The sequence below is a fragment of the Bradyrhizobium sp. HKCCYLRH3061 genome (assembly GCF_051168015.1).
Classification (GTDB): Bacteria; Pseudomonadota; Alphaproteobacteria; order Rhizobiales; family Xanthobacteraceae; genus Bradyrhizobium.
Genome location: NZ_JBNPUE010000007.1, coordinates 230,687 through 275,901, shown reverse-complemented (window position 1 = coordinate 275,901; position 45,215 = coordinate 230,687). Strand labels below are relative to the sequence as shown.

Sequence of the window (45,215 nt, the reverse complement as noted above, 5' to 3'; positions counted from 1 at the left end):
CAGCGATCGATTTGCGTGACCCCAAAAGTGTCAACCATGTCCCCGAACAGGTGTAAGCTATGTCTCCGGGCTAAACACTTCGCTCGCAATGACGGAGCATGACGTAACCTTCTCGCGACGCCTCTCGCGCCCGAGCTTTGCCAAATCTCCACCCTCCGTAAATCGAGGGCGCAGGGAAGGCCAGGTGCCGACTGGCACCTGCGGTCCGCCTGCGAAAAAAATGCAGGCGGCAGAACCACAGGCTCAGCCCGGACAACCCGGCCTTCCCTGCGCGATGGTGTTAACGCTTATGGCGCGCTCTCCCCGGTGTCCGACCTGTTAGCCACCGTCGTCGTTCGGGATCACTCCCATCGACTTGACGCCAGCATCGGGGCGCCAGGACCACGCGCTTTTACGTCCGCATCGTCATCGTTCGTCGGCGCGATCTCGCGCGCTGCGATCCGATGCGTCCATCGCGTCGCCGGCCCACGTTTCGTAACGATCGCGAAGCGTCCCTCTTGCGGGCCGTGACGGCGGTAAATGTGCGGCTGATTTGCCCGACGACACAACGCCCGTCGGGTTGCGACAAAATGGCACGACGGGCAATGCGGATGCTCCTACAAAGCAATTAGTCCCGCGGATTCATGGCTCTCGGACGCACTGCCCTGCAGGCCTCAGAGGCGGCTCACGAGTTCGTGAACTCATCCTCAAATCCATCCGAACGCAGCGATCGTAACGAGCCTGACCAATCCGGTCGGGGTGATGCGACCTGGAGGACAGGGCGAACAGGGGCCGCAAATCCCTTTTGCGCATCAACCAACTCATTAGTTCAGTTCACAGGGAAAAATTCGAATGACGCTGGGAATCCGTTCGTTCGTGGCCGGCGCGTTGATGCTGGGCGCGCTCTCCATGTCCGCCACCGCCGCTCGTGCGGCCGATATCGTCGACACTGCCGTCGGTGCAGGCCAGTTCAAGACGCTGGTGGCGGCCGCCAAGGCCGCAGGCGTCGTGCCGGTGCTGAAGAGCAAGGGCCCGTTCACCGTGTTCGCCCCGACGGACGCGGCGTTCGCCGCGCTGCCGCCGGGCACCGTCGAGGATCTGCTCAAGCCGAAGAACAAGGCCAAGCTCGCCGCGATCCTCAAGTACCACGTGATTCCCGGCGCGGTGAAGGCCGGCGACGTCGCCGGCAAGAAGCTCAGCGTGAAGACCGCGCAGGGCCAGAAGGTCGATGTCGACGGCACCTTCTTCGGCGTGCAGGTCAACGACGCGCATGTGGTGCAGGCCGACGTCATGGCCTCGAACGGCGTCATCCACGTCATCGACAAGGTGCTGCTGCCACCGGCGAAGTCGGCGATGCATCATTGATGCGACGAGGGCGCGCCATCGGTTGATGGCGCGCTCTTTGTCAGTGATCTCTGAGATCGCGACGTTGAAGATCGCGGGGACGCAAATGGCCGATGAGGGCCGATATCGTCCCAACAACATCGGTGTCGTCCCGGCCTTGAGCCGGGACCCATAGCCACCGTCCGGGATTTGGCGAAGGCTGAAGCTGCCAGCGCGGGTCACCACGTCATCCTGTGGTTATGGGTCCCGGCGTTCGCCGGGACGACGGCGCTGGGTGTGGCACGAGTTGGGCCGCACCTGTGGAGAGAGTGATGTCTCGCGAGCGCAGCCTTATTCAGTACCCCCTCAGCTGCGCCAATTGCGCCGCGTGGTAGTTGGCGTCGCCGAACATCTCCTCGCAGACGCGGGCGCGCTTCATGAAGAAGCCGATGTCGAACTGGTCGGTCATGCCCATGCCGCCATGCATCTGCACGCCCTCCTGGACGGCGCGGGTCGCGGTCGTGCCGGCGCGCGCCTTGGCAACCGCCACGGCCGCCGGCGCGCCGGCAGGATCGGCATCGAGCGCCTGCAGCGCCTTCAGCACGGCGGCGCGCGTGATCTCGATCTCAATGTAGAGCTGCGCGGCACGATGCTGCAGCGCCTGAAATTCGCCGATCGCCTTGCCGAACTGCTTGCGCTCCTTGAGATAGGCAACGGTGCGGCCGAACACTTCCTCGCTCAGTCCCACCATCTCGGAGGCAACCGCGCCGCGGCCGAGATCGAGCACGGCGCTGAGCGTGGCAGCGCCCCCATCGACCTCGCCGAGCACGTGATCGGCGGTCACCTCGACGTTGTCGAGCGTGACCCGCGCGGCGTTGTGCGCGTCGACCATGATGGTGCGTTCGATCACCACGCCCTTGGCCTTGGGATCGACCAGGAACAGCGTGAGGCCATCGCGCTCGCCGGGCGCGCCGGCGCTGCGGCCGACGACCAGCAGGAGATCGGCGACATGGCCGTCGACCACCATCGCCTTGGCACCGCTGAGCTTGAAGCCGTTGCCGGAGCGCGCGGCCTGCAGCGTTGTGTGCAGCGGACGATGTTTCGCACCCTCGTCCAACGCCAGCGCGGCGAGCAGCGCGCCGTTGGCGATCTTCGGCAGATACTCGGACTTCTGCGCCGCCGAGCCGGCGCGGGTGAGCGCCGAGGCTGACAGCACGGCAGTGGCGAAAAACGGCGACGGCATCAAGGTGCGGCCGATCTCCTCCATCACGACGCCGGCTTCGACCGCGCCGAGGCCGGAGCCGCCGTGCTCTTCCGGCACGAGCAGTCCGGCAAAGCCCATCTCGGCGAAGGTGGCCCAGAGCTCCCTGGAGAAGCCGGTCTCGTCTCTGACGTCGCGCAGCTTGCGCAGGTGCGGCACCGGCGCCTTGTCGTTGATCAGCCCGCGCGCGCTGTCGCGCAGCATGGATTGTTCTTCGGTGAGGAGGAGAGGCATGGGGTGTTTCCAAGAATTTTGTTTGTTGGATGCGGGCTCTCTCCACTCGTCATGCCCGGGCTTGACCCGGCCATCCATGTCTCACGTCACGAGGAAAGACGTGGATGGCCGGGTCAAGCCCGGCCATGACGGAGAGAGTGATGAACTACGCCCCCGGCAGATCGAGGATGCGCTTGGCGACGATGCCGAGCATGACCTCGGAGGTGCCGCCTTCGATCGAGTTGGCCTTGGTGCGGAGCCAGGCACGGGGACGCGCGCCTTCATGGGAACGCTCGCTCTCCCATTCCAGCGCGTCGATGCCGCCGGCCGACATCAACAGCTCATACCGGCGCTTGTTGAGCTCGGTGCCGTAATACTTCATCGCCGAGGAGAACGCCGGATGGCCCTGCCCCGCCTTGGCGAGATCGACCATGCGCTCGGCGGCCGCCGCGAGCGCCGCCTCGTCGACATCGAAGGTCGCGATCTCGGCGCGCAGCAGCGCGTCGTCGAGACGGCCCTGCCCGTCGCTGCCGACGGAGTCGGCCGCGACCTGGCCGAGCGGCCGGCTGCCCCCGCGCTCGCCCATGCCCGAGATCATCGCGCGCTCGTGTTGCAGCAGGTACTTCGCAACGTCCCAACCACGGTTGACGGTGCCGAGCACGTTCGCCTTGGGCACCCGGACATTGTCGAAGAAGGTCTCGCAGAACGGCGAGCGGCCGGAGATCAGGAGAATCGGCTTGGTCGACACGCCCTTCGACGTCATGTCGAACAGGATGAAGCTGATGCCGTCATGCTTCTTCGCCGCGGGGTCGGTGCGCACCAGGCAGAAGATCCAGTCGGCGTAGTTGGCGTAGGAGGTCCAGATCTTCTGGCCGTTGATGATGTAGTCATCACCATCGCTCTCGGCGCGGGTCTGCAACGAGGCGAGATCGGAGCCGGCGTTCGGCTCGGAATAGCCCTGGCACCAGCGGATCAGGCCGGCGGTGATCTTGGGCAGGTGCTCGCGCTTCTGGTCGTCGGTGCCGTATTTCAGCAGCGCCGGCCCGAGCATCGAGATGCCGAACGAGGTGATCGGCGCGCGCGCCCCGATCGCCGCCATCTCCTGGCGCACGATCTTGGCCTCCTCGCCGTCGAGGCCGCCGCCGCCGTATTCTTTCGGCCAGTGCGGCACGGTCCAGCCCTTGTCGCGCATGCGCTCAAACCAGATGCGCTGCGGCTCGGAGGAGAATTTCGCATTGCGGCCGCCCCAGAACGTATCCTCCTCGGAGGTCGTCGGCAGGCGCATCTCCGGCGGACAATTGGCCTCCAGCCAGGCCCGCGTTTCGCGGCGGAATGTGTCGAGATCGGCCATGCCAGGTCCTCACGCGTTTCCATGATTGCTGTCGTTGGCAAGACCTAACCTCAGCGCTTGGCGGAATTCAACATCGATGTCGCCGCGGGCACCCTCGCCTTGCCGGGCGTTCTATGGTCATGATGCCGCCGCGTGAAATACGAGGAAACGAACATGCGCCTGAAACTTCTTTCGCCTGGCGAAATGAGCGCCGACCAGCGCCAGACCTACGACGAATCGATCGCCAGCAAGCGCGGCTCGCCGCCGCCGCCGATGATGGCCTGGCTCAACAGTCCCGAGATGGCGCGGCATGCAACACGGCTCGGCGCCTTCCTGCGCTACGACACGGTGTTTCCCGCAGCATTGTCGGAGATCGCGATCCTGGTGACGGCCCGGCACTGGACCGCGCACTACGAATGGTACGCGCACAAGCGCCTCGCGTTGGCCGGCGGATTGGACATCAAGATCATCGACGCCATCCGCGACCGCCGCACGCCGGAGTTCTCCGATCCCAAGGCGAAAGTGATCTACGACGTCGCCAAGTCGCTGCATGAGGGCCATGGGCTGACGGATGCGCTCTACAAGGACGCGATCGCAACGCTCGGCGAGCGCGGCGTCGTCGAGATCATCGGCCTCTGCGGCTACTACACGATGGTCTCGATGACGCTGAACACGTTCGAGTTCGATCTGCCGGAGGGCGAGGTGTCGGAGTTGAAGTGACCCAAATCGCTCCAGTGCGCATAGTATCGCGCTGCCCATGACTGCGCCCCCTCCCCTTGTGGGAGAGGGCTACACAGACGTCAGCGACGAACTCACTCGGGTGAGGGGTTCGTGCGACATATTCAGGTCTGAGCCCGGGGCGACCCCTCACCCGGCTTTCATGCTGCGCATGAAAGCCACCCTCTCCCACGAGGGGAGAGGGTGCACCACCCGTGCCGCTTGATACTCAGCATTCTCGTAGAAGTACCTGCTAGTCTAACTCCGTCAAACGTCAGCCCGCCGCCGCCTCGCGGCGCTTCGACGACCACACCAGCGCGAGCACGCACAGGCCCAGCAGCACCGGCGGGAAGACCACGAGGTTCACCGCCGACCAGCCGAAATGGGCGAGCAACTGGCCCGAGGAGAACGAGCCCAGCGCCATCAGGCCGAAGATCAGGAAATCGTTGAACGCCTGCACCTTGTTGCGCTCGGCGGACGTATGCGTCTCCAGCACCAGGGCGGAGGCGCCGACGAAGCCAAAATTCCAGCCGACGCCGAGCATGACCAGTGTGGCCCAGAAGTGCATCGCGGTCAGGCCGGACAGGCCGATGACGGCCGCGACCGCTTCGAGCCCCAGGCCCAGCGCGACGATGGCAGGCGCACCAAAGCGCGCGATCAGCGATCCCGTGAAGAAGCTCGGGCCGTACATCGCGACGATGTGCCATTGCAGGCCGAAATTGGAATCCGACACCGTCAGCCCGCACATCTGCATCGCCAGCGGCGCCGAGGTCATCACCAGGTTCATCACCGGATAGGCGATGGTGCCGCACAGCGCGGCTGCGATGAAGCGCGGCTGGCGCACGATCTCGGACAGCGGCCGGCCGCCATGCAGATCGGCAGCTTCAGGCTTCGGCAGATCGACGCCGGCGACGATCCCCATCGCGACCAGCGCGACCGCCGCCTGGATCAGATAGCTGAACGCGAACAGATAGGGCTGCCAGACGTCCATGGTCCATTGCACGAGTTGTGGACCGAGCAGACCGGCGAAGATGCCGCCTGCCATCACCCACGACACCGCCTTGGGCCGGAACGCGGCGCTGGCGCCGTCGGCAGCGGCGAAGCGATAGGATTGCGCGACCGCGCCATAGAGGCCGCCGAGGAACGTCGCCAGGCAGAACAGTGCGAACGAGCCGCGCAGAATCGCGAGGCAGCCGAGCACGCCGGTGACGGCACCGCAGCCGGTACCGATGAGGAAGGCCGCCCGGCGGCCATAGCGCCGCGAGATCGCGCCGGTCGGCAGGGTGCCGGCGGCGAGGCCGACGACGTACATCGAGATCGGCACCGTCGCGAGCCCGATGTTCGGGGCAATGGTGACGCCGACGATCGCGCCGGTCGCGAAGATCACGGCCGAGTTGGCGCCGGTCAGCGCCTGGGCGGCCGCGAGCCGCGCCACGTTGCGGCGAGCGCGGGCATCATCGGAAGTGTCTTCGCTCACGGTCAGATCGATCATCTCAGGTATCCGGGGGCGTGGCGCGCACGCTTCGCCTTGCTGGTTCAGCCGCACTATTGGGGGAAGCACGCGCCCGAGGCAACGGGCGCGAACGGAGACAAGCCATGCGGCAGCGGCCGCGCCACCGAGCGTGATTCGACACTCCCGACCCGCCCGGCTAATCAAGCCGACGGTATTCTCGCGTCAACGGCGCCCGCGGAGCTTGAGCCATGTCAATCGACGATCGTCCGACCATCGCGGCGCCCGATGACGATCCGTATCTGTGGCTCGAGGAGATCGACGGCGAGCGCGCGCTCGCCTTCGTCGCGGCGCAGAACCAGCGCACGCTCGCCGCGTTCGGCGATGCGGCCTTCGCACGCGACCGCGACGCACTAGCTGCCATTCTGGACCGGCCCGACAACATCCCGTTCGTGAGCCGACGCGGCGGGCTGCTGTACAATCAGTGGAAGGACGCGGCGCATCCGCGCGGCTTGTGGCGGCGTACGACGCTGACGGAGTTCCGCAAGGCGCAACCGCAATGGGATGACCTGCTCGACATCGACCGACTCGCCGCCGACGAAGGCGAGGACTGGGCGCTGAACGGAGTCTCGAGCCTGCCGCCGGCCCATGAGCACGCCATCCTGAGCCTGTCACGCGGCGGCAGCGACGCCGTGGTGCTGCGCGAGTTCGACCTCGCGGCGAAGCGCTTTGTCACGGGCGGCTTCACGCTCTCGGAGGCCAAGGGCAGCGCCGCCTGGCTCGATGCCGACACGCTGCTGCTCGCAAGCGCGTTCGGCCCGGGCATGGCGACACCGTCGGGCTACGCCCGGACGGTGCGGCGCTGGCGGCGCGGCCAGCCGGTCGAGCAGGCGGAGGTGATCTTCGCCGCCGAAGGCAGCCAGTCGACATGGGTGCATGTCGGCGTCGATCGCAGCGTCGCGCCGGCGCGGGTGTGGTTCGCCGAGGGCATCGACTTCTTCAACCAGCATCTCTGGCTCGGCGACGGCAGCGGCGCGCGGACCAGGCTCGATCTGCCGACCGACTGCTGGATGTCGGCGCATGGCGACTGGATGGCCATCAAGCTGCGCCAGCCCTGGAGCCTCGGCGAGGTCACCCATCCTGCGGACGTGGTGCTCGGTCTCCGGCTGTCGGCATTCCTTGCCGGGCGCCGCGATTTCACCCGCGTGTTCGAGCCCGCGCCGCGACGCGCGCTGCAGGGCCTGTCCTGGGCCGGCGGCCGGCTGGTGCTGTCGATCCTCGACGAACTCAGGGCCAGGTTCGAGGTGTGGACGCCGTCACGGGAGGCGTGGAGCTGTGAGCGGCTGCCCGGCCTGCCGGAGATCGCGACGGTGGACGTCTGGCGCCTCGACACCGACGAGGCGGAAAGCAACGGCGACCTGCTCGCCAATGTCCAGGATCCGCTGACGCCGCCGTCGCTGCAACTGATCGAAGGCTTCGCCGCACCCGGGATCCTGAAGCAGGCGCCTCGCACCTTCAGCGCCGAGGGGCACGTCGTCACGCGGCATGAGGCGATCTCGGTGGATGGCGAGCGTATTCCCTACACCCAGACCGGACCGGCCGAGCTGACCGGCGACGCGCCGGTGCACATGAGCGCCTATGGCGGCTTCGGTCACACGCTGCGTCCGGCCTACAATGCGGCGCTGGGCAAGCTGTGGCTGGAGCGCGGCGGCACGCTGGTGGAGGCCAACATCCGCGGCGGCGGCGAGTTCGGCACCGCCTGGCACGACGCCGGCCGCTATGCCGGCAAGCGGCTCGCGCATGATGATTTCGCCGCGGTCGCCGCCGATCTCGTCCGCCGCGGCGTCACGGCCCCGAAGCGCATCGCGGCGCAGGGCGGCTCCAATGGCGGCATCCTGATCACCAACATGCTGGTGCGCTATCCCGAGCGCTTCGGCGCCTTGTTCTGCACCATCCCGCTGATCGACATGCGCCGCTATACCAAGCTGCTCGCCGGCGCGAGCTGGATCGCCGAATATGGCGATCCCGATCAGGACGCGGATTGGAGCTGGCTGCAGACCTATTCGGCCTATCACACCGCCACGCCCGGCCAGCCCTATCCGCCGATCCTGATCGCGACCACCCGGCGCGACGACCGCGTCCATCCCGGCCACGCCCGCAAGATGACCGCCAAGCTGCAGGCCATGGGCTACGACGCGTGGTTCTACGAACCCGCCGCCGGCGGCCATGGCTATGGCACCGACAACCGCGAGCGCGCCAGCTTCATCACGCTGGGCACCCGGTTCCTGGCGCGGCATGTGGGGCTGGAGATGGCGTAGCGCCTACGCTCCGTTACCGTGCTGCCGGCCCCACCCACCGCTGTCGTCCCGGCGAACGCCGGGACCCATTCTCCGCGGCAGGAGTTTGTCGCGAGGGCAGATGTCACGCCGATCTCGCGTCACAACTGGACCCTGTGGCTATGGGTCCCGGCGTTCGCCGGGACGACGGCGGAATTCGGAGCAGCGCCGTCGACAACTCACGACGTCCGACCGAACACCAGGATCATGTTGTTGGCCGGCATCTCCACCGTCTCGCGCAAGACGAGCCCGTTGCGCGCGGCGAGCGCGTCGAGATCGGTGATGTCGCGCACGCCCCAGTCCGGATCGCGCTCGCGCAGGGAGGTGTCGAACACGGCATTGCTGACCGCGGTGTGCTTGCCGTCACGCTTGAACGGGCCGTAGAGCACCAGCACGCCGTCCGCCGACAGCGCCTGCCCGGCGCCGGCGAACAATCCCTCCGCCACCGCCCAGGGCGCGATGTGAATCACATTGGCACAGAAGATCGCGGCGAGCTGCGACGGGCCGCCCGCGGTGCGGAACACTGCAGGCCAGCCGGGATCGGACAGGTCGATGCGCTGGGCGTCGCGGATGTTGGACAGCCCGGCATGCCGGCGCCACGCCGCGATGCTGGCGAGGTGGTTGGCGTTGAGATCGCTCGGCCACCACGTCAGGTCCGGGCGCTGGGAGGCGAAATGCACGACATGCTGGCCGGTGCCGCTGCCGGCTTCCAGCACGTCGCCGGTCTTGCCCGCCAGCAGCCGGCCCAGCACCGCCCAGATCGGCTGGTGGTTGCGATGGAACGCGGCCGCGTCGAGCCGTCCGTCCGGTTCCACCGGCCCGCCGTCCCGGCCGAACTCCACGACATACTCCGCCATGACCAATCTCCTGGCGCCAGATGAACGGCCTTCGTTAACCGCGTTGCGGCGGCCACTATAGCTGCATTGTCAGCCGATGGTCTTTATGCTTTGCAGCTCCTATATTACCGAGACCACCGAGACGTCGGAATTCCACCTTGATCACACCTGTCCTGCGTACCGCCCTGGCGATGGGGCTCTCGCTCGCCATGTCCATGGCCGCTCACGCCCAGTCCGGTGCCGTCGACGGCCAGAAGCTCGCCTTCGACCGCGGCAAGGGCAACTGCCTGACCTGCCACGAGATCAAGGGCGGCGACCTGCCGGGCTCGATCGGCCCGAAGCTGGAGAATCTCAAGGCGAGATACGACCGCGCCGAGCTGATCGCGATTCTCAACGACGAGACCAGGCGCAATCCGCTGACGGTGATGCCGCCGTTCGGCCGCAACCGCATCCTGACCGAGCAGGAAATCAGCGCCATCGTCGATTTCCTGCAGACCCTCTGATTCCGTTTGGAGACCGCCATGACTGCCTCGTCCGGCCCGTTGGCCCACCGCCGCCTGTTCCTGAAGGGCGCCGGTCTCGTCGCGCTGATCGGCCTCGGCAACGCCGTGCTGCACGCCGCGCCCGCCTTCGCGGCGACCAACGACAACAAATATCCGGAAGACGCCTTCAAGCAGAAGAACGCGGGCGACGCTGTCAAGGCGCTGTACGGCCGCGACCACGAAGCGTCCGACAAGATCAAGCTCGACGCGCCGGAGATCGCCGAGAACGGCGGCGTGGTGCCGATCGCGGTGACGACCACGCTGCCGAACGTCACCTCGATCGCTTTCATCGTCAGCGAGAATCCGTTCGCGCTGGCGGCGTCGTACCACATCCCCGACGGCACCGTGCCCGCGGTGGCGAACCGGCTCAAGATGGCCAAGACCTCCAACGTGATCGCGCTCGTCGAATCCGGCGGCAAGCTCTACAGCGCGACCAAGGAGGTCAAGGTCACCGTCGGCGGCTGCGGCGGCTAAGGTCAGGAGATCATCATGGCATCGAGCATCCGCGTCCGCGCCGTCCTGAACGGCGACATCGCCGAGGTCCAGACCCTGATCCAGCACCCGATGGACACGGGTCTGGTCAAGGACGCCAAGGGCGAACTGATCCCCGCGCACTACATCCAGCAGGTCACCTTCGTGCACAAGGACAAGACGGTGTTCCTGGCCGATTGGGGCACCGCGGTGTCCAAGGACCCCTACGTCAAGTTCGCCTTCAAGGGCGCGGCCAAGGGCGACGAGCTCAAGGTGAGCTGGGTCGACAGCAAGGGCGCGACCGACAGCCTGACGGCGACGATCCAATGATGGCGCCGCGCCTCGCGCTGACTATCGCGGCCACGCTCGCTCTCGGCGCCTGCGGCGCCGCGGCCGCGGACAAGCCGAATCCGGCCGCCGACGCCAAGGCGTTCCAGGACTACTTCGTCAAGAAGTTCCCGAAGGTGCCGTTCGATGATTTCGTCAACGGGCCGTATTCGATGAACGCCGACATGCGCAAGCAATGGGAAGAGAAAGAGGAGTTCCCTCCTTACGAGTTCGCGCTCGACGCCGGCAAGGAGATGTTCGCCAAGCCGTTCAAGAACGGCAAGACCTATGCCGACTGCTTCCCGAACGGCGGCATCGGCATCCGCCAGAACTATCCCTATTTCGACGACAAGGAAGGCAAGGTCATTACCCTCGAGCTGGCGCTGAACCGCTGCCGCGAGGCCAATGGCGAGCAGCCCTATTCCTACGTCAAGGACGAGATGGCCTCGCTGACCGCCTACATGGCGTTCACCTCGCGCGGCAAGCGCTTCGACATCAAGATCCCCGATGACCCGCGGGCGCTCGAGGCGTTCGAGAAGGGCAAGGAGTATTTCTACACCCGCCGCGGCCAGCTGAACTTCTCCTGCGCGAGCTGCCATGTGCAGAGCCCGGGCGAGCGCATCCGCGCCGAGATCCTGGCGCCGGCGCTCGGCATCCTCAACGCGATGCCGATCTACCGCTCGGAATGGAGCGGCATGGGCACGATCAGCCGGCGCTTCGTCACTTGCAACAGCCAGACCCGCGCCGTGCCGCTGGAGCCGCAGTCGGACGAATACCGCAACCTCGAATATTATCTGTCCTACGTGTCGAACGGCCTGCCGGTTTCAGGACCGGGAGCGCGGCCATGAAAAATGTCACGACAGCAGGCGTCATGAAAAAGATCGTGTTCGCCATGATGGTATCCGCGGTCGGCGCCGGCTCCGCGCGGGCCGCGTCGGAGGCCGACTATCTCTCGGCGGTCGCGGCGGCCGAGAGCGCCAACAAGGAAGCCGGACGTCTGCGCAACCAATGGACCGTGACCCAGGCCGCACTCACCGCTGCGAAGAAGGCAGCGGATTCCGGCAATTTCGATTCGGCGCTGAAATCGGCGCAGGAGGCCGAGGCGCTCGCCAAGGCCTCGATCGTCCAGGCCACCAGCGAGAAGCAGCGCTGGAAGGACATGGAGATCCGCTAGAGCATGATCCGGAGACGTGGCAACCGGTTCTCCCTCGCGACAACCGCCGAAGGCGTTTGCGCGGAGATCATGCTCACACAAAGGGATGGATCATGATGCGATTCCATGGAATCGCATCATGATCTAGAACGCTGGCCATGACGATGCGGCGCCGGGATTTTCTGAAAGCATCGGCTGTCGCGGCCATCGCCGCGCCGGCGCTGCTGCGCGGCGCGACCGCCGCCGACACCGTCAGCCTGTACGACATCGAGAAATTCGGCAACGCGCGCATCCTGCACATCACGGACACGCATGCGCAGCTGCGGCCGCTGTTGTTCCGCGAGCCCAGCGTCAATCTCGGCATCGGCGAGATGTGGGGACGGCCGCCGCATCTGGTCGAGCGCGCCTTCCTCGACCGCTACGGCATCCGGCCCGACAGCGCGGAGGCTTATGCCTTCACCTCGTTCGAGTTCGAGAAATACGCCGTCCGCTTCGGCCGGATGGGCGGCTTCGCACATCTGAAGACGCTGGTCGACAAGCTGCGCGCCGATGCCGGCGACCATCGCTCGGTGCTGCTCGATGGCGGCGACCTCTGGCAGGGCACCGGGCTCGCCAATGCGATGCGCGGCGCCGACATGGTGAGCGCCGCCAATCTGCTCGGCATCGACGCGATGACCGGGCATTGGGAGTTCACCTATGGCGAGGAGGCGCTGCGCGCCAACCTCGCCCGCTTCAAGGGCGAGTTCCTTGCGCAGAATGTGTTCCTGACCGAGGAGGCCGCGTTCAACGACGCCAAGGCATTCGATCCCGGATCGGGGCGCGTGTTCAAGCCGGCCACCATCAAGGAGATCGGCGGCGCCCGCATTGCCGTGATCGGCCAGGCTTTCCCCTACGTGCCGATCGCGCATCCGCGCCGCTTCACGCCGGACTGGACGTTCGGCATCCGCGAGGAGGAGTTGCAGAAGCTGGTCGATGGCCTGCGCGGCGCCGACAAGGTCGATGCCGTGATCCTGCTGTCGCATAACGGCATGGATGTCGACCTCAAGCTCGCGAGCCGCGTCACCGGCATCGACGTCATCCTCGGCGGCCATACCCATGACGCGGTTCCGCAACCGGTCGCGGTCAGCAACGCCAAGGGCGCGACCTTGGTCACCAATGCCGGCTCGAACGGCAAATTTCTCGCCGTGCTCGATCTCGATGTCGGCAAGGGCCGCGTCGCCGATGCACGCTATCGGCTGCTGCCCATCTACTCGGAGCTGCTGAAGCCCGATCCCGCGATGCAGGCGCTGATCGACCAGACGCAGCAGCCGCAGGTCGCGGCCTGGAGCGAGAAGCTCGCAACATCGGACCGGCTGCTGTACCGGCGCGGCAATTTCGAAGGCGCGACCGACGACCTGATCTGCGCGGCGCTGCGCCGCGAGCTCGACGCCGAGATTGCGCTGTCGCCCGGATTCCGCTGGGGTCCGACCTTGCTCGCCAACCAGTCCATCCTGCTGGAGGACGTGCTGGCGCAGACCGCCATCACCTATCCCGAGACCTATGTGCAGCGGATGACGGGCGCAGAGATCAAGAACGTGCTCGAGGACGTCTGCGACAATCTGTTCAACGCCGATCCGTATCTGCAGCAGGGCGGCGACATGGTGCGCACCGGCGGGCTGTCCTACCGCTGCGCGCCCGCCGAGCCGATCGGCCGCCGCATCTCCGATCTCACGCGCGACGATGGCCGCCCGCTCGACGCGCGCAAGAGCTACAAGGTCGCCGGCTGGGCCTCGATGAACCCGCAAGACGGCAAGCCGGTGTGGGACGTGGTCGCCAACCACCTGCGCGACGGTCAGCTGGTGCTGGTCGGAACCAACAAGGTCACGCTCTCGGGCGTCGACGGCAATCCCGGATTTGCATCGCAATCGTGACCGCGGATGGCGCGGTGCAATCCGGCCTGCCGAGCGTCCGCCGCATTGGTGACATCGGGCCGATCGTGCTAATGCCACGACGATCCTGATCGAAAGGAGGCGCCGATGATCTTCCGCCAATTGTTCGACAGCGTCTCCGGCACCTACAGCTACATCCTTGCCAGCCGCACCGGCGGCGAGGCTGTCATCATCGATCCTGTGCTGGAGAAGGTCGACCGCTACTGCCAGCTGTTGCGTGAGCTCGATTTGCGCCTGGTGAAGGCCGTCGACACCCACCTGCACGCCGACCACGTCACCGGCCTGGGCGCGTTGCGCGACCGCACCCATTGCGTCACCATCATGGGCGAGCAGACCAAAGCCGACGTGGTGGCGATGCGCGTCGCCGAAGGCGACAAGATCGCCATCGAAGGCATCAGCCTGGACGTGATGTACACGCCCGGGCACACCGACGATTCCTATAGTTTCTCGATGGGCGACCGCGTCTTCACCGGCGACACGCTGCTGATCCGCGGCACCGGCCGCACCGATTTCCAGAACGGCGATGCGCGGCAGCAGTACGACTCCATCTTCAACAGGCTGCTGCGGCTGCCCGACGACACGCTGGTCTATCCCGCGCACGACTACAAGGGCGACACCGTCTCCACCATCGGCGAGGAGCGCCGCTACAATCCGCGCCTGCAGGTTAAGTCGGTCGACGACTACGTCGCGCTGATGGCGAATCTGAAGCTGCCGAATCCGAAGATGATGGATGTCGCGGTGCCCGCCAACATGCGCGTCGGGCTGCATCAGGAGGAACTGGCGAAGCAGGGCCTGTCGCTGTCGGCACGTGAGGCGATCGAATGCCTGGGACGTCCCGACGTGCTGCTGGTCGATCTGCGCGAGGCCGCCGAGCGCGCCAAGCACGGCACGCTGTCCGGCGCGCTGCACGCGCCCTATCCTGCGATCGCCGACAATCTCAAGCCCGGCGGCATGCTGCGCGAGGTTGCCGCCGCCACCGGCCGCCGCATCGTGTTCTTCTGCGCCTATGGCGAGCGCTCGGCGATGGCCGTGCAGACCGCGCAAGCGGCGGGGCTTGCGAATACGGCACATATCGAGGGCGGACTGGACGCGTGGAAGAAGGCCGGCGGACCGGTGGTGCCGTAGGGAGTTACGCTCTCGCTCTCCTCTCCCACCTTTCGGCAGCCTTCGACCGCGCCCCACACTCGCTGTCGTCCCGGGCAAGACCGTTGACGCGAAGCGTCAGCGGGCGCCGACCCGGGACCCATACCGCGTGATCCGTCTCGAGGCAGGCTGCGTGTTGCACGACTCGCGCAACAAACATCCGCCGGCGGTTATGGGTCCCCGCGTTCGCGGGGACGACACCTGTGGTGGGGACACACCGTGCCTTCCTGCCCACAACCCCGGAACGGCGGCGGGTGACTTGCCGCCCCTCGGCCGCCGGCCATCCCGCGCAGGTGCCATGCGCGGGCGTTCATGGACAATGAACCGCAATCCGATAGTGTGGCGTTGTGTCGCGCGCCTCTGTTTAGGCAGCATCGGCGGTTTGCCGGCAACGCGTCCTCTTTTCCATCGCTGACGACCGGAGCCACACGGATCGACCATGGCTGACGTTCTCGCCGCACCGCAACATGTCCGTGCTCCGGTCCGGGCCGCCTCCCCGCTGCGCACGCTGGCGCTGATCTCGCTGGCGCATTGGGTCAGCCACCTGCACATGCTGGTGCTGCCGATGCTGTTTCCGTACCTCAAGGAGAAGCTCGGCGTCGGCTATGTCGAGCTCGGCTTTCCGCTCACCGTGTTCGCTGTGGTGTCGGCGCTGACCCAGGCCCCGGTCGGCTATCTCGTCGACCGCGCCGGCGCCCGCCGCATCCTGCTGCTCGGCCTCACGCTCGGCGGCCTGTCGCTGGCGCTGCTCGGGTTCTACCTGACCTACACGAGCCTCGTCGTCTCGGCGGTGCTGCTCGGCCTCGCCAACGCGGTCTACCATCCCTCGGACTATGCCCTGCTGTCGGCCCACATGGACGAGAAGCGGATGGGCCGCGCCTTCGGCGTGCACACCTTCGCTGGCTATCTCGGCGGCGCGGTCGCGCCCGCCGTGATGGCGGCGCTGGTCACCACCGTCGGCGGCTCCGGCGCGCTGATCGCGGCCGGCCTGGTCGGACCGCTCGCGGCGCTGCTGCTGCTCGTCGGCAACGTGCCCGAGGTGCCGCCGCATCCGCACCACACCGCTGCCGACGGCAGCAAGGCGAAGCAGCCCAGCCTGCTGACGCCGATGCTGATGCTGCTGACCGTGTTCTTCATGCTGCTCAGCCTGTCCAACGCCGGCATCGCCAGCTTCGGCGTGGTCGCATTCATGAACGGCTACGGCATCTCGTTCTCGACCGCCAATATCGCGCTGACCGCATTCCTCGGCGCCAGCGCCGTCGGCGTGCTCGCCGGCGGCCAGCTCGCCGACCGCATCAGGCATCACAACCTGGTCGCGGCCGTCGCCTATGCGATCAACGCCGTGCTGGTGCTCGTCATCACCTTCGTCAGCCTGCCGACGGTGCTGCTGGTGGCGATCATGCTGATCGCCGGCTTCATGAGCGGCGTGATCGCGCCGTCGCGCGACATGCTGGTGCGCAACGCGGCTCCTCCAGGTGCCGCCGGCCGCGCCTTCGGCATCGTCTCGACCGGCTTCAACTTCGCCGGCGTGGTCAGCCCGCTGCTGTTCGGCTGGATCATGGACATGAACGCGCCCCGCTGGGTGTTCGGCGCCTCGGTCGTGTTCATGCTGCTGACCATCGTGCTGGCGTTCTTCACCGAGCCGAAGAAGGCCAAGGCGTAGTTTTCGACGTAGGGTGGGCAAAGCGACGCGTGCCCACCATTTGTCACCGACACCACAGCTACCAACGGTGGGCACGCAGCGCCTGATGGCGTCGCTTTGCCACCCTAGGGACAGTAAGCTATTAGTTCGTCCGCGCTGCCCGATGCAGCGCCCTCTCCCCTTGTGGGAGAGGGCATCGCCGGCGCAGCCGCGTGCTCCGTCGGGTGAGGGGGCTCGCTCTGCGAAGGAAGCCGGCGGAGAGATACCCCAAGAGAGACCCCTCACCCGACCGAGCTTGCTGATCTGTCCTACATGCCCTCTCCCACAAGGGGAGAGGGCGCAATCATGAGCACCTCTGATAGTTGCGCGACGTTTGAGACGCGCTTCCACCTCTCCATGCAACGCTGCTGTCTCTTCCCGCGTGTTGACATCATCGTGCATGCGTCGATGATGTCCCGATAATGACAATATCGGGGAAGACACGCCATGACGCAGCCAGATCTCGTGATCCGCGGTGGAACCGTTGCCGATGGCTCAGGCGGCGAGCTGCGTGAGGCTGATGTGGCGATTGCGGACGGCCGCATCGCCGAAGTTGGCAAGGTCACAGCATCCGGCCGCGAGGAGATCGACGCACGCGGCAAACTGGTCACGCCCGGCTTCGTCGACGTCCACACCCATTACGACGGCCAGGTCACCTGGAGCCACGACATCTCGCCGTCGTCGCAGAACGGCGTCACGTCAGCGATCATGGGCAATTGCGGCGTCGGCTTCGCGCCGTGCCGGCCGGCCGATCATCAGCGGCTGATCCAGTTGATGGAGGGCGTCGAAGACATTCCCGAGCCGGTGCTCGAGGCCGGCATTCCCTGGGAATGGGAGAGCTTTCCGGACTACATGGAGTGGCTGGGCAAGCGTGAATTCGATCTCGACATCGGCGCGCAACTGCCGCATGCGGCGCTGCGCGTCTATGTGATGGGCGAGCGCGGCGCGCGGCGTGATCCCGCCACCGCCGACGACAACCGCGCGATGGCGGCGCTGGCGCGCGATGCGGTCAAGGCCGGCGCGCTCGGCTTCTCGACCTCGCGCACGCTCAACCACCGGACCTCGACCGGCGACTACACGCCGACCTTGAAGGCCGGCGAGGACGAGCTGACGACGATCGCGCAGGCCATGCACGGCGCCGGCCGCAGCGTGCTGCAATTCGTGCTCGACATCTCGACCATCCATGAAGACCTGCCGATGATGCTGCGCATTGCCGAGGCAACGAAATGCCCGATCTCGTTCTCGGTGACGCAGAACGACCGCGCGCCGCAGCGCTGGCGGCAGACGCTGGCCGAGATCAACGCCGCCGCTGCGCGCGGCCTGTCGGTGACGGCGCAGATCGCGGCGCGTCCGGTCGGGCTGCTGCTCGGGCTGGAGCTGTCGCGCAACCCGCTGCAGACGCATCCGAGCTATCAGGCGATCGCGCATCTGCCGCTGGCGGAGCGCGTCACCCGGATGCGCGATCCGCAGGTTCGCGCGGCGATCCTGAGCGAGCAGGCCAGCGCGACCGACGACCCGCTGTTCTTCAAGCCGAACTACGACAAGATGTACCTGCTCGGCGATCCGCCGGACTATGAGCAGCCGCCCGAGCGGTCGCTCGGCGCCCAGGCCCGCGCCCGCGGCTGTCGCCCCGAGGAACTGGCCTATGACGCAATGCTGACGGACGGCGGGCGCGGCATGCTCTACGTGCCGTTCCTCAATTATGCCGACGGCAATCTCGATGCCACCTACGAGATGCTGCGTGACCCGCGCAGCGTGCCCGGCCTCAGCGATGGCGGCGCGCATTGCGGCATCATCTGCGATGCCAGCTTCCCGACCTATCTGCTCACGCACTGGACCCGCGACCGCAAGCGCGGCGACAGACTGTCGATTCCCTTCGTCGTCGCCGCGCAGTCGCGCAAGACCGCACTCTCCGTCGGCCTCGACGATCGCGGCCTGATCGCGCCGGGCTACAAGGCGGACGTCAATGTCATCGACTACGACCGGCTGCACCTGCATCCGCCGAAAGTGCATTACGACCTGCCGGTCGGCGGCCGCCGCCTGATGCAGGAGGTCGACGGCTACGACGCGACGATCGTGTCCGGCGTGGTCACGCGCCGCCACGGCGAGGCCACCGGCGCACGGCCGGGGCGGCTGGTCAGGGGAGCGCGCCGTGTGAGCTGAGACATCAACTGGCCGCGGCGACCGTCTCGGCGAGCCTTGCAAGCTCGGATCGTGCGGCCGAGTATTCGTTGAACCATGGCGGCAACGAGCGCAGGGCGATTTCGAGTGCTCTTGCGGCCTCGTCGTGGCGGCCGTTCAACAGATGCCACTCACCGATGTAGAAATAGGCTTCAGCCTGTTCGGGAGCCGTTGCGGTCGCATTCAGCACCTGCTGCGCCGTCGAACGCTCCATCAGCAGATCGAACACCGGTCCAGGCCACTGCGCCGCAGTCCAGCGCGATGCGACAGCGGCGAGGTCCGGCCTGGCGCGCCCCGACAACCGGGCGAGCGACAGGTAAAGAAACAGAACCGCATAGGGATCGAACTCGAGCGCGAGCGATCTTTCCATGTCCGCTGCCGCGGCATCGAACCTGCCGCGGCAAAACTGGATATAGCCACGCCCCCTCTGCATGATGGGGTCATTGGGTGCGAGGCCGATCGCCGTCGTGCTCTCGACGATCGCGCGATCCGAATCGCCCTTCACGTGATGAAGGAACGCGAGTTCGCCATGAGCCGCGGCGACCCTGGGGTCGAGAGCGAGAGCTCGCGTCTGGTCATCAAAGGCGCCGTCGAAGTCGCCAAGGAGTTTCCGCGACACGCCCCGGGCGCCGAATGTCTGCGCGTTCGGCTTCAGCTTGAGGGCCAGGCCGAAATCCGCGATCGAACTGGCGTGGCTTCCCATGCCCTGAAGGGCGACGCCACGATTATGGTAGGCGTAATAGTTGCGCGGGTTGAGCTGGATCACCTTGCTGAAGTGGAGGATGGCGCCTGGGAAGTCCTCGATCTTCAGGCATCGCGCACCGCGCCAGTAGTGCAGCATATGATAAAACAGGCGCATCGTGCAGGACCTCAGCAAGGATGAATGCGAGGCCGCCTCCTGATGACCCCCGGCAGGGGTTGTATCACGCAAATTCCGGCGCGGCAGCCTGCTGCGCCTGCAGGCGGGCGCGTTCGCTGTTCGGCCAGAGCAACGCCAGGCCGAGCAGGCCGGAGATCACCATGATCACGGCGTTGATGGTGAAGCCGGACATGTAGCCTTCGAGCAGGCTGCCGGAGGCCTGGATCATCTTGCCCATCACCACCGGCGCCACGATGCCCGCCAGCGTATAGAGCGCGCCGTAGATCGCCATGGCGGCGCCCCGCTGCGTGACCGGCGTGAACTCGCCGATCATCGGCGGGCAGACGACGTAGATCGAGCCGCACAATCCCGATCCGACCACGAGCAGTGCGATCTTGGCCGACGCGGCGTCGACATGCGGCATCATCGCCATCAGGGCGCCGCCGATCACGAGCGGCGTCGCGCCGAGCACGCCGCGGGCCATGCGGGTGGATACGCCGCGCGCCATCAGCGTCTGCGACACGAAGCCCGTGGTCAGCACCACGCACGCGCCGAAGATCCAGGGCAGGATCGAGATGAAGCCGGCCTGCTGCTGCGAGAAGCCGAGGCCCTTCACCAGGAACGGCGTGAACCAGGTGAGCCCGAGCGACAGCGCCCAATAGGCGCCGAAGGTCGCGGCAACGCAACCGACGAAGGTCCGCGACGTCAGCAATTGCAGATACGGGACGCGCTGCTCGCGCAGGCCGGCGAATTCGACCTCGGCCAGCGGCCCTTCCTTGCCCAGCCACAGCCACGCCACGCTCCACATCAGCCCGACCACGCCGAGCGCGCCGAAAGCATAGTGCCAGCCATGATTCACGATGATCCAGTTCAGCGCGGGCACCGCGAGGATGACGCCGAACGCCGACCCCTGTGACAGGATCGCGGTCGGCATCGCTCGTTTCTCATCGGGAAACCATTTGTAGACGGCGTGAACGGCCACGGACGCGGCGGGACCTTCGCCGGCGCCGAGAATGACGCGGCAGATCAGCAGCGTGGTGAAGCCGACGGTGCCGACCATCGGAAACTGCGCCACCGCCCAGATCAGCGCCAGCACCAGCAGCACCCAGCGCGTCGGCACCTTGTTGACGACGAAGCCGACGACGATGGCGGAGATCGAGAACAGGAAGAAAAAGGACGATCCGAGCAGGCCGAACTGCTCGGCGTTCAGGTTGAGCTCGGTCATGATCGGCACGCCGGCGAGCCCGACCACGATCTTGTCGGCGAAGTTCACCAGCATGAACAGGAACAGCAGGAAGGTGATCTTCCAGGCCCCCTTCGGGGTCGCGCTTGCGCGGGATGTGCCCTTCAGCGTCGTCGGCGCGGCCATGGTCGTTCCCCGTTCTGTCATGATCCGCCCCTGTCATCCGGGCGTTTCGACGATGCTACCCACGAAGCGGCTCCGCAGGCAACCGGCTCGCGCGCTAAGTTGTTGCTGCAACGCGGGAATCCGCCCTCTTGGGCTGCATCGCGATACCCTCGCAACCTGATTGCGCGCGGCCGGCATCACATCGGCGGCGTCACGACGAACGAGCAGGTGATGTTCGCGTTGGCCCTTGTTATGTTGTGACGCAACAACCCCGATCATGCCCGTGCTCAGCGTCCGTCATCTCACCAAATCCTATCGATCCGGCGGCGAACCGATCCATGTTCTGCGTGGCGTCGACCTCGACGTCTCCTCCGGCGAGCGCGTCGCGCTAACCGGCGAATCCGGCTCCGGCAAGAGCACGCTGCTGCATCTCATCGCCGGGCTCGATGCCGCCGACGGCGGCGACATCCTGCTGGACGGCGCTGCGGTTGGCGCGCTCGACGATTCGGCACGCGCGGCGGTCCGGCGCGAGCGGCTGGGCCTCGTGTTCCAGCAGTTCAACCTGGTGCCGAGCCTGTCGGTGCAGGACAATCTCAGCTTCCAGGCGCGGCTGGCCGGTCGGCATGATCCGGCGTGGCACAGCGAGCTGGTCGAGCGGCTCGGGCTGAAGCCGCTGCTCAAGCGCTATCCCGAGCAATTGTCGGGCGGGCAGCAGCAGCGCGTCGCGATCGGCCGCGCGCTGGCGATCAAGCCGGCGCTGCTGCTTGCTGACGAGCCGACCGGCAACCTCGACGAGGACACCGCCGACGAGGTGATGGCGCTGACGCGCGACCTCGTCGCGCGCACCGGCTGCGGCTTCCTGATGGTGACGCACAGCGCGCGGCTCGCGGCGATGCTCGACCGTCACGTCCACCTGCATGCCGGACGCATCGCATGAGACGCGCGCTGTGGATATTAGCGGTGCTGCTCAGCCACTGGCGCCGGCATCCGATGCAGCTCGCGACCTTGCTGATCGGGCTGATCTCGGCGACCGCGCTGTGGAGCGGCGTGCAGGCGCTGAATCAGCAGGCGCGCAGCTCGTATGATCGCGCCGCCGCGATCTTCGGCGGCGCGCGCACGCCGATGCTGGTCGCGACCGACGGCAAGATGCTGCCGCAGAGCGTGTTCGCGGAATTGCGCCGCGCCGGCTGGCCGGTGTCGCCGGTGCTGGAGGGCCGCGTGCAGATCGACGGCCATTCGCTGCGGCTGCTCGGCATCGAGCCGTTCAGCATCCCCCGGGAGGTCGGCGATGCGCCGATGGTCGGCCGCAGCGAGCTCGAGGCGTTCCTGACACCGCCGCATCGGACGCTGATCTCGCCGGACACGCTGGCCGATCTCGGAGTCAAGGACGGCGCGACGCCGCGGCTCAGCAACGATGTCAAGCTGCCGCCCTTGATGGCGCAGCAGCAGCTCGCGCCCGGCGTGCTCGTCGTCGATATCAGCGACGCGCAGCGGCTGCTCGACAAGCCCGGCCAGATCTCGCGGCTGCTGGTCGGCAAGGCGACGGGCAAGCGAGACGCTTTGCAATCATTCGCCGGCGGCCGGCTGCAGCTCGTGCAGCCGGAGGCCGAGACCGACCTGGAGCGGCTGACCGACAGCTTCCACCTCAACCTCACCGCCTTCGGCCTGCTGTCGTTCGTCGTCGGCCTGTTCATCGTCAACTCCGCCATCGGTCTTGCCTTCGAGCAGCGCCTGCCGGTGCTGCGCACCTTGCGCGCCTGCGGCGTGTCGGCGCGGCAGCTCAATGGCGTGCTGATCGGCGAGCTGATCGGCTTTGCCTTGGTGGCGGGCCTGGCCGGACTGGTGTGCGGCTACATCATCGCCGCCGCGCTGCTGCCGAACGTAGCGGCATCGCTGCGCGGGCTGTATGGCGCGCAGGTGCCGGGCGAACTGAGCCTGCAGCCGGAATGGTGGCTTGCGGGCCTCGTCATCAGCATCGCCGGCGCGCTCGCAGCCGCGACCACGAGCCTGATCAAATCGATGCGGCTGCCGATCCTCTCCACCGCGCAGCCCTATGCGTGGCAGGAGGCGCAGCGGCGCTGGCTGCAGCTGCAGAGCGCCATCGCGCTCGCCTTCTTCGTCACAGCAGGTCTGCTGCTGTGGCTCGGACAATCGCTGCTGGCCGGCTTCGGCGTGCTCGCGGCGATGATGCTCGGTGCCGCGCTGCTGCTGCCGGCGGTCCTGGAGCTCGTGCTGCGGCTCGGCGAGCGCGGCGCGCGGACGGCGCTGGCGCAGTGGTTCTGGGCCGACAGCCGCCAGCAGATCTCGGGCCTGTCGCTGGCGCTGATGGCGCTGCTGCTGGCGCTCGCCGTCAATGTCGGCGTCGCCACGATGGTCGAGACCTTCAGCCGCACCTTCCTGGTCTGGCTCGACGGCCGGCTCGCCGCCGACGTCTACATCAGCGCTGCGGACGAGGCGCAGGCGCGCGAGATTCAAAGCTGGCTGCGTACACGGCCTGAGGTGCAGGCTGTGCTGCCCGGCGGCCGCGCCGAGACGCAGTTGGCGGGCGCGCCGATCGATGTGCTCGGCCTGCCCGATCACGACACCTATCGCGACCACTGGCCGCTGCTGCAGGCCGGCGCCAACGCGTGGAAGCAGCTGGTGCGCGGCGACGCAGGCTTCGTCAGCGAGCAGTTGGCGCGGCGGCTCCATCTGTCTGTCGGCGACAGCATCGACCTCGCCGCGCCGACCGGCGATTGGCGCATCACTGTCGTGGGGATCTATGCCGACTATGGCAATCCGAAGGGCCAGGTCACGGTCAACGTCGCCGCGCTGACGCGGCGCTTTCCGGCGACGCCGATCACGCGCATGGCCGTGCGCGCGGCGCCGGCCGACGTGCCGGGGCTGATCGCTGCTCTCACCGACAAGTTCGGCCTGGACGGCCGCAATGTCATCGACCAGGCGACCGTGAAGCAGGAGTCGAAGCAGATCTTCAACCGCACCTTCGCGGTCACCGGCGCGCTCAACACCTTCACGCTGGGCGTCGCGGCGATCGCGCTGCTGACCAGCCTGCTGACCCTCGCGAACTCGCGGCTGCCGCAGCTCGCGCCGCTCTGGGCGATCGGGCTGACGCGGCGGCGGCTCGCCGAGGTCGAGCTGCTGAAGACGCTGTCGCTCGCCGGGTTGACCGCGCTGCTGGCGCTGCCGCTCGGGCTCGTCGTGGCGTGGTGCCTGATCGCGATCGTCAACGTCAAGGCGTTCGGCTGGCGGTTGCCGTTCGACGTGTTTCCGCTGCAGCTCATCCGGCTGCTGATCGTCACGCTGGTGGCGGCGGTGATCGCCTCGCTGCTGCCGGTGCTGCGGCTGGCGCGGATGCAGCCGGCCGATCTGGTCAGGACCTTCACCATTGAGCGCTAGGGCGACCATATCGCGGCGCGGGCTGATCGGCGGGCTAGGCCTGCTGGCGCTGCCGCGGCTTGCGCGCGGGCAGGGCTTTGCGGGCCTCAGCGACAGCGCCGACGGCTTTGCGGCGGTGACGCCGGGCAGGACGTTCTCATTCCCCGCCGACCACGGCCCGCACGACGATTTCCGCATCGAATGGTGGTACGTCACCGCGAATCTCAGCGACGCCAGCGGCAAGGCCTACGGCCTGCAATGGACGCTGTTCCGCTCGGCGGCGCGGCCGGGGCCGCAAGGCGAAGGCTTCGACAATCAGCAGCTGTGGATGGCGCATGCCGCCGTGACGCGCGCCGACAGCCACCGCTCGACGGAAAAGTTCGCACGCGGCGGTGTCGGCCAGGCCGGCGTCGAGGCCAAGCCGTTCCAGGCCTGGATCGATGATTGGCAACTGCGCGGTACCGCCGCGACCGACGATCGAGCGCTGGCGCCGCTCGACATGCGCGCCGCGGGACCGGACTTCTCCTACGCGCTGCATCTCGAGGCCGATCGTCCCGTGGTGCTGCAGGGCATCGGCGGCTACAGCCGCAAATCCGAGCGCGGTCAGGCCTCCTACTACTACAGCCAGCCGTTCTACCGCGCCCGCGGCCGCATCAGCTTCGACGATCAACCGGTCGAGGTCTCAGGCCAGGCTTGGCTCGACCGCGAATGGAGCAGCCAGCCGCTGGCCTCTGACCAGAGCGGCTGGGACTGGTTCGCGCTGCATTTTTCCGGCGGCGAGAAGCTGATGCTGTACCGGATGCGGCAGGGCAACGGCGACTACACGTCCGGCACCTGGATCCCGGCCGACGGCGCCTCGCGCCCACTCGGGCCCGGAGACATTGCCATGAGCCCAAAGGAGACGGTCACGATCGGTGAGCGCAAGCTGCCGGTCGGCTGGCGCGTCGAGATCGCCGCGCTCGGCATCGCCATCGACACCGCGCCGCTCAACCCCAAGGCCTGGATGGGCACGCGCGTGCCGTATTGGGAGGGACCGATCAGCTTCAAGGGCAGCCACACCGGGGTGGGCTATCTCGAGCTGACGGGATATTAACAGGCCGTCATCAAGGGGGGAACCGCGCATGTATCATTTCACCGCACTCGTCACCGTGCTCGCGCTCATGCTGTATTTCTACATGGCGGTCCGCGTCGCGCAGGCGCGCGCCCGGTTCGGCGTGAAGGCGCCGGCCGTCACCGGCAATCTCGATTTCGAGCGCACCTATCGCGTGCAGGTGAATACGCTGGAATGGCTGCCGATCTTCCTGCCGGCGCTGTGGCTGTTCGCGATCTATGTCAGCGACACGATCGCGGCCCTGATCGGCCTCGTCTGGATCGCGGGCCGCGCGATGTACATGTTGTCCTACGCCAAGGCCGCGGAGAAGCGGGGCCCCGGCTTCGGCGTGCAGGCGCTCGCCGCCTCGGCGCTGCTGGTCGGCGCGCTCATCGCCATTCTCTGGCGCATGCTGCACGGCTGACCGCTCCGCCCTCTTCCGTCGTCCCGGCTTTCGCCGGGACGACCCCTTTAGCGTGGCAGGATCACTTCGTCAGCGGGCAGCCGCTCTCCTTGGCGGTGAAGAACGCCTTGTCGCCGGGCACCGTGGCGAGCTGCTTGTAGTAGTCCCACGGCTTCTTCGATTCCGACGGCTTCTTTACCTCGAACAGATACATGTCGTGCACCATGCGACCGTTGGCGAGCACCTTGCCTTGAGCAAAGGCGTCGTCGACCGGCAGCTCCTTCAGCTTCGCAGCCACCGCGTCGGAGTCCTTGGTTCCGGCGGCCTTCACCGCCTTCAGATAGGACAAGGTCGCGGAATAGGTGCCGGCGTGGATCATGCTCGGCATCCGGCCGGTGCGCTTCATGAAGCGCTCGCTGAAGGCGCGGGACTTGTCGTCACGATCCCAGTAGAAGCCTTCGGTGAGGATCAGGCCCTGCGCCGCCTCCAGCCCGAGGCCATGCACCTCGGACAGGGTCATCAGCAGGCCGGCGAGCTTCTGCCCGCCCTTGACGATGCCGAACTCGGCCGCCTGCTTGATCGAGTTGGTGGTGTCGAGGCCGGCATTGGCAAGCCCGATGATCTTGGCCTTCGAGCTCTGCGCCTGCAGCAGGAAGGAGGAGAAGTCCGACGAGTTGAGCGGGATGCGCACCGAGCCCAGCACCTTGCCGCCCTTCGACGTCACGATGTCGCTGGTGTCCTTCTCGAGCGCATAGCCGAAGGCGTAGTCGGCGGTCATGAAGAACCAGGTGTCGCCGCCGGATTCGACCAGCGCGCCGCCGGTGCCGACCGCGAGCGCGCGGGTGTCATAGGCCCAGTGGAAGCCGTAGGGCGTGCAGGCATCGCCCGATATGCGCGAGGTCGCGGCGCCGACGACGATGTCGATCTTCTTCTTCTCCTTCGACAGCTCCTGGATCGCCAGCGCGACCGACGACGTCGTCAGCTCGGTGATCATGTCGACACCCTCGGTGTCGTACCAGCGCCGCGCGATCGTGGAGGCGAGATCGGGCTTGTTCTGGTGGTCGGCGGTGACCAGCTCGACCTTCTGCCCCAGCACCTCGCCGCCGAAATCCTCGATCGCCATCTTGGCCGCTTCGACGGAATATTTGCCGCCGTAGTCGGCATAGACGCCGGACTGGTCATTGAGGATGCCGATCTTGACCTGTGCCGACGCCGGCGCCGCCGCCAGCAGCGCACCGACGGCCGCAATAGCCAGCAAACCCGATTTCATATGGTCTCTCCCCGCATTTCTTGGTCTTGAGATGTCATTCGTTGGAATGCGCGCTGATGTTATGCCAGAACCCCGGCCGCGCCCATCCCCTTCCCGCCTCGGTCAATCGGCTGACAGCCATGTTGAGAGAGGCGGGCTCCTCCGCTACATTCGCGCCAAACAACGAGCCGTCCCGCCGGGATGGTGCGCAGGGACGGAAACCGCCTGGACGCGTGAGGCAGCATCGTCTGCATCGCGTCGCCATGCCGAGGTGCCGCGGCAGGCGCCTCCCGCCCGCGCGCCGCGGCGAGCTGCGCGCATCGGCAGGAGGACACATGTACACCGGCAAGCACGCCCGGCTGCGCCCATTGCAGCCTGCCTTCATCATGGCCTCGACCGGCGAGGCGGTGACCTATCGCGAGCTGGAGGCGCGCAGCAACCGGCTGGCGCATCTGTTCCGCCAACGCGGCCTGAAGCGGCTCGACCACTATTCGATCTTCATGGAGAACAACAGCCGCTATCTGGAGGCGTGCGGCGCCGGCGAGCGCTCCGGGCTGTATTTCACCTGCGTGAACTCCTACCTCACGCCCGGCGAGCTGACCTACATCCTCAATAACAGCCGGTCGCGGCTCCTGATCACTTCCCTCGCCAAGCTCGACGTCGCGCGCGAGGCGCTGAAGGAGGCGCCCGGCATCGAGCTGTGCATCGTCGCCGATGGCGCAGGCGAGAGCGAGGGGATCGTCGGCCTCGCCGAGGCCACAGCCGGCCTGCCGGCGACGCCGATCGCCGACGAATGCGTCGGCACCGCAATGCTGTACTCCTCCGGCACCACGGGCCGGCCGAAGGGCATCCTGCGGCCGCTGCCCGAGCAGCCGCCGGTGCAGCAGCTTCCGATCTTCGACTTCCTGGAAAGGCTGTGGCGCTACCGCGAGGGCATGATCTACCTGTCGCCGGCGCCGCTCTATCACTCCGCGCCGCAGGCCGCGGTCAACCTCACCATCCGCGTCGGCGGCACCGCCATCATCATGGAGACGTTCGATCCCGAGCGTTATCTCCAGCTCGTCGAGCAATGGGGCATCACGCACACCCAATTGGTGCCGACGATGTTCTCGCGCATGCTCAAGCTGCCGGAGGACGTTCGGACCCGCTACGACCTCTCCTCGCTCGAGGTCGCAATCCACGCCGCAGCGCCCTGCCCGGCACAGGTCAAGGAGGACATGATCAGATGGTGGGGGCCGATCATCCACGAATATTACGGCGCCACCGAAGGCCTCGGCTTCACCGCCTGCGACAGCGCGGAATGGCTCGCGCATCGCGGCACGGTCGGCAAGGTGCTGTTCGGCGACCTGCACATCCTCGACGAAAACATGCAGCCTTGCCAGGTCGGGACCGCCGGCACGGTGTGGTTCAAGACGGGCTCGCCGTTCGAATACTTCAACGACCCCGAGCGCACCAAGGAGGCCCGTTCGGCCGACGGCAGCATGAGCACCGTGGGCGACGTCGGCTATGTCGATGCCGACGGCTATCTCTATCTCACCGACCGCGCCACCTTCATGATCATCTCCGGCGGCGTGAACATCTACCCGCAGGAATGCGAGAACCTGCTGATCACGCATCCGAAGGTCGCCGATGCCGCCGTGTTCGGCGTGCCCAATCCCGATCTCGGCGAGGAGGTGAAGGCGGTGGTCCAGCCGATGTCGGGCATCATGCCCGGGCCTGAGCTGGAAGAGGAGCTGATCGCGTTCTGCCGGCAGTCGCTGTCGCGGCAGAAGGTGCCGCGCTCGATCGATTTCGAGAAGGAGCTGCCGCGGCTGCCGACCGGCAAGCTCTACAAGCGCCTGCTGCGCGACCGCTATTGGGGCAACAAGACGTCAAGGATCGTGTAGGGCGGCACGACCTCGGATTGATCCTGGTCAAGCGCGCGCGATGCCGCGGAGCTATTCTCCATCGATTGCGACCGTAGCGATTGCACGAGACGACGACATGCGCGCTCATCAAATCATGACCAGATCCGTGATCGCGGTGACGCCCGGAACCCCGGTGGCCGAGGCAGCGCGGATCATGCTGCACAACCACATCGGCGGGCTGCCGGTGGTCGACGCGTCCGGCACGCTCGTCGGCATGGTGACGGACGGTGATTTCCTGCGCCGCGCCGAGCTCGGCACCGAGCGCAGGCAAGGCCGCTGGCTCGACCTCCTGGTCGGCCGCGGTCGCATCGGCGCCGACTTCGTCCATTCCCACGGCCGGACGGTCGGCGACATCATGAGCCAGCCTCCAGTCACCGTCAGCGCCGATGCCAGCCTGGCGGAGATCGCCGAGATCATGGAAAAGCGCAACATCAAGCGTCTCCCGGTGATGAGTGGCGACCGGCTGGCCGGCGTGGTGACACATACGGATTTCCTGCAAACCGTGGCCGACCTCGCCACTGCCGTTCCGGGCCCCACCCCCGACGATGACGGCATCCGCAGCGCCATCCTCGATTCACTCGACCAGGCCGCCTGCAAGCATGGCCGCTTCAACGTCGTCGTCCGCAACGGCATCGCGCGTCTCACGGGGGCGGTGCGCAACGAGAAGGAGCGGGCCACGGCGATCGTGGCGGCCAAGAGCGTCCAGGGCGTCAGGAGCGTGCGCGACCACATGTGGGTCTATCCGCCGCCAGAGGACGAGTTCGGCGGCGGTGACATCGTCTCGCTGCAGGACCAGCCGTCGACCGACGACGACCAGCCGCTGTGAGGAGAACCGGGCGTGCGACGTGCCTCCGTACCATCGCTGCTGCTGCTGCTGGTCCTGCTCTCCGCTCCGGCGGCCGCCGAGGATCTCGACCACGGCCGCCAGCTCGCCGAGCGCTGGTGCGCCGCCTGCCACGCGGTGGCCACCAAGCCAACCAAGTTCCGGCGCGCGCGGCCGTTCGTCGCCATCGCGGCCAGGGACGACGTGACGAAGGAGATGCTGACCAAGTTCCTCCTGCTTCCCCACGCAACGATGGCCAACAATCCGCTCAGTGCGAATGATGCGGCCGACCTGGCAGGCTACATTCTCAGCCTGAGGAAGTAATTAAGGCCACATTCGCCAATGGGTTGAGCCGCAGCCCCTGGCCGGCGGCGTCCGGCTGCAAGCGCACCCTGGCGCCGGTTCGGCGGCAATTTAACAGGATCCCTTGGAACAAACCGCCCAAGCCTGCGTTCTCGGTGTTCGCCGTCGTGAGCTGGAGCACGTCGCACGGCCCCTGGGGGGTCTGCTGGCGGCAAGCCGTCCTGTCCTCGTTGCCGGAAAAACCAACAACAAGCAGCGATCGAGATAGCCCTTGCATTTGTACACAAACAAGTTGGTAATCCCGTGCGCGGCGTCTTCTCTGTCGACCTGTTAGCAAGGAGCCTGCGACGTGCACGGAATGCCCGGCGCCTCCCCCGCCCCACGCGTAACCGACGACGATACGGCCTATCTGGCGGCGATCGTGGAGTGCTCGGCCGACGCCATTGTCGGCACCACCGCAGACGGCATCATCCGCAGCTGGAATGCGGCTAGCGAACGGATGCTGGGGTTCACCGCGGCTGAGATGATCGGCAGATCCGTCTCCGAGATCATACCCCCCGAGCTGGCGGAAGAAGCGAGCGCCTTGCGCGCCAGGGTCAACGCGGGCGAAGCGATCGAGAGCTTCGAGACCGTCCGGCTGACCAAGCCGGGACGCCCGATCGAGGTTTCCATCACGTTTTCACCGATCCGCAGCAGCACCGGCGTGATCGTCGGCATCTCCAAAATCATCCGCGACGTCACGCTGTCGAAGAAGGCCGAGCGTGCGTCGGCGATGCTCGCGGCCATCGTCGCCTCGTCCTCGGACGGCGTCGTCAGCAAGACGCTGGACGGCACGATCACCAGCTGGAACAAGAGCGCCGAACGCATCTTCGGCTTCTCGGAAGGCGAGATGATCAACCACTCGATCCGCACGATCATCCCGCAGGAGCGCCAGGCCGAGGAGGACCGGATCCTTGCCACCGTGCTGTCCGGCGAGATCATCGACAATTTCGAGACCATCCGCCTGCGCAAGGATGGGGCACTCATCGACGTATCGGTGACGGTCTCGCCGGTCCGGGATTCCAGCGGCCGCATCATCGGCGCCTCCAAGATCGTGCGTGACATCACCGACAAGCGCCAGACAAGAGAGCAGTTGCGCACCTTGCTGGCCGAGGTGAACCACCGCAGCAAGAACCTGCTGTCGCTGGTGCAGGCGATCGCCCGGCAGATGACCCGTCACGGCCGCCAGCTCGACCTCAACCGCTTTCTGGAGCGCCTGCAGGCGATCGCGAGCAATCAGGATCTCCTGATTCAGAACGATTGGCGTTTCATTCCGCTCGACGGCCTCGTCCGCTCGCAGCTCGGCGCATTCAACGACCTGATCGGCAACCGCATCGCGATCGACGGACCATCGATCGAGCTGACGCCGGAGGCCGCGCAGTCGATCGGCATGGCGGTTCACGAGCTCGCCACCAACGCCGCCAAATATGGTGCGCTGTCGAACGACGACGGACGGATCGCGATCCGCTGGCTGCGCATCGATGACAGCTTCGACATGACCTGGGTCGAGAGCGGCGGGCCTGAGGTCGCGCCGCCAGAGCACACCGGTTTCGGCAGCCGGGTGATTTCCGACCTGGTGCGCGCCGGCCTGGATGGAACGGTCGAGGTCGAGTTCCTGCCGGCCGGACTGCGCTGGCACCTGAGGTGCCCCCTGCAACGCCTCTGCCGCGACCGTCATCATGCGCGCCAGTGAGAAGACTCATCTCCTGATCGTCGAGGACGATCCCATGATCGGCTTCGACCTCGCGGTCGAGCTGGAAGCCGCCGGATTCACGGTGGTCGGCGTGGCGCCGACCGTGCACAAAGCCCTCCATCTGCTAGAGCGGAATCATTGCGATCTTGCCGTGCTCGACGTCAATCTCGGGCAGGAAACATCGGCGCCGATCGCGCGCGCCTTGGCGGCGGCCGGCGTGCCCTTCGTCGCCGTCACCGGCTATTCCGTCGATCAATGCCCGGAGGAATTCGCCACGGCACCGCTGCTGTCGAAGCCGTTCCAGACGTCACGGCTGGTCGCGGCGCTACGCCGTCAGTTGCACGAGTGAGAGTCGCAAGCGACCGAGCTTAAATCCCCGCTGATTCGCGTACTTTCTTCTTCGCGACGAATTCGTTTGCACACAGCTGGAGACGAGACACGCGCAGAGACGAGAAACGAGCCATTTCGGCACGGACGGTAGGCTCCCTCGCCCCGTTCTTACGGGGAGAGGGGTGGGGTGAGGGCAGCCGCACGAGAAGTATACGTGGATAGACCTGTACCCCCCTCACCCGGATTGCATCTGACGATGCAATCCGACCTCTCCCCGCGAGCGGCAGGGCAATCGCATATGGTTTTCCCGGGCGGACCTTTCATGGCCTCATGGTTCGAGACGCGTCGCAAGAGCGACGCTCCTCACCATGAGGATCAACAGCTTTGCGGCGGAGAAAGGCCCTCATCCTGAGGAGCCCGCCGAAGGCGGGCGTCTCGAAGGATGGTCGCGAAAAAACTGCGCGCCCAGCCTCTTTCACCATATGCGATTCCCCTGCCGCGAGCGGGGAGAGGTGCACCGAGCAAGCCGCAAGATGTCGGCACACACGCGCTGCGACAAGCAATGATTGCCTTCGTCGCAGATCTTCCCGTAGCTCACTCCCCTGCCCGACGATCAGGCCGCAATCTCCGCCACGATCCGGCCCGTCGTCACCTGGTCGCCCTCGGCAACCTCGATCGCGGTCACCGTTCCGGCGATGCCGGCGGTGTGGACGTGCTCCATCTTCATCGCCTCGAGCGTCACCACCGGCTGTCCCACAGCCACGCTGTCGCCCGGCTTCACCAGCACCGCGACCACACGACCATTCAACGCTGCGCGAACCCTGCCATCACCGCCGCCAGCCGCTGAGGATTGCGGCCTGGCCAACGTCACGTCGCGCAGCGCCAGCGTCTGGCCGCGATGCTGGACGAACAGCCGATCGTTGTCGCGGACGAAGCGCACGCTCTCGACGATCTCGGCGTGACGAACCCGAATCGCATCATCCGTGAGCGATACGATCTCGAAGCGATGCTCTGCATCGCCACGCGTCACGCGATAGATTCCATCACGCTCGCGCAGCAGCTCGCACTCGGCCACCTCGTCGGCGATCTCGAACCGGAGCGGCGTCGCGAAGGCAGCCGCGAGCGAGCGGCCGCGGCGGACGGGATGCGCGAGCGGATGGCTGACGGAGAGCAGCAGCGCGCCCAGCGCGAGGTCTGCCGCTTCGGCGGCCGGCGCACGCAGCTCGTCGCGATGCGCCGCGATGAATGCGGTGGTCGCCTTGCCCGCGGCGAAGGCCGGATGCCGCAGGCAGGACATCAGGAAGGCCCGGTTGGTCGGGACGCCCAAGGCAACGGCCTGCTCCAATCCGGCGATCAGCCTTCCGCGCGCCTCCTCACGAGTCGCAGCATGGCTGATCAGCTTGGCGATCATCGAATCGTAATGGGGCGGGATCTCCGCGCCGGACTCCAGCGCATGCTCGACCCGGATCGTCTCGGGCATCTGCCACAGCGCCATCCGCCCGGACTGCGGCATGAAGTCGTGTGCCGCATCCTCGGAGCATAGTCGCACCTCGATCGCATGACCCGAGAAGCTGATCTGCTCCTGGCGCAACGGCAGCGGCTCGCCGGCGGCGACGCGCAATTGCCATTCGACGAGATCGAGTCCCGTCAAGGCCTCTGTCACGGGATGCTCGACCTGCAGCCGCGTGTTCATCTCCATGAAGTAGAACTGCCCGTCGCCGTCGAGCAGGAATTCCAGCGTCCCCGCTCCCTCATAGCCCAGCGCCTTCACCGCCTGCACCGCCACCGCGCCCATGCGCGCGCGCTGCTCCGGCCCGACCGCCGGCGACGGCGCCTCCTCGATCAGCTTCTGATGCCGCCGCTGTACCGAGCAGTCGCGCTCGCCGAGATGGACGGCATTGCCGAACGAATCGCCGAACACCTGGATCTCGATGTGGCGCGGATTGGCGATCGCCTTCTCGAGGATGACGGTGCCGTCGCCGAACGCCGTCGCGGCTTCCGAGCGTGCGCTGCGCAGCAGGTCGGGAAAGGCGTCCGCATCCGTCACCAGCCGCATGCCGCGGCCACCTCCACCGGCCACGGCCTTGATCATCACGGGAAAGCCGATGCGGCGCGCTTCGCGCAGCATCGCCTCGTCGCCCTGGTCCTCGCCCTGATAGCCGGGCACGCAGGGGACCCCGGCGCGGTGCATGATGTCCTTGGCGCCGGCCTTGTTGCCCATCGCCGCGATCGCCACCGGCGAGGGTCCGATGAAGACCAGCCCCGCCTCCTCGCAGGCCTGCGCGAATCCTTCGTTCTCGGCGAGAAAGCCGTAGCCGGGATGCACGGCATCGGCCCCGCTCGCCTTGGCCGCAGCAATGATCGCGGCAATGTTCAGATAGGATTGCGCCGGCGGTGGCGCGCCGATGCGGACCGCCTGATCGGCGAGCCGGACATGCGGCGCACCATGATCAGCATCGGAATAGACTGCGACCACGCCGTAGCCGAGCCGGCGCGCGGTGCGCATGATCCGCAAGCCGATCTCGCCGCGGTTGGCGATCAGCACCTTGTGGAACGGCCTGCGTTGCATTCCCGTCATCTCTCCGCTCATGGCCTGGACACCGAGAATTGCATGCGCTGCGGCCGTCGCGCCTCCGCCTCGCGGCAGATCGCCAGCACCTCCGACAGCACCGCGCGGGTGTCGCGCGGATCGATCACGCCGTCGTCGAGCACGCGCGCCGAGGTCGCAAATACGTCCATCTGGCTGTCGAACACGCCGATGATCTGCGCCTTCATGGCGTCGAGCTTCTCGCGCTCCACCGGCTTGCCGCGGCGGGCCGCGGCCGCTTCGGTCACGATCGCCATCGTCTCCGCCGCCTGCTCACCACCCATCACGGCGGTCTTGGCGTTGGGCCAGGAGAAGCAGAAGCGCGGGTGGAACCCACGGCCACACATGCCGTAATTGCCGGCGCCGAACGAGGCGCCGCAATAGAGCGTGATCTGCGGCACGGTCGCCGAGGTCACCGCCTGGATCATCTTGGAGCCGTGCTTGATCATGCCGGCCTCCTCATAGGCGCGGCCTACCATGTAGCCTGTGGTGTTGTTGAGATAGAGGATCGGCGTTCGGGTCTGGCAACAGGACTGGATGAAGTGCGTCGCCTTGTTGGCGCCCGCCGGATCGAGCGGGCCGTTGTTGGTGACGATGCCGATCGCCTGGCCCTCGACGCGGGCATGGCCGCACACCGTGGCCGGTCCGTAGTTCGGAGCCATCTCGACGAAGTCACTGTCGTCGACGATGCGCGCAATGACCTGGCGCATGTCAACGGGACGCTTGTGGTCGAGCGGCATGATGCCGAGCAGCTCCTCCTGATCGTAGCGCGGCGGCTTGACCGGCGACGGCTCCTGCGATGGCCGGTCCCAGTTGAGCTTGCCCATGATCTCGCGCGCGATGCGCAGCGCGTCGCGATCGTCCTCGGCGAGATAGTCGCCGAGCCCGGAGATCGAGGTGTGCATCTCGGCGCCGCCGAGCTCCTCCTCCGTGGCGATCTCCCCGGTCGCGGCCTTCAGCAGCGGCGGTCCGGCGAGGAAGGCGCGGGTGCGGCCGCGCACCATGACGATGTAGTCGGACAATCCGGTCTGATAGGCACCGCCCGCGGTCGACGAACCATGCGTCACGGTGACCACCGGCAGGCCGGCCGCCGAGAGTCGCGCCAGGTTGCGAAAGATGTTGCCGCCGCGGACGAAATCCTCGACGCGGTAGCGCAGCAGGTTGGCGCCGGCGCTCTCGACGAGCTGCACGTAGGGCAGCTTGTTCTCCAGCGCCAGCTCCTGCACGCGCAAGGTCTTGTCGAGGCCGTAAGGCTGCAGCGCGCCGGCGTCGATGCCGGCGTCGTTGGCCGAGACCATGCAGCGCACGCCGGCGACGAAGCCGATACCCGCAATGACGCCACCACCCGGCACGCTCTTGGCCGGGTCCGGCGTATCGAACATGTAGCCGGCAAGCGTCGACAGCTCGAGGAACGGCGCGCCAGGGTCGAGCACCAGGGCGACGCGCTCGCGCGGCAGCAACTGACCGCGCTGATGGAAGCGCTCCTTGGCCGCCGCGGAGGCATTGCGCGTGCGCGCCTCGAGATCGCGCATCCGCGCGATCAGGCCGAGCATGCCGTCACGGTTGGCCTGGAAGGCGGCGCCGGAGGGAGAGACGGTGTTGTCGATCACGGCCACGGACGGGTTCTCTCATTTGGCGTCATTCCGGGGCGCGCGGAGCGCGAGCCCGGAATCCATCGCCACGATGGGGAGTATGGATTCCGGGCCTGGCCCTTCGGGTCATCCCGCAATGACGGAGGAAGTGGAGTAGACGGCTCACGCGCTCTTCGCCGCGAAATGCTCGCCATAGGCCTGGCGCAGCTCGACCTTGCGCAGCTTGCCGGTAGCCGTCATCGGCATCTCCTCGAGCACCCGCACCAGCTTCGGCACCTGGAAGCCACCGAGCGACTTGCGGCAGTGCTCGAGCAGCTCGGTCTCACTGGCCTGCGCGCCGGGCTTGAGCTTGACGAAGGCCGACACCGCCTCGCCCCATTGCGGATGCGGCAGGCCGACGACGGCGGCATTCTGCACCGCCGGATGCGCCAGCAGGGTCTCCTCGATCTTGACCGAGGCGACGTTCTCGCCGCCGGACTTGATCATGTCCTTCTTGCGGTCGAGGAACAGCACCTCGCCGTTGTCGATGACCGCGAGATCGCCGGTGTGGTGCCAGCCGAACTTGCGGGCGTCCTCGGTCGACTTCGGATCCTTGTAGTAGCCCAACATCACGTTCGGCCCGCGATGCACCAGCTCGCCGATCTCGCCCGGCGGCAGCAGATTGCCGGCATCGTCCATGATCGCGGTCTCGTTGACGAACAGCGACTCGCCCCAGTAGTTGCCGAAGCGGTTGAGCTGGACCTCGGGCCGCGACATCGTCGTCGCGGGATACATCTCGGTCTGGCCGCTGGTCAGCGCGAAGTTCGGACACAGCTCCTTGATCGCGCGCTCCAGCAGCGGCCGGCCCATCGGCGCCATGGTGTAGAGGCAGGTGCGCAGATGCGAGAGGTCGAACTCCTTGCGCCGCGGATGATCGAGGATGGCCTGGTACATCAACGGCAGACCGACGAACACGGTCAGCCGATCGCGCACGATCGCCTCCATGCAGGCGACCGGGTCGAAGCCGCGCATCAGCGCCATGCGGCCGCCGACCGAGAGATAGCTGAGCAGCAGCACGTGGCCGGCACAGTGGAACAGCGGGAACTGCCCGGTGATGCCGTCGTCGCGCGAGAGCTGCATCTCGATGCAGTTGCTCATCACGGCCATCACCACGGCGAGGTGACAATGCATCGCGCCCTTCGGCCGCGACGTCGTGCCCGACGTGTAGATGATCATCGCGAGATCGCGGTCGTTGATCTCGATCTCGGGCTCGACGTCCGAATGCCCCTGGATGAGGTCGTTGAAGCTGGCAAGCCCCGCGGTCCTCGCCGTCCCGGTGAGATCGACGGCGATCAGCTCGACGCCGCGCTGTTCCAGCGCCGCCCGCCGCTCCGGCTGCGCAAACAGATTGTCGTCGATGAGCGCGAACCGCACCTCGGCATGGCCGAGGATGTAGTCCATGTCGGCGGGCCCGAGCATCGTATTGATCGGCACCCAGACGAGACCGGCGCGATGGATGCCGAACAGCGCTTTGACGAACTCGATCGAGTTGTTGCAGACGGTGGAGATTGTCTCGCCCGGCTTCAGCCCCTTGGCGAGGAGATGGTTCGCGAACCGGTTGGCATCGCGCTCGAGCTCGGTGAACGTCACCTGGCGGCCGCCATCGGTGATCGCAACCCGCTCCGGGAAGCGCCGCGCCGCGCGCTTCAAGAGATCGCCGATCGCAACCCGGCCGATCCGGCCCGGACCGGGCACGCCGCCGGTGGTCTCAAGATTGGTCATTGATTTACTCCTCCCCATCGGCGTCATTGCGAGGAGCGCAGCGACGAAGCAATCCAGGGCCCCGCCCACGACTCTGGATTGCTTCGCTGCGCTCGCAATGACGGAGCACTTCGCATCAGTTGACGGTGCCGAACATCTGCCGCGCCTCGGCGGGGCTTGCGATCTCGCGGCCCGTCCGCCTTGCGCAGGCGGCGATCGCCTCGATCAATTGGCCGTTCGAGGTCACCTTGGTGCCGTCGGCGAGATAGAACGTGTCCTCCAGTCCGGTGCGGAGATGGCCGCCGAGCTCGGCGCAACGTTGGTGCAGCGGCCAGATCTCGGCGCGGCCGATCGCGGTGACCTGCCAATGCGCCTCGGCGAGCTTCAGCTTGAGCAGGATCGGCAGCAACTCGGGATCAGCCGGCATGCCCGACGCGACGCCCATCACGAAGTTGTATTCGAGCGGGCCGTCATACATGCCGGTCTGGCGATACATCCCGACACAGCGCACGATGCCGACATCGAAGCATTCGAATTCCGGGATCGTGTGCGCGTCCTTCATCGCGGCGAGATAGTCCTGGATCTTCTCGACCGAATTGTCGAACATCATCGGCGGCCAGGCCCAGGTGTTGTCGGCCTTGACCTTGAGGTAGTTCAGCGAGCCGGCATTGCAGGCCGCGATCTCCGGCCGGGTCTGCCGGATGCAGTCGAGCGCGCCTTGATAGTCCGGTCCCGACACGCCCGAGGTGTGATTGATGATCACGCCGGGGCAGGCCTCGCGGATCGCCTGCTGGATCTCGCGGGAGACGTCGACGTCCCAGGACGGCAGATGCCCCTTGCCAGCGGCCTGCTGGCGCAGATGGATGTGCATAATCGCCGCACCCGCGTCATAGGCGCGCCGCGCCTCGCGCGCCATCTCCTTGGGCGTGACCGGCACGTGATGCTGCCTGGGATCGGTGAGCACGCCGTTCAGCGCGCAGGTGATGACGGCTTTGTCGCTCATGGCACTCGTTCGATGGGCTGCGCGCAGGCGGCGCTGTGCTGATAGGGTCCGTATATGACGGTCGCACGCCGGGATCTGCTTGCGTTGACTCGCTGGTGACATGCAGCGCAACCGGATATTGCTTTGCGTCAAATCCGCGGCCGGAAACGGCGCTAAGCGGTTCCTGCTCTCCTCCTCACGGGCGTGCAATGTCGACCGACCCACAACCTGCGCCGATGTTTCCCGATGGCTTGAGCGCGGCGGAAGCCGCGCGCCGGCTGCAGACGGAGGGCTTCAACGAGCTGCCGCAAGCAGGCTCGCGCTCGATCCTCCGCCTCGTCGCCGACGTTCTGAAGGAACCGATGCTGCTCCTGCTGCTGGGCGGCGCCGGCATCTATCTCGCGCTGGGCGACACGGCGGAGGCGATCCTGCTCGGCGTGTTCGCCTCGGCTTCCGTCTTCATCACCATCGTGCAGGAGGCGCGGACCGAGCGCGTGCTGGAATCGCTGCGCGACCTGTCCAGTCCGCGCGCCCTGGTGATCCGCGACGGCGAGCGCATCCGCATCGCCGGCCGCGAGGTGGTGCGCGGCGATCTCATCGTGCTCTCGGAGGGCGATCGCGTCGCAGCCGATGCGGTGCTGCGCGACTGCGACGATCTGCTCACGGATGAATCGCTGTTGACGGGCGAATCCGTGCCGGTGCGCAAGCGGCCGGCCGCCGGCGAAGCGATGGACGCGGCAACCATGGCCGGCGGCGACGACCAGCCCTTCGTCTTCTCCGGCAGCCTGGTGGTGCGCGGCGGCGGCATCGCCGAGGTGATGGCGACAGGGCCGCACACGGCGATCGGCAGGATCGGCCAGTCGGTGACCGCGCTCGAGACCGAGACGCCGCGGCTGCGGCAGCAGACCCGGCGCCTGGTGGTGGCGTTCGCGATCGGCGGCGCCATCGTGGTTGCGATCACGGTCGTGCTCTATGCGATGTACCGCGGCGGCTGGCTGGAGGGAATCCTCGCCGGCATCGCGCTGGGCATGTCGATGCTCCCTGAGGAATTCCCGGTGGTGCTGACGGTGTTTCTGGCGATGGGCGCCTGGCGCATCTCGCAGGCGCGGGTGCTGACGCGGCGCGCCTCGGCAATCGAATCGCTCGGCGCCGCCACCGTGCTGTGCTCCGACAAGACCGGCACCCTGACGCAAAACCGCATGATGGTGGCCCGGCTGGTGCTGCCGGACGGCGGCGTGCTGCAGCCTGCGACGGCGACGCCGGAAGCCATCGCACCGCCGTTCCGCGATCTCGTCGCCACCGCCGTGCTCGCCTGCGACCCGCAGTCGCATGATCCGATGGAGAAGGCGCTGCACGCGCTCGGCGCCGACGCCACCGCGGGCGCCACGTTGCAGCGGCGCTACGGTTTGCGCCCCGACCTGCTGGCGATGACCAACGTCTGGTCGCGCGACGGCGCCGGTGTCGCGGCGGCCAAGGGTGCTCCGGAAGCGATCGCGAAGCTGTGCGGCGTCGACGGCGGCGCGCTGGCGGCGCTGCAGGCGCGCGTCGAGACGCTCGCCGCCGAGGGCCTGCGCGTGCTCGGCGTCGCCGAGGCGAGCTGGAGCGGCGAGGCGCTTCCCGACGCGCAGCAGGACTTCGCGTTCTCATTCCGCGGTCTCGTCGGCTTCGCCGACCCGCTGCGCCCGGAGGTGAAGGATGCCGTCGCCGAGTGCCGCGCCGCCGGCGTCCGCGTCATCATGATCACCGGCGACTATCCCGCGACGGCCACCGCCATTGCGCGGCAGGCCGGGATCGATCCCGAGCGCGTCATCGCGGGCCCCGAGCTTGCCGATCTCGACGACGACGCCCTGGCGCTTGCGGCGCGCGCGCCGACGGCGTTCGCGCGCATCATGCCGGAGCAGAAGCTGCGCATCGTCACCGCGCTCAAGGCCGACGGCGAGATCGTCGCGATGACCGGCGACGGCGTCAACGACGCGCCGTCGCTCAAGGCCGCGCATATCGGCATCGCCATGGGCGGCCGCGGCACCGACGTCGCGCGCGAGGCCTCGGCGATCGTGCTGCTCGACGATGATTTCGGCTCGATCGTCAAGGCGATCCGGCTCGGCCGCCGCATCTACGATAATCTGCGCAAGGCGATGAGCTTCATCCTCGCCGTGCACTTTCCCATCGCCGGGCTGGCGCTGCTGCCGCTCGTCACCGGCCTGCCGCTCCTGCTCGGACCCGTGCACATCGCGTTTCTCGAGATGATCATCGATCCCGTCTGCTCGCTGGTGTTCGAGGCCGAGACCGAGGAGAGCGACATCATGCGGCGGCCGCCGCGCGATCCGCAGGAGCCCCTGCTGCCGCGGCCGCTGGTGCTGTGGGGGGCGCTGCAGGGCATCCTGGCGATGCTCGCCACGGGCGGCGTACTGCTGCTTGCACACCGCAATGGCATGCCGGACGACGAGCTCCGCGCGCTGGTGTTCTTCAGCCTGGTGTCGGTGATCGTCAGCCTGATCTTCGTCAACCGCTCGTTCTCGAGCTCGCTGCGCGAGGCGCTGCTGCGGCCGAACCGCATGCTGCTGCTGGTGATCGGCTTCGTCGTCGCCGTGCTCGCGACAAGTCTGACGCTGCCTGCCGCTGCGGCGCTGTTCCGGTTCGGACCGCTGCACGCCGACGATCTCGCGCTGACTGCAGCCGCCGCGATCACGACGCTGATCATGCTCGAACTGTCGAAGTTTCCGCTGCGCGCCGCCCTGTCGCGGCGCGCGGACAAGCCGGATCAGGTGGTCAAGGCCGCCTCGCCGGCGCGGTAGATCGCGAGATCGCGCGAGCCGGAGAAGATCGCGCGCGGCTTCAGCCCGTAGAAGCGGCGGATCGAGTGGCTGAAATGCGTGGAATCGGGATAGCCGATGTCCTGCGCGAGATGCGCCAGGTTGAGGTCCTGGTTGGCGTAGTTGAGCAGATGCCGCGCGCGCTTCCAGGCGCGGAACGAGCGGAAGGAGATGTCGGTCTCCTCCTTGAACAGATGCAGGAAGCGCGACGTCGAGAGCCCGACGGCGGCGGCGCAGCTCTCGGCGGTCGCCGGCTCGCCGGAGAAGCGGCTGATCAGGCCGATCGCCTTGACCACGCGGGGATCGAGCGTCCGCTGCGGCAGCACCTCGCCGAAGCACAGCCGGTCGAACACGGCGCTGGTGACGTCGCCGCTCAGCGGCCGCTGCACCAGCTCCTCATAGGCGGCGCGGATGCGGCAGGCATAGGCCTCCGCCTCGCGGGTGACCTTGCTCGCGAAGCGGTCCAAGGCGCCGATCGGCACGCTCTCCGGCTCGATCGTCACGACGATGACGGTGCGATAATCACTCTCGATCGTGTGCTGCCTGTTGGGCGGCACGACCAGCAGCTCGCCGCAACGCTCCTCGCCGCCATCGGGAATCAGCCGCAGGCTGCCGGTGAGCGCGACGTAGATATGGCACGCGCCCGAGCAGCGCTGGCGCGGACGGCCGAGCAGCCCGGCGTAGAAGACGCGCTCCGGCGTGATCAGCATGAGATGGCCGGAGTCCCGGCGCGTCACGTCCATGGTCTTCACATCCATGGTCTTCCTCCTGAGGCGCGGCTCTGTCGGCCGCTTCTTTGGAAGAGAACCATAGCGCAATTCGCGTCGCTGTCATCGGCGATGACTGCCGATTTTTGTCGCGGTTAACCCAGTGCTCAAGGATGCATCCGTCATCCGGGACGCCCGAATGACGTGCGCAACTCACGGCCTGACACGCGGCTTGATGCCCTGCTCCACGCCTGCACGCTGCTCGGCGGCGCGCGCCCTCTGGTAGCCATCGCGCTGCTGCAGGCGCGCCCAATAGGCCGCCACATTCGGCCCGAACTCCTTGGAAAGGCCGAGCGTGTCGGCGAGCCGCAGCGCATAGCCGATCACGATGTCGGCCGCGGTGAAACGACCGGCGCACAAGAACTCGGCATTCGCGGTCGCTGCCTCCACCGCGCGCAGCCGGCCCAGGAACCATTTGGCATAGTCGGCGGCGACTTGCGGCGAACGCCGCTCTTCCGGCTCGAGCTGAGTGTATCGCAATACCAGCGTCTGCGGGAACGTCAGCGTCGCGTCGGAGAAATACATCCAGTTAAGGAACGCACCGTAGGCCGCCTCCTCAGGTCCGACCATCAGCGGCGTCGGGCCGTGCTTGATGCCGAGATAGTGACAGATGCCGGAGGACTCCGTCATCTTCGTCTCGCCGTCGATCAGAAGCGGGATCGTGCCCAGCGGATTGATCGCCAGATATTCCTTCGCCAGCACCCGTGGCGGGAACGGCAGCATCTTCAACTCGTAGTTAAGTCGAAGCTCTTCCAGCATCCACAACGAGCGAAACGACCGGGCGCCGTCGCAATGATACAGCGTGATCATCAGGCGTTCCCCGCTTTGCCGGTGCCGGGCAAAGTCCCCATCATCTTGCACAGGATGGTCAACATGACCTCGTCGGCGCCGCCGCCGATCGAGCTCAGGCGCGAATCGCGATAGGCGCGGCTGACCGGGGTCTCGTTCATGAAGCCCATGCCGCCCCAATATTGCAGGCAGGCGTCGGTGAGCTCGCGGCCGAGCCGGCCGGTCTTGAGCTTCACCATGGTTGCGAGCCGCGTCACGTCCTCGCCGGCGATCATCGCCTCCGCGGCCTGATAGGTCAATGCGCGCAGCAGCTCGACCTCGGTCTGCATCTCCGCGAGCTTGAAGTGGACGACCTGGTTGTCGAGGATCGAGCGGCCGAAGGCCTTGCGGTTGCGGGTGTACTCGATGGTCGCATTGATGATCGCCTCATGCGCCTTGAGGCAGGCGGCGCCGGCCCACAGCCGCTCCTCCTGGAACTGCATCATCTGATAAGTAAAACCCTGCCCCTCCTCGCCGACGCGGTTGCGCTTGGGCACCCGGACATTGTCGAAGAAGATCTGCGCGGTGTCGGACGAGCGCATGCCCATCTTGTCGAGCTTGCGCGCGACCTGCACGCCCTTGCTCTTCATCGGCACGCAGATCAGCGACTTGTTGCGATGGACAGGTCCGTCGCTGGTGTTGGCGAGCAGGCAGATGAAATCGGCCTGGGTGCCGTTTGTGATCCACATCTTGCCGCCATTGATGACGTAGTCGTCGCCATCGGAGCGCGCCTGGGTCTTGATCGAGGCGACGTCGGAGCCGGCACCGGGCTCGGACACGCCGATGCAGGCGACGTAGTCGCCTGAGATGGCGGGCGCCAGGAACTCCTTGCGCACCTCGTCGGAGCCGAACCGCGCCAGCGCCGGGGTCGCCATGTCGGTCTGCACACCGATCGCCATCGGGATCGCGCCGCAATTGATGGCGCCGAGCTCTTCCGCCATCATCAGCGCGTAGGAATAGTCCAGCCCCTGGCCGCCGAACTCGACCGGCTTGTTGAGGCCGAGAAAGCCGAGGTCGCCGAGCTTCTTGAACAGCTCATGCGCGGGGAAGATGCCGGCCTCCTCCCATGCGTCGACGTGAGGATTGATCTCGGCGGCGATGAACTTCTGCAGGATGCGGCGCGGTTCGTCGTGGTCGGCGGTGAAGAGCATGTTTCATTCCCTGTCATTCCCTGTCATTCCGAGCGGTCGCGCAGCGGCCGACCCCGGAATCTCGCTATGTCTTATCTAACTGCTTCACGATCGTCAGTCCGGGGCAAGGCCGCAGGCCTTGAACCTGGAATGACGGGCTTGGAGAGGCCGCGACTCACAATCCCATCTGCCGGCTGGCCAGATCTTTCATGATCTCCTCGGTGCCGCCGCCGATGGCGTTGACCTTGACCTCGCGATAGATCCGTTCCACGCGGACACCCCGCATGAAACCGGCGCCGCCAAAGATCTGCACGGCTTCCGAGGCGCAGTAGGCCATCGTCTGCGTCGCCTGGTTCTTCATCATGCAGATCTCGGCGACCGGATTGTCGCCCTGTTCGAGCCGCCACGCCAGCATTTCCAGCATCGCCTGCGACGCCGCCACGCGCTGCGCCATGTCGACCAGCTTGTGGCGGATGACCTGGTGCT

At 66.9% G+C, this 45,215-nt stretch carries 37 protein-coding genes (1 of these 37 cut by a window edge); 22 read left to right on the top strand and 15 right to left on the bottom strand.

All coding sequences use genetic code 11. The annotated features are described in order from the left end of the window. The first annotated feature begins 888 nt into the window (after nucleotides 1-888). Nucleotides 889-1,344 carry a fasciclin domain-containing protein gene (locus ACQR2C_RS14905; RefSeq protein ID WP_316218747.1) on the top strand — a complete coding sequence of 152 codons (456 nt, stop codon included), beginning with the start codon at nucleotides 889-891 and terminating at the stop codon, nucleotides 1,342-1,344. 313 nt (nucleotides 1,345-1,657) lie between these two features. Here the strand turns inward: ACQR2C_RS14905 and ACQR2C_RS14900 are convergent, their stop codons facing one another. Both ACQR2C_RS14900 and ACQR2C_RS14895 read right to left on the bottom strand, forming a co-directional pair. Further along, nucleotides 1,658-2,797: an acyl-CoA dehydrogenase family protein gene (locus ACQR2C_RS14900; protein ID WP_434881491.1), complete on the bottom strand. Its 1,140-nt coding sequence runs from the start codon at nucleotides 2,795-2,797 to the stop codon at nucleotides 1,658-1,660. A 145-nt stretch (nucleotides 2,798-2,942) separates the two neighbouring features. Then, entirely contained in the window at nucleotides 2,943-4,127 is a 1,185-nt protein-coding gene (locus tag ACQR2C_RS14895) for an acyl-CoA dehydrogenase family protein (RefSeq protein ID WP_434881490.1), read from the bottom strand. 153 nt (nucleotides 4,128-4,280) lie between these two features. Between ACQR2C_RS14895 and ACQR2C_RS14890 the strand changes: the two genes are divergently transcribed. Further along, nucleotides 4,281-4,826, top strand: coding sequence for a carboxymuconolactone decarboxylase family protein (locus tag ACQR2C_RS14890; protein WP_434881489.1), 546 nt, complete (start codon nucleotides 4,281-4,283; stop codon nucleotides 4,824-4,826). Between the two features lie 271 nt (nucleotides 4,827-5,097). On the opposite strand, the gene ACQR2C_RS14885 is transcribed toward ACQR2C_RS14890, so the two are convergent. Then, nucleotides 5,098-6,315, bottom strand: coding sequence for an MFS transporter (locus tag ACQR2C_RS14885; protein ID WP_315801646.1), 1,218 nt, complete (start codon nucleotides 6,313-6,315; stop codon nucleotides 5,098-5,100). Nucleotides 6,316-6,524: 209 nt separating this feature from the next. Here ACQR2C_RS14885 and ACQR2C_RS14880 point away from each other — a divergent pair, with 209 nt between their 5' ends. Then, the gene (locus ACQR2C_RS14880; protein ID WP_434881488.1) at nucleotides 6,525-8,591 is read left to right on the top strand and encodes a prolyl oligopeptidase family serine peptidase; all 2,067 of its coding nucleotides are present in this window, start codon (nucleotides 6,525-6,527) and stop codon (nucleotides 8,589-8,591) included. A 197-nt stretch (nucleotides 8,592-8,788) separates the two neighbouring features. Here the strand turns inward: ACQR2C_RS14880 and ACQR2C_RS14875 are convergent, their stop codons facing one another. Continuing rightward, nucleotides 8,789-9,466: a DUF938 domain-containing protein gene (locus ACQR2C_RS14875; RefSeq protein ID WP_434881487.1), complete on the bottom strand. Its 678-nt coding sequence runs from the start codon at nucleotides 9,464-9,466 to the stop codon at nucleotides 8,789-8,791. 188 nt (nucleotides 9,467-9,654) lie between these two features. On the opposite strand from ACQR2C_RS14875, the gene soxX reads away from it, so the two are divergent. The 9 genes from soxX to ACQR2C_RS14830 all read left to right on the top strand — a co-directional run bounded on the left by soxX (nucleotide 9,655) and on the right by ACQR2C_RS14830 (nucleotide 18,853). Beyond that, a complete protein-coding gene (gene soxX, locus ACQR2C_RS14870; protein WP_315717170.1) occupies nucleotides 9,655-9,948 on the top strand; it encodes a sulfur oxidation c-type cytochrome SoxX in 294 nt (97 codons plus the stop codon). An 18-nt stretch (nucleotides 9,949-9,966) separates the two neighbouring features. Continuing rightward, nucleotides 9,967-10,461, top strand: a complete 495-nt coding sequence (soxY, locus tag ACQR2C_RS14865; protein WP_434838142.1) for a thiosulfate oxidation carrier protein SoxY — start codon at nucleotides 9,967-9,969, stop codon at nucleotides 10,459-10,461. A 15-nt stretch (nucleotides 10,462-10,476) separates the two neighbouring features. Beyond that, nucleotides 10,477-10,788 (top strand): thiosulfate oxidation carrier complex protein SoxZ, encoded by a 312-nt coding sequence (gene soxZ / locus ACQR2C_RS14860; RefSeq protein ID WP_315801650.1) that lies wholly within the window; start codon nucleotides 10,477-10,479, stop codon nucleotides 10,786-10,788. Next, nucleotides 10,785-11,633: a sulfur oxidation c-type cytochrome SoxA gene (gene soxA / locus ACQR2C_RS14855; RefSeq protein WP_434881486.1), complete on the top strand. Its 849-nt coding sequence runs from the start codon at nucleotides 10,785-10,787 to the stop codon at nucleotides 11,631-11,633. The genes soxZ and soxA overlap by 4 nt, the downstream gene beginning before the upstream one ends. A gap of 23 nt (nucleotides 11,634-11,656) precedes the next feature. After that, nucleotides 11,657-11,959, top strand: coding sequence for a hypothetical protein (locus ACQR2C_RS14850; RefSeq protein ID WP_410053204.1), 303 nt, complete (start codon nucleotides 11,657-11,659; stop codon nucleotides 11,957-11,959). Nucleotides 11,960-12,096: 137 nt separating this feature from the next. Continuing rightward, nucleotides 12,097-13,848 carry a thiosulfohydrolase SoxB gene (gene soxB, locus ACQR2C_RS14845; RefSeq protein WP_434881485.1) on the top strand — a complete coding sequence of 584 codons (1,752 nt, stop codon included), beginning with the start codon at nucleotides 12,097-12,099 and terminating at the stop codon, nucleotides 13,846-13,848. A 105-nt stretch (nucleotides 13,849-13,953) separates the two neighbouring features. After that, complete coding sequence (locus ACQR2C_RS14840) at nucleotides 13,954-14,991, top strand: MBL fold metallo-hydrolase (protein ID WP_434881484.1); 1,038 nt, start codon at nucleotides 13,954-13,956, stop codon at nucleotides 14,989-14,991. A gap of 457 nt (nucleotides 14,992-15,448) precedes the next feature. Beyond that, a complete protein-coding gene (locus ACQR2C_RS14835; RefSeq protein WP_434881483.1) occupies nucleotides 15,449-16,672 on the top strand; it encodes an MFS transporter in 1,224 nt (407 codons plus the stop codon). Between the two features lie 465 nt (nucleotides 16,673-17,137). Then, nucleotides 17,138-18,853, top strand: a complete 1,716-nt coding sequence (locus tag ACQR2C_RS14830; protein ID WP_434881482.1) for an N-acyl-D-amino-acid deacylase family protein — start codon at nucleotides 17,138-17,140, stop codon at nucleotides 18,851-18,853. Between the two features lie 4 nt (nucleotides 18,854-18,857). On the opposite strand, the gene ACQR2C_RS14825 is transcribed toward ACQR2C_RS14830, so the two are convergent. Together ACQR2C_RS14825 and ACQR2C_RS14820 are read right to left on the bottom strand one after the other, a co-directional pair. Beyond that, on the bottom strand, nucleotides 18,858-19,730 hold the full coding sequence (locus ACQR2C_RS14825; RefSeq protein ID WP_434881481.1) for a tetratricopeptide repeat protein: 873 nt from the start codon (nucleotides 19,728-19,730) through the stop codon (nucleotides 18,858-18,860). A gap of 64 nt (nucleotides 19,731-19,794) precedes the next feature. Beyond that, nucleotides 19,795-21,099 (bottom strand): MFS transporter, encoded by a 1,305-nt coding sequence (locus tag ACQR2C_RS14820; RefSeq protein WP_316238086.1) that lies wholly within the window; start codon nucleotides 21,097-21,099, stop codon nucleotides 19,795-19,797. Between the two features lie 256 nt (nucleotides 21,100-21,355). Here ACQR2C_RS14820 and ACQR2C_RS14815 point away from each other — a divergent pair, with 256 nt between their 5' ends. The 4 genes from ACQR2C_RS14815 to ACQR2C_RS14800 are packed head-to-tail and all read left to right on the top strand — an operon-like array spanning nucleotide 21,356 to nucleotide 25,967. Further along, nucleotides 21,356-22,015 (top strand): ABC transporter ATP-binding protein, encoded by a 660-nt coding sequence (locus ACQR2C_RS14815; protein ID WP_434881480.1) that lies wholly within the window; start codon nucleotides 21,356-21,358, stop codon nucleotides 22,013-22,015. After that, complete coding sequence (locus tag ACQR2C_RS14810) at nucleotides 22,012-24,474, top strand: FtsX-like permease family protein (RefSeq protein WP_434881479.1); 2,463 nt, start codon at nucleotides 22,012-22,014, stop codon at nucleotides 24,472-24,474. Before ACQR2C_RS14815 ends, ACQR2C_RS14810 begins: the two co-directional genes overlap by 4 nt. After that, on the top strand, nucleotides 24,464-25,546 hold the full coding sequence (locus ACQR2C_RS14805; RefSeq protein ID WP_434881478.1) for a lipocalin-like domain-containing protein: 1,083 nt from the start codon (nucleotides 24,464-24,466) through the stop codon (nucleotides 25,544-25,546). The genes ACQR2C_RS14810 and ACQR2C_RS14805 overlap by 11 nt, the downstream gene beginning before the upstream one ends. Nucleotides 25,547-25,574: 28 nt before the next feature. Beyond that, entirely contained in the window at nucleotides 25,575-25,967 is a 393-nt protein-coding gene (locus ACQR2C_RS14800) for an MAPEG family protein (protein WP_315801661.1), read from the top strand. Between the two features lie 61 nt (nucleotides 25,968-26,028). Here the strand turns inward: ACQR2C_RS14800 and ACQR2C_RS14795 are convergent, their stop codons facing one another. Beyond that, the gene (locus ACQR2C_RS14795) at nucleotides 26,029-27,216 is read right to left on the bottom strand and encodes an ABC transporter substrate-binding protein (protein WP_434881477.1); all 1,188 of its coding nucleotides are present in this window, start codon (nucleotides 27,214-27,216) and stop codon (nucleotides 26,029-26,031) included. Between the two features lie 314 nt (nucleotides 27,217-27,530). Between ACQR2C_RS14795 and ACQR2C_RS14790 the strand changes: the two genes are divergently transcribed. From ACQR2C_RS14790 to ACQR2C_RS14770, 5 genes are all read left to right on the top strand, one after another. Then, complete coding sequence (locus tag ACQR2C_RS14790; protein WP_434881476.1) at nucleotides 27,531-29,081, top strand: AMP-binding protein; 1,551 nt, start codon at nucleotides 27,531-27,533, stop codon at nucleotides 29,079-29,081. 97 nt (nucleotides 29,082-29,178) lie between these two features. Continuing rightward, entirely contained in the window at nucleotides 29,179-29,928 is a 750-nt protein-coding gene (locus ACQR2C_RS14785; protein WP_434881475.1) for a CBS domain-containing protein, read from the top strand. 12 nt (nucleotides 29,929-29,940) lie between these two features. Continuing rightward, complete coding sequence (locus tag ACQR2C_RS14780; RefSeq protein WP_316179378.1) at nucleotides 29,941-30,249, top strand: c-type cytochrome; 309 nt, start codon at nucleotides 29,941-29,943, stop codon at nucleotides 30,247-30,249. 328 nt (nucleotides 30,250-30,577) lie between these two features. Next, nucleotides 30,578-31,960 carry a sensor histidine kinase gene (locus tag ACQR2C_RS14775; protein ID WP_434881474.1) on the top strand — a complete coding sequence of 461 codons (1,383 nt, stop codon included), beginning with the start codon at nucleotides 30,578-30,580 and terminating at the stop codon, nucleotides 31,958-31,960. After that, nucleotides 31,947-32,309 carry a response regulator gene (locus ACQR2C_RS14770; RefSeq protein WP_315801667.1) on the top strand — a complete coding sequence of 121 codons (363 nt, stop codon included), beginning with the start codon at nucleotides 31,947-31,949 and terminating at the stop codon, nucleotides 32,307-32,309. The genes ACQR2C_RS14775 and ACQR2C_RS14770 overlap by 14 nt, the downstream gene beginning before the upstream one ends. Nucleotides 32,310-32,903: 594 nt before the next feature. Here the strand turns inward: ACQR2C_RS14770 and ACQR2C_RS14765 are convergent. The 4 genes from ACQR2C_RS14765 to ACQR2C_RS14750 all read right to left on the bottom strand — a co-directional run bounded on the left by ACQR2C_RS14765 (nucleotide 32,904) and on the right by ACQR2C_RS14750 (nucleotide 39,212). Then, a complete protein-coding gene (locus ACQR2C_RS14765; protein WP_434881501.1) occupies nucleotides 32,904-34,859 on the bottom strand; it encodes an acetyl/propionyl/methylcrotonyl-CoA carboxylase subunit alpha in 1,956 nt (651 codons plus the stop codon). A 17-nt stretch (nucleotides 34,860-34,876) separates the two neighbouring features. Beyond that, nucleotides 34,877-36,493 (bottom strand): acyl-CoA carboxylase subunit beta, encoded by a 1,617-nt coding sequence (locus tag ACQR2C_RS14760; protein WP_434881473.1) that lies wholly within the window; start codon nucleotides 36,491-36,493, stop codon nucleotides 34,877-34,879. Nucleotides 36,494-36,631: 138 nt separating this feature from the next. After that, nucleotides 36,632-38,230 (bottom strand): AMP-binding protein, encoded by a 1,599-nt coding sequence (locus tag ACQR2C_RS14755; protein ID WP_434838154.1) that lies wholly within the window; start codon nucleotides 38,228-38,230, stop codon nucleotides 36,632-36,634. 115 nt (nucleotides 38,231-38,345) lie between these two features. After that, the gene (locus ACQR2C_RS14750; RefSeq protein WP_434881472.1) at nucleotides 38,346-39,212 is read right to left on the bottom strand and encodes a 3-keto-5-aminohexanoate cleavage protein; all 867 of its coding nucleotides are present in this window, start codon (nucleotides 39,210-39,212) and stop codon (nucleotides 38,346-38,348) included. 188 nt (nucleotides 39,213-39,400) lie between these two features. Here ACQR2C_RS14750 and ACQR2C_RS14745 point away from each other — a divergent pair, with 188 nt between their 5' ends. Next, complete coding sequence (locus tag ACQR2C_RS14745) at nucleotides 39,401-41,986, top strand: cation-translocating P-type ATPase (RefSeq protein ID WP_434881471.1); 2,586 nt, start codon at nucleotides 39,401-39,403, stop codon at nucleotides 41,984-41,986. Here the strand turns inward: ACQR2C_RS14745 and ACQR2C_RS14740 are convergent. From ACQR2C_RS14740 to ACQR2C_RS14725, 4 genes are all read right to left on the bottom strand, one after another. Continuing rightward, entirely contained in the window at nucleotides 41,953-42,747 is a 795-nt protein-coding gene (locus tag ACQR2C_RS14740) for a helix-turn-helix domain-containing protein (RefSeq protein WP_315801776.1), read from the bottom strand. The two genes, ACQR2C_RS14745 and ACQR2C_RS14740, sit on opposite strands and share 34 nt — an antisense overlap. A 177-nt stretch (nucleotides 42,748-42,924) precedes the next feature. Beyond that, nucleotides 42,925-43,581: a glutathione S-transferase family protein gene (locus tag ACQR2C_RS14735; protein ID WP_434881470.1), complete on the bottom strand. Its 657-nt coding sequence runs from the start codon at nucleotides 43,579-43,581 to the stop codon at nucleotides 42,925-42,927. Beyond that, entirely contained in the window at nucleotides 43,581-44,750 is a 1,170-nt protein-coding gene (locus tag ACQR2C_RS14730; protein WP_316238062.1) for an acyl-CoA dehydrogenase family protein, read from the bottom strand. Before ACQR2C_RS14730 ends, ACQR2C_RS14735 begins: the two co-directional genes overlap by 1 nt. A gap of 154 nt (nucleotides 44,751-44,904) precedes the next feature. Beyond that, nucleotides 44,905-45,215 carry the final stretch of an acyl-CoA dehydrogenase family protein gene (locus tag ACQR2C_RS14725; RefSeq protein WP_434881469.1) on the bottom strand. 829 nt of this gene lie beyond the right edge of the window, so the window shows 311 of its 1,140 coding nt (coding positions 830-1,140); its start codon lies beyond the right edge, outside the window — the gene reads right to left on this strand; it ends in the stop codon at nucleotides 44,905-44,907.

What these genes read in the sequence shown, in the direction of transcription:
- ACQR2C_RS14825 (WP_434881481.1), bottom strand. Translation starts at nt 19,730, where the DNA reads ATGCGCCTGTTTTATCATATGCTGCACTACTGGCGCGGTGCGCGATGC.
- ACQR2C_RS14875 (WP_434881487.1), bottom strand. Translation starts at nt 9,466, where the DNA reads ATGGCGGAGTATGTCGTGGAGTTCGGCCGGGACGGCGGGCCGGTGGAA.
- ACQR2C_RS14785 (WP_434881475.1), top strand. Translation starts at nt 29,179, where the DNA reads ATGCGCGCTCATCAAATCATGACCAGATCCGTGATCGCGGTGACGCCC.
- ACQR2C_RS14890 (WP_434881489.1), top strand. Translation starts at nt 4,281, where the DNA reads ATGCGCCTGAAACTTCTTTCGCCTGGCGAAATGAGCGCCGACCAGCGC.
- ACQR2C_RS14730 (WP_316238062.1), bottom strand. Translation starts at nt 44,750, where the DNA reads ATGCTCTTCACCGCCGACCACGACGAACCGCGCCGCATCCTGCAGAAG.
- ACQR2C_RS14835 (WP_434881483.1), top strand. Translation starts at nt 15,449, where the DNA reads ATGGCTGACGTTCTCGCCGCACCGCAACATGTCCGTGCTCCGGTCCGG.
- ACQR2C_RS14745 (WP_434881471.1), top strand. Translation starts at nt 39,401, where the DNA reads ATGTCGACCGACCCACAACCTGCGCCGATGTTTCCCGATGGCTTGAGC.
- ACQR2C_RS14770 (WP_315801667.1), top strand. Translation starts at nt 31,947, where the DNA reads ATGCGCGCCAGTGAGAAGACTCATCTCCTGATCGTCGAGGACGATCCC.
- ACQR2C_RS14840 (WP_434881484.1), top strand. Translation starts at nt 13,954, where the DNA reads ATGATCTTCCGCCAATTGTTCGACAGCGTCTCCGGCACCTACAGCTAC.
- soxB (WP_434881485.1), top strand. Translation starts at nt 12,097, where the DNA reads ATGACGATGCGGCGCCGGGATTTTCTGAAAGCATCGGCTGTCGCGGCC.
- ACQR2C_RS14735 (WP_434881470.1), bottom strand. Translation starts at nt 43,581, where the DNA reads ATGATCACGCTGTATCATTGCGACGGCGCCCGGTCGTTTCGCTCGTTG.
- ACQR2C_RS14850 (WP_410053204.1), top strand. Translation starts at nt 11,657, where the DNA reads ATGAAAAAGATCGTGTTCGCCATGATGGTATCCGCGGTCGGCGCCGGC.
- ACQR2C_RS14740 (WP_315801776.1), bottom strand. Translation starts at nt 42,747, where the DNA reads ATGGACGTGACGCGCCGGGACTCCGGCCATCTCATGCTGATCACGCCG.
- ACQR2C_RS14830 (WP_434881482.1), top strand. Translation starts at nt 17,138, where the DNA reads ATGACGCAGCCAGATCTCGTGATCCGCGGTGGAACCGTTGCCGATGGC.
- ACQR2C_RS14750 (WP_434881472.1), bottom strand. Translation starts at nt 39,212, where the DNA reads ATGAGCGACAAAGCCGTCATCACCTGCGCGCTGAACGGCGTGCTCACC.
- soxA (WP_434881486.1), top strand. Translation starts at nt 10,785, where the DNA reads ATGATGGCGCCGCGCCTCGCGCTGACTATCGCGGCCACGCTCGCTCTC.
- ACQR2C_RS14885 (WP_315801646.1), bottom strand. Translation starts at nt 6,315, where the DNA reads ATGATCGATCTGACCGTGAGCGAAGACACTTCCGATGATGCCCGCGCT.
- soxZ (WP_315801650.1), top strand. Translation starts at nt 10,477, where the DNA reads ATGGCATCGAGCATCCGCGTCCGCGCCGTCCTGAACGGCGACATCGCC.
- soxY (WP_434838142.1), top strand. Translation starts at nt 9,967, where the DNA reads ATGACTGCCTCGTCCGGCCCGTTGGCCCACCGCCGCCTGTTCCTGAAG.
- ACQR2C_RS14810 (WP_434881479.1), top strand. Translation starts at nt 22,012, where the DNA reads ATGAGACGCGCGCTGTGGATATTAGCGGTGCTGCTCAGCCACTGGCGC.
- ACQR2C_RS14765 (WP_434881501.1), bottom strand. Translation starts at nt 34,859, where the DNA reads ATGCAACGCAGGCCGTTCCACAAGGTGCTGATCGCCAACCGCGGCGAG.
- ACQR2C_RS14820 (WP_316238086.1), bottom strand. Translation starts at nt 21,099, where the DNA reads ATGGCCGCGCCGACGACGCTGAAGGGCACATCCCGCGCAAGCGCGACC.
- ACQR2C_RS14790 (WP_434881476.1), top strand. Translation starts at nt 27,531, where the DNA reads ATGTACACCGGCAAGCACGCCCGGCTGCGCCCATTGCAGCCTGCCTTC.
- ACQR2C_RS14795 (WP_434881477.1), bottom strand. Translation starts at nt 27,216, where the DNA reads ATGAAATCGGGTTTGCTGGCTATTGCGGCCGTCGGTGCGCTGCTGGCG.
- ACQR2C_RS14905 (WP_316218747.1), top strand. Translation starts at nt 889, where the DNA reads ATGTCCGCCACCGCCGCTCGTGCGGCCGATATCGTCGACACTGCCGTC.
- ACQR2C_RS14755 (WP_434838154.1), bottom strand. Translation starts at nt 38,230, where the DNA reads ATGACCAATCTTGAGACCACCGGCGGCGTGCCCGGTCCGGGCCGGATC.
- ACQR2C_RS14900 (WP_434881491.1), bottom strand. Translation starts at nt 2,797, where the DNA reads ATGCCTCTCCTCCTCACCGAAGAACAATCCATGCTGCGCGACAGCGCG.
- ACQR2C_RS14815 (WP_434881480.1), top strand. Translation starts at nt 21,356, where the DNA reads ATGCCCGTGCTCAGCGTCCGTCATCTCACCAAATCCTATCGATCCGGC.
- ACQR2C_RS14880 (WP_434881488.1), top strand. Translation starts at nt 6,525, where the DNA reads ATGTCAATCGACGATCGTCCGACCATCGCGGCGCCCGATGACGATCCG.
- ACQR2C_RS14895 (WP_434881490.1), bottom strand. Translation starts at nt 4,127, where the DNA reads ATGGCCGATCTCGACACATTCCGCCGCGAAACGCGGGCCTGGCTGGAG.
- soxX (WP_315717170.1), top strand. Translation starts at nt 9,655, where the DNA reads ATGTCCATGGCCGCTCACGCCCAGTCCGGTGCCGTCGACGGCCAGAAG.
- ACQR2C_RS14800 (WP_315801661.1), top strand. Translation starts at nt 25,575, where the DNA reads ATGTATCATTTCACCGCACTCGTCACCGTGCTCGCGCTCATGCTGTAT.